The 57,671-nt window shown below is 37.8% G+C and carries 58 protein-coding genes and 1 pseudogene (2 of these 59 only partly in view); 33 read left to right on the top strand and 26 right to left on the bottom strand.

The annotated features are described in order from the left end of the window. The 4 genes from purT to L3V46_RS11595 form a co-directional block, all read right to left on the bottom strand. Positions 1–279, bottom strand: partial view of a formate-dependent phosphoribosylglycinamide formyltransferase gene (gene purT / locus L3V46_RS11610; protein WP_034617391.1) — the beginning only. Its footprint begins 930 nt before the window's first position; 279 of the gene's 1,209 nt are visible here — the first part of the coding sequence; the start codon lies at positions 277–279; the stop codon falls past the left edge of the window. 189 nt (positions 280–468) lie between these two features. Next, on the bottom strand, positions 469–966 hold the full coding sequence (locus tag L3V46_RS11605) for a metal-dependent hydrolase (protein ID WP_239045754.1): 498 nt from the start codon (positions 964–966) through the stop codon (positions 469–471). Positions 967–1,133: 167 nt separating this feature from the next. After that, on the bottom strand, positions 1,134–1,469 hold the full coding sequence (gene ygaH / locus L3V46_RS11600; protein ID WP_056510745.1) for an L-valine transporter subunit YgaH: 336 nt from the start codon (positions 1,467–1,469) through the stop codon (positions 1,134–1,136). A 1-nt stretch (position 1,470) separates the two neighbouring features. After that, complete coding sequence (locus L3V46_RS11595; protein ID WP_004720941.1) at positions 1,471–2,208, bottom strand: AzlC family ABC transporter permease; 738 nt, start codon at positions 2,206–2,208, stop codon at positions 1,471–1,473. 102 nt (positions 2,209–2,310) lie between these two features. On the opposite strand from L3V46_RS11595, the gene L3V46_RS11590 reads away from it, so the two are divergent. Continuing rightward, positions 2,311–2,793, top strand: a complete 483-nt coding sequence (locus L3V46_RS11590; RefSeq protein WP_004720940.1) for a hypothetical protein — start codon at positions 2,311–2,313, stop codon at positions 2,791–2,793. Positions 2,794–2,871: 78 nt separating this feature from the next. On the opposite strand, the gene L3V46_RS11585 is transcribed toward L3V46_RS11590, so the two are convergent. Further along, positions 2,872–3,279, bottom strand: a complete 408-nt coding sequence (locus tag L3V46_RS11585; protein WP_239045753.1) for a hypothetical protein — start codon at positions 3,277–3,279, stop codon at positions 2,872–2,874. 168 nt (positions 3,280–3,447) lie between these two features. Then, positions 3,448–4,149: a Crp/Fnr family transcriptional regulator gene (locus L3V46_RS11580; protein WP_209826274.1), complete on the bottom strand. Its 702-nt coding sequence runs from the start codon at positions 4,147–4,149 to the stop codon at positions 3,448–3,450. A 332-nt stretch (positions 4,150–4,481) separates the two neighbouring features. Here L3V46_RS11580 and L3V46_RS11575 point away from each other — a divergent pair, with 332 nt between their 5' ends. Continuing rightward, complete coding sequence (locus L3V46_RS11575; RefSeq protein WP_034617400.1) at positions 4,482–5,024, top strand: Mpo1-like protein; 543 nt, start codon at positions 4,482–4,484, stop codon at positions 5,022–5,024. 222 nt (positions 5,025–5,246) lie between these two features. On the opposite strand, the gene L3V46_RS11570 is transcribed toward L3V46_RS11575, so the two are convergent. From L3V46_RS11570 to L3V46_RS11530, 9 genes are all read right to left on the bottom strand, one after another. Then, entirely contained in the window at positions 5,247–5,858 is a 612-nt protein-coding gene (locus L3V46_RS11570; RefSeq protein WP_239045752.1) for a superoxide dismutase, read from the bottom strand. A 464-nt stretch (positions 5,859–6,322) separates the two neighbouring features. Then, positions 6,323–7,414 carry a redox-regulated ATPase YchF gene (gene ychF, locus L3V46_RS11565; RefSeq protein ID WP_004720929.1) on the bottom strand — a complete coding sequence of 364 codons (1,092 nt, stop codon included), beginning with the start codon at positions 7,412–7,414 and terminating at the stop codon, positions 6,323–6,325. A gap of 349 nt (positions 7,415–7,763) precedes the next feature. Next, positions 7,764–8,423: a methionine ABC transporter permease gene (locus tag L3V46_RS11560; RefSeq protein ID WP_034610152.1), complete on the bottom strand. Its 660-nt coding sequence runs from the start codon at positions 8,421–8,423 to the stop codon at positions 7,764–7,766. Further along, the gene (locus tag L3V46_RS11555; protein ID WP_239045751.1) at positions 8,404–9,474 is read right to left on the bottom strand and encodes an ATP-binding cassette domain-containing protein; all 1,071 of its coding nucleotides are present in this window, start codon (positions 9,472–9,474) and stop codon (positions 8,404–8,406) included. The genes L3V46_RS11560 and L3V46_RS11555 overlap by 20 nt, the downstream gene beginning before the upstream one ends. 11 nt (positions 9,475–9,485) lie before the next feature. After that, positions 9,486–10,322: a MetQ/NlpA family ABC transporter substrate-binding protein gene (locus tag L3V46_RS11550; RefSeq protein ID WP_056510766.1), complete on the bottom strand. Its 837-nt coding sequence runs from the start codon at positions 10,320–10,322 to the stop codon at positions 9,486–9,488. Between the two features lie 10 nt (positions 10,323–10,332). Beyond that, on the bottom strand, positions 10,333–11,214 hold the full coding sequence (locus L3V46_RS11545) for a MetQ/NlpA family ABC transporter substrate-binding protein (RefSeq protein ID WP_239045750.1): 882 nt from the start codon (positions 11,212–11,214) through the stop codon (positions 10,333–10,335). Between the two features lie 55 nt (positions 11,215–11,269). Continuing rightward, positions 11,270–12,703 (bottom strand): LLM class flavin-dependent oxidoreductase, encoded by a 1,434-nt coding sequence (locus tag L3V46_RS11540; RefSeq protein WP_239045749.1) that lies wholly within the window; start codon positions 12,701–12,703, stop codon positions 11,270–11,272. Further along, positions 12,703–13,935: an SfnB family sulfur acquisition oxidoreductase gene (locus L3V46_RS11535; protein WP_239045748.1), complete on the bottom strand. Its 1,233-nt coding sequence runs from the start codon at positions 13,933–13,935 to the stop codon at positions 12,703–12,705. Before L3V46_RS11535 ends, L3V46_RS11540 begins: the two co-directional genes overlap by 1 nt. A gap of 35 nt (positions 13,936–13,970) precedes the next feature. Further along, positions 13,971–15,176, bottom strand: a complete 1,206-nt coding sequence (locus tag L3V46_RS11530) for an SfnB family sulfur acquisition oxidoreductase (protein ID WP_239045747.1) — start codon at positions 15,174–15,176, stop codon at positions 13,971–13,973. Positions 15,177–15,573: 397 nt separating this feature from the next. On the opposite strand from L3V46_RS11530, the gene L3V46_RS11525 reads away from it, so the two are divergent. The 4 genes from L3V46_RS11525 (at position 15,574) to L3V46_RS11510 (ending at position 20,398) form a co-directional block, all read left to right on the top strand. Next, positions 15,574–16,338 carry a glutathione S-transferase gene (locus L3V46_RS11525; protein ID WP_004821170.1) on the top strand — a complete coding sequence of 255 codons (765 nt, stop codon included), beginning with the start codon at positions 15,574–15,576 and terminating at the stop codon, positions 16,336–16,338. 71 nt (positions 16,339–16,409) lie between these two features. Then, positions 16,410–16,784, top strand: a complete 375-nt coding sequence (locus L3V46_RS11520) for a hypothetical protein (protein WP_239045746.1) — start codon at positions 16,410–16,412, stop codon at positions 16,782–16,784. A 320-nt stretch (positions 16,785–17,104) separates the two neighbouring features. Continuing rightward, the gene (locus L3V46_RS11515; protein WP_004720907.1) at positions 17,105–17,374 is read left to right on the top strand and encodes a hypothetical protein; all 270 of its coding nucleotides are present in this window, start codon (positions 17,105–17,107) and stop codon (positions 17,372–17,374) included. Between the two features lie 384 nt (positions 17,375–17,758). Then, positions 17,759–20,398 (top strand): bifunctional aconitate hydratase 2/2-methylisocitrate dehydratase, encoded by a 2,640-nt coding sequence (locus tag L3V46_RS11510; protein ID WP_004720906.1) that lies wholly within the window; start codon positions 17,759–17,761, stop codon positions 20,396–20,398. Positions 20,399–21,048: 650 nt separating this feature from the next. On the opposite strand, the gene L3V46_RS11505 is transcribed toward L3V46_RS11510, so the two are convergent. Further along, positions 21,049–21,564, bottom strand: a complete 516-nt coding sequence (locus L3V46_RS11505; RefSeq protein WP_239045745.1) for a hypothetical protein — start codon at positions 21,562–21,564, stop codon at positions 21,049–21,051. A gap of 41 nt (positions 21,565–21,605) precedes the next feature. Between L3V46_RS11505 and L3V46_RS11500 the strand changes: the two genes are divergently transcribed. Further along, positions 21,606–21,938: a helix-turn-helix transcriptional regulator gene (locus tag L3V46_RS11500; protein ID WP_004821175.1), complete on the top strand. Its 333-nt coding sequence runs from the start codon at positions 21,606–21,608 to the stop codon at positions 21,936–21,938. Positions 21,939–22,291: 353 nt separating this feature from the next. Here the strand turns inward: L3V46_RS11500 and mqo are convergent, their stop codons facing one another. Beyond that, positions 22,292–23,938 (bottom strand): malate dehydrogenase (quinone), encoded by a 1,647-nt coding sequence (gene mqo, locus L3V46_RS11495; protein WP_004720897.1) that lies wholly within the window; start codon positions 23,936–23,938, stop codon positions 22,292–22,294. 244 nt (positions 23,939–24,182) lie between these two features. On the opposite strand from mqo, the pseudogene L3V46_RS11490 reads away from it, so the two are divergent. Beyond that, positions 24,183–24,934 (top strand): annotated as a pseudogene (locus L3V46_RS11490) (IS5 family transposase). Positions 24,935–25,101: 167 nt separating this feature from the next. Here the strand turns inward: L3V46_RS11490 and L3V46_RS11485 are convergent. Beyond that, positions 25,102–25,587 (bottom strand): Lrp/AsnC family transcriptional regulator, encoded by a 486-nt coding sequence (locus L3V46_RS11485; RefSeq protein ID WP_004720894.1) that lies wholly within the window; start codon positions 25,585–25,587, stop codon positions 25,102–25,104. Between the two features lie 763 nt (positions 25,588–26,350). Here L3V46_RS11485 and L3V46_RS11480 point away from each other — a divergent pair. The 5 genes from L3V46_RS11480 to L3V46_RS11460 all read left to right on the top strand — a co-directional run bounded on the left by L3V46_RS11480 (position 26,351) and on the right by L3V46_RS11460 (position 32,074). Continuing rightward, a complete protein-coding gene (locus tag L3V46_RS11480) occupies positions 26,351–27,334 on the top strand; it encodes an ion transporter (protein WP_151801695.1) in 984 nt (327 codons plus the stop codon). Positions 27,335–27,497: 163 nt separating this feature from the next. Then, on the top strand, positions 27,498–27,941 hold the full coding sequence (locus L3V46_RS11475) for a hypothetical protein (RefSeq protein ID WP_239045744.1): 444 nt from the start codon (positions 27,498–27,500) through the stop codon (positions 27,939–27,941). A 302-nt stretch (positions 27,942–28,243) separates the two neighbouring features. Next, positions 28,244–29,464, top strand: a complete 1,221-nt coding sequence (gene gltS, locus L3V46_RS11470) for a sodium/glutamate symporter (protein WP_004720888.1) — start codon at positions 28,244–28,246, stop codon at positions 29,462–29,464. A gap of 460 nt (positions 29,465–29,924) precedes the next feature. Further along, entirely contained in the window at positions 29,925–30,875 is a 951-nt protein-coding gene (locus L3V46_RS11465; protein ID WP_239045743.1) for a sensor domain-containing diguanylate cyclase, read from the top strand. A 66-nt stretch (positions 30,876–30,941) separates the two neighbouring features. Beyond that, positions 30,942–32,074, top strand: a protein-coding gene (locus L3V46_RS11460) for an IS3 family transposase (protein ID WP_225367773.1) whose coding sequence is annotated in 2 segments (ribosomal slippage) — positions 30,942–31,194 and positions 31,194–32,074 — 1,134 coding nt in all. Because the reading frame shifts where the segments join, the coding sequence is not laid out codon by codon here. 373 nt (positions 32,075–32,447) lie between these two features. On the opposite strand, the gene L3V46_RS11455 is transcribed toward L3V46_RS11460, so the two are convergent. The 3 genes from L3V46_RS11455 to L3V46_RS11445 form a co-directional block, all read right to left on the bottom strand. Continuing rightward, positions 32,448–33,356, bottom strand: coding sequence for an alpha/beta hydrolase (locus tag L3V46_RS11455; protein ID WP_239045742.1), 909 nt, complete (start codon positions 33,354–33,356; stop codon positions 32,448–32,450). Positions 33,357–33,959: 603 nt separating this feature from the next. Further along, positions 33,960–34,418: a DUF441 domain-containing protein gene (locus L3V46_RS11450; RefSeq protein WP_004720882.1), complete on the bottom strand. Its 459-nt coding sequence runs from the start codon at positions 34,416–34,418 to the stop codon at positions 33,960–33,962. Positions 34,419–34,526: 108 nt separating this feature from the next. Beyond that, a complete protein-coding gene (locus L3V46_RS11445) occupies positions 34,527–34,985 on the bottom strand; it encodes an Rrf2 family transcriptional regulator (protein ID WP_239045741.1) in 459 nt (152 codons plus the stop codon). 102 nt (positions 34,986–35,087) lie between these two features. Here L3V46_RS11445 and L3V46_RS11440 point away from each other — a divergent pair, with 102 nt between their 5' ends. From L3V46_RS11440 to L3V46_RS11430, 3 genes are all read left to right on the top strand, one after another. Next, positions 35,088–35,996 (top strand): NAD(P)/FAD-dependent oxidoreductase, encoded by a 909-nt coding sequence (locus tag L3V46_RS11440; protein WP_239045740.1) that lies wholly within the window; start codon positions 35,088–35,090, stop codon positions 35,994–35,996. A 107-nt stretch (positions 35,997–36,103) separates the two neighbouring features. Beyond that, positions 36,104–36,826, top strand: a complete 723-nt coding sequence (locus L3V46_RS11435) for a pseudouridine synthase (protein ID WP_239045739.1) — start codon at positions 36,104–36,106, stop codon at positions 36,824–36,826. Between the two features lie 2 nt (positions 36,827–36,828). Next, positions 36,829–37,164, top strand: a complete 336-nt coding sequence (locus tag L3V46_RS11430) for a hypothetical protein (RefSeq protein ID WP_239045738.1) — start codon at positions 36,829–36,831, stop codon at positions 37,162–37,164. Between the two features lie 22 nt (positions 37,165–37,186). Here the strand turns inward: L3V46_RS11430 and L3V46_RS11425 are convergent, their stop codons facing one another. From L3V46_RS11425 to L3V46_RS11415, 3 genes are all read right to left on the bottom strand, one after another. Beyond that, positions 37,187–37,630, bottom strand: coding sequence for a GNAT family N-acetyltransferase (locus tag L3V46_RS11425; RefSeq protein ID WP_004821200.1), 444 nt, complete (start codon positions 37,628–37,630; stop codon positions 37,187–37,189). Positions 37,631–37,724: 94 nt separating this feature from the next. After that, on the bottom strand, positions 37,725–38,036 hold the full coding sequence (locus L3V46_RS11420) for a type II toxin-antitoxin system RelB/DinJ family antitoxin (protein ID WP_004720870.1): 312 nt from the start codon (positions 38,034–38,036) through the stop codon (positions 37,725–37,727). Between the two features lie 107 nt (positions 38,037–38,143). Beyond that, the gene (locus tag L3V46_RS11415) at positions 38,144–39,061 is read right to left on the bottom strand and encodes a pseudouridine synthase (RefSeq protein ID WP_239045737.1); all 918 of its coding nucleotides are present in this window, start codon (positions 39,059–39,061) and stop codon (positions 38,144–38,146) included. A 147-nt stretch (positions 39,062–39,208) separates the two neighbouring features. Between L3V46_RS11415 and tsaE the strand changes: the two genes are divergently transcribed. The 4 genes from tsaE (at position 39,209) to hfq (ending at position 43,299) form a co-directional block, all read left to right on the top strand. Then, a complete protein-coding gene (gene tsaE / locus L3V46_RS11410) occupies positions 39,209–39,667 on the top strand; it encodes a tRNA (adenosine(37)-N6)-threonylcarbamoyltransferase complex ATPase subunit type 1 TsaE (protein ID WP_239045736.1) in 459 nt (152 codons plus the stop codon). A gap of 65 nt (positions 39,668–39,732) precedes the next feature. Next, positions 39,733–41,742, top strand: coding sequence for a DNA mismatch repair endonuclease MutL (gene mutL, locus L3V46_RS11405; protein ID WP_239045735.1), 2,010 nt, complete (start codon positions 39,733–39,735; stop codon positions 41,740–41,742). A 6-nt stretch (positions 41,743–41,748) separates the two neighbouring features. Further along, the gene (gene miaA, locus L3V46_RS11400) at positions 41,749–42,693 is read left to right on the top strand and encodes a tRNA (adenosine(37)-N6)-dimethylallyltransferase MiaA (RefSeq protein ID WP_004720866.1); all 945 of its coding nucleotides are present in this window, start codon (positions 41,749–41,751) and stop codon (positions 42,691–42,693) included. A gap of 90 nt (positions 42,694–42,783) precedes the next feature. After that, positions 42,784–43,299, top strand: coding sequence for an RNA chaperone Hfq (gene hfq, locus L3V46_RS11395; RefSeq protein WP_239045734.1), 516 nt, complete (start codon positions 42,784–42,786; stop codon positions 43,297–43,299). A gap of 164 nt (positions 43,300–43,463) precedes the next feature. Here hfq and L3V46_RS11390 read toward each other — a convergent pair whose 3' ends face one another. After that, positions 43,464–44,780, bottom strand: a complete 1,317-nt coding sequence (locus L3V46_RS11390) for a peptidylprolyl isomerase (protein WP_004821208.1) — start codon at positions 44,778–44,780, stop codon at positions 43,464–43,466. Continuing rightward, positions 44,780–47,230 (bottom strand): LPS-assembly protein LptD, encoded by a 2,451-nt coding sequence (locus L3V46_RS11385; protein WP_239045733.1) that lies wholly within the window; start codon positions 47,228–47,230, stop codon positions 44,780–44,782. The genes L3V46_RS11390 and L3V46_RS11385 overlap by 1 nt, the downstream gene beginning before the upstream one ends. Before the next feature lie 119 nt (positions 47,231–47,349). Between L3V46_RS11385 and L3V46_RS11380 the strand changes: the two genes are divergently transcribed. The 13 genes from L3V46_RS11380 to L3V46_RS11320 all read left to right on the top strand — a co-directional run. Further along, positions 47,350–48,369: a phosphotransferase gene (locus L3V46_RS11380; protein WP_239045732.1), complete on the top strand. Its 1,020-nt coding sequence runs from the start codon at positions 47,350–47,352 to the stop codon at positions 48,367–48,369. Further along, positions 48,366–49,055 (top strand): N-acetylmuramate alpha-1-phosphate uridylyltransferase MurU, encoded by a 690-nt coding sequence (gene murU / locus L3V46_RS11375; RefSeq protein WP_239045731.1) that lies wholly within the window; start codon positions 48,366–48,368, stop codon positions 49,053–49,055. The genes L3V46_RS11380 and murU overlap by 4 nt, the downstream gene beginning before the upstream one ends. Before the next feature lie 106 nt (positions 49,056–49,161). Continuing rightward, positions 49,162–49,794: a 16S rRNA (guanine(527)-N(7))-methyltransferase RsmG gene (rsmG, locus tag L3V46_RS11370; RefSeq protein WP_239045730.1), complete on the top strand. Its 633-nt coding sequence runs from the start codon at positions 49,162–49,164 to the stop codon at positions 49,792–49,794. Between the two features lie 24 nt (positions 49,795–49,818). Further along, positions 49,819–50,601, top strand: coding sequence for a ParA family protein (locus tag L3V46_RS11365; protein WP_004720853.1), 783 nt, complete (start codon positions 49,819–49,821; stop codon positions 50,599–50,601). Continuing rightward, positions 50,598–51,488, top strand: a complete 891-nt coding sequence (locus L3V46_RS11360) for a ParB/RepB/Spo0J family partition protein (protein ID WP_034610204.1) — start codon at positions 50,598–50,600, stop codon at positions 51,486–51,488. The genes L3V46_RS11365 and L3V46_RS11360 overlap by 4 nt, the downstream gene beginning before the upstream one ends. Before the next feature lie 35 nt (positions 51,489–51,523). Further along, entirely contained in the window at positions 51,524–52,156 is a 633-nt protein-coding gene (locus tag L3V46_RS11355; RefSeq protein WP_004821216.1) for a MotA/TolQ/ExbB proton channel family protein, read from the top strand. A gap of 20 nt (positions 52,157–52,176) precedes the next feature. Next, the gene (locus tag L3V46_RS11350; protein ID WP_004821219.1) at positions 52,177–52,599 is read left to right on the top strand and encodes a biopolymer transporter ExbD; all 423 of its coding nucleotides are present in this window, start codon (positions 52,177–52,179) and stop codon (positions 52,597–52,599) included. Positions 52,600–52,602: 3 nt separating this feature from the next. Continuing rightward, on the top strand, positions 52,603–54,333 hold the full coding sequence (msbA, locus tag L3V46_RS11345; protein WP_034610206.1) for a lipid A export permease/ATP-binding protein MsbA: 1,731 nt from the start codon (positions 52,603–52,605) through the stop codon (positions 54,331–54,333). Positions 54,334–54,339: 6 nt separating this feature from the next. After that, positions 54,340–55,356 (top strand): tetraacyldisaccharide 4'-kinase, encoded by a 1,017-nt coding sequence (gene lpxK, locus L3V46_RS11340; RefSeq protein ID WP_239045729.1) that lies wholly within the window; start codon positions 54,340–54,342, stop codon positions 55,354–55,356. Positions 55,357–55,360: 4 nt separating this feature from the next. Next, complete coding sequence (kdsB, locus tag L3V46_RS11335) at positions 55,361–56,122, top strand: 3-deoxy-manno-octulosonate cytidylyltransferase (RefSeq protein ID WP_004821225.1); 762 nt, start codon at positions 55,361–55,363, stop codon at positions 56,120–56,122. Between the two features lie 67 nt (positions 56,123–56,189). Then, entirely contained in the window at positions 56,190–57,170 is a 981-nt protein-coding gene (locus L3V46_RS11330) for a DNA polymerase III, delta' subunit (protein ID WP_004821226.1), read from the top strand. 26 nt (positions 57,171–57,196) lie between these two features. Beyond that, on the top strand, positions 57,197–57,538 hold the full coding sequence (locus tag L3V46_RS11325; RefSeq protein ID WP_004821228.1) for a PilZ domain-containing protein: 342 nt from the start codon (positions 57,197–57,199) through the stop codon (positions 57,536–57,538). A gap of 27 nt (positions 57,539–57,565) precedes the next feature. Next, positions 57,566–57,671, top strand: partial view of a TatD family hydrolase gene (locus L3V46_RS11320; RefSeq protein ID WP_239045728.1) — the beginning only. Its footprint extends 668 nt past the window's final position; 106 of the gene's 774 nt are visible here — the first part of the coding sequence; its start codon is at positions 57,566–57,568; the stop codon falls past the right edge of the window.

Below are 57,671 nucleotides of genomic sequence, written 5' to 3'. Positions count from 1 at the left end.
GACTAATACTTGAGTAGCAATCGCTTCAATTTCTGGAACAATAAGATTGGGTTTTACTTTTTCAATTAAAGCTTTTAATTCTGTTGCATCTGCCATGTTTAAGGCATAAGAGAAATGAGCAACTTGCATGGCAGGTGCGTTTTCGTAGCGGTCTGCCGCGTGAACTTCGACACCAAGTCGTTGTAATGAAATCACCACTTCTTTACCAAGCTCTCCTGAACCTAACAGTAAAACTTTAAATGCAGATGATTGAAGTGGGGTACCAATAGTAACGCTCATGCTATTCTTCCATGCTTGTCTTATGGACTGTTAGCATAGCAGAACTCAGGCGTGTGTTAAGGGCTGATTGACATAAAATAATGATATTGTCTAACAGATTTTTTTATAAAGTTTTTAGCTTATCGGTGGTTTGCCACTACAAATGAAGTGGCTTTGAATTTGCGCAAGAAACTGATTAAGAATTTTTAATTAATTCTTTTTACGAACCCACAGAATCAACGCAATGAGGCAGATCAATAATTCTACAAAAAATGACCAATGCAGAATAAAGTTTAACCACCACGGCTGATAACGTGAGCTGACTTCAAAAAACACATAGGGTTGATCAATAAACGGTGCAAAAAGCCAAACATCACCTACAAAAGTATCCAAGCCAATATGTAGTAGGGTAGCACCCGAAAAAAGACTGATCATCAGGGCAGGTTTAGCCGTGTATTTTGAATGGATGAAATAACATAAAGCGATTAGAAAGATTGGAATCCAAAATGAAAACCAATGTAAAAAATATTTATGGTGATGTACCGACCTATGATCGAATAAATAGAAATAGAATAGATCAATATCAGGAAAAACTGCACCAAGCATAATCAGCGTAAAAAAAGCTTTATTGGTGATTTTTGTCTGTTTAAATTTCTTGAGTAAAAGTTTAGCCAGTATATAGCCAGAAGGTAAGTGTGCGATAAACATATCAAGTTGCGTATTTTAAATATTATATTTGAAAGCAATCATACACAACTAATTAATTTACATAGTTTTTTATTGTAAATTGATTAGATAAAAGCATTTTAAATCCGAAAGACTTTAAATTTAAACGCTGATCTGATGATACATTAAAATATGCTCAAACAACAAAACTACAGATAGGTGTAGACCAAACCATAGGCCAATGCTGCTGTAAGTGTCGCTAAAACAATTCTTTTAAATTTAAAATATAATCCTGTGAGTACGATAAAGCCCACCAGCATCGCAAAACTTTTATTTGGGGTTTCAATCAATGGTGGGAGAGTGGCGACAATTAACATTGAACTGATTGCTGCAATTCCAATACTGCCTAATGCAATTTTTAACCATGTTGCACCACGAGTTTGTGTGTGTTGTTGGCTTTTTTGCAGCAGATAGAATGGACCAAAGCGTGAAGCAAAATTTGCAATACCGACCAATATCCCCACCAAGATAATCTGTAAATCCATTTTAAATACTCACTTCATCAGTTTGCTTTAAAACATAATGTTTAAATAATCCCGCTAAAATCCCAGATGCAATCCCAATAAAAATTGCAGCAGACATGTTGATAAAATAACAGGCCAATGCGGAAACCACTAAAGATACAGCAACCACAAAAGTATGTTTTTTCTCAAAAGCTGCCAGTAAGAAGCTTAAGAACAATGCAGGTAACAAGAAGTCTAAAGCGGCTTGTAAAAATTGCGGCAAGTCGCTGACTTGATCTGCAAATAAACCACCTAAAAATGAACCCAAGGCCCATGACATCCAGCTAAACAAGCTGAGTCCGAGCATCCAAGACTCTGACCATTCTTGACGACGTTGGGAAAGTTTAATCATTCCAGCCGCAAAAACTTCGTCGGTTAAACCCCATGCCCATACTGCGGTCTTTTTTAGGTTTAAACGGTCTTGAATCAGGTTTTGTAAGGCTGGCCCATAAAGTACGTGGCGAATATCCAGTGCAATGACTGTAAGTGCTGTCATCCAAATAGATGTACCACTGCCCAATAATGCAACCACAAGAAATTGGCTAGCACCAGCGTACATAGAGCAAGATAGAAATAAGGCTTCCCATGCACTAAAACCAAATTGGGTCGCGGATACACCAAAGGCAAAAGATACAGGCAGATAAGTAAAGATGATGGCTTGACTGTCTTTAGCGCCTTGCCAAAAGCCAGCAGTTTGGACTGAGGGATTGTGCTCTGACACAGGACACCTAAAACAAGAGTAAAACAAAAGGTAAAATCAAGATTGTGTATTCTACCCGAATTTACTAGCATAGTAGCGAAATGTTTATTTAGGCGTAACTTTATGTTCGCAAATCAGTCGAAATTATTATTGAGTATGACCTTGGTGTTAGGTGTTTTAGGTTTACAAGCATGTGGTAATTCATCTTCTGAACCTAAAGAAAAAGTTGAAATTAAAGCTGCGCCAAAACTAACCAATGATGCGACAACCTATGCCAATGAAGCATGGAAGCTGATCAATCAGGTGGAACCCTTTGTCTACCGTAAGCAATTGAATTTGATTGAAGACAATGTACGTAAACCTTTACGGAAATTAAGTACCGACTGGCGTATCAATGTCAAAATGACCGATTCGGTGACAGAAGGTAAATACGCGTTGTGTCGTAAAGCCATGACCAGTTTAGATACTTGGGCAAGATCGACATTGGAAAAAGATGGTGAAATGCAAAAAAATCAAGCGCAATATGAACGTGATAAAGCCCAGTGCAAAGATGCAATTGAAAATCCAAGTTTAGGCAATACCAAAGCAAATAATAATATTTTTTAAATGATTTTAGAAAAAATGGCGCAAATATGCGCCATTTTTTTATTGATACAGATCTAGGTTAAGTACGTTCGGTGTTACTTAAGGTTTTAATGGATTGGTCGATGCTGTTTTCACTGCTTTGTCTTTAGCAGCAGTTGATTTTGCAGCGGCGTCATTTTTTACTGCTTTGGTTGTTGCTTCAGCTTTTGCTTTGCTTGCAGCCGTTTCAGTTTTTAGCTTTGTCGCTGCTTCTTTCGGTTTTGCTTCAACAGCTTTGGTTGCAGCTACACTTTTGTCTTTTGCTTGAGTTGCATCAGCTTTGGCTTTTGTACTTGCAGCCGTCGCTTTTTGAGTCGCTTGAGCTGCAGGATTTGCCGCAACACATTTGCCGCCTTTATGGTTTGGGCCTGTACCACCAACCAATGTTGTACCTTTAGGGCATGCAAATGCAGAAGCGCTAAGTACAGTGAATAATCCCGCTGTGAGCAATATTGTGATTTTTTTCATTTATTTCAACTTTTATTGAGATGGCATTAGCGCCTAGCTAAAATATAATTGTATTTTTCACAAAGTAGAATAAATAATTTGTATATTTTATTTATAAAATGATTATATATTCCAGCCGTTTAAGGTGAATTTAATATTTGTCTAAAAGTAGAAAAGTGATATGTTAAATTAGAGTTGGCCGAGTGAGTGGGCGATAGAATGTAATTGATTGATATCTAATATTTCTATTTTTTTAAAGGCAATTTTTAAAACACCTTGTTGTTCGAGTAAATGTAATTCTTGGTTAATAGTTTGACGTGAGCATTTGAGCAGCAATGCCAATTGTTCTTGAGATAAATGAATGATGTTATTTTCAATACGGATATGATTGCCGTAGCCGTTTAAGATAAACATCAAACGCTGAGCCAATCGTTGTTGTATATGCTGGGTTTGAATTGAAATGAGTTCTAAAAAAGCAAAGCGAAGTTTTTGACTGGTTAATTGGGCGATATGGAACCAATATTGTGGATAGTCATTTAGAATTTTCTGAATCGCTTGGCTGGGTAAATGTAAAATTAAACATTTTCCAACAGCAATGGCATCATGCGAACGTGGTTGCTGATCCACCAAAGAAATTTCTCCAAACCACATAATCGGTTCTGCAATAGCAGCAACGGATTCATTTCCTTCAATATCAATATAGCCTAAGCGTACCCGACCATCTAAGACCGCATAGATACCATTAAATAGATCGCCAGATCTGAAAATCGCTTGGTCACGCTCAAATTTTTGATAATGGGCTTGTTGTTGAATCAATTGTTGAAAAGGAATAGGCAGTTGTGAATACCATAAATTCTTTGATAATAATTCAAGGTCCGTTGAATTCAGCACAATATATCCTTTTATGTATCATTGTTAATCTTTGCTTTGATTTTCAAATATATCTAACAGCATAGTCAGTAGGGTAGAAATTACATTAGATAAAATCAGTGGCGATAAGCGCAGAGTAGAACCATTTACAATCCTCCTTTAAGAGCAACAATTTAGCGTGAATATGACAGAGTCACTGGCCATAATGTATCAATAAATTTATTGTGAAAGCTGTTGTTATCTACTTCTTTGCAAATTTAAATGAAAAATCAATTCAACTTGTCAGCTAGACGACAACTTTTATCTTAGCGTTTTTATATAGTGAAATGAAGAGATTAACAAGGACGCTGAAAATGAACAGATTAGAACAACTTCTTAGCCAGTACGCAGCTTATCATTTAGACCATAAAAATGTATTTACGCATTTTATTGGTATTCCGATGATCGTATTTTCAATTATGTGTTTAACGGCTAGAGCAGGGGTGATGCTTTCGGGTTTTGAAATCACTTTGGCATTGATTCTACTGGTTTTAAGTGTGATTTATTATTTAAGTCTGGATAAATCATTCGGCTTTTTAATGTTGCTTATTTATGCAGTGGCCTATCCATTTGCCTATAAAATTGCCCAATTAGGCATGGGAACTTGGCTAAGTATCAGCATTGGTACCTTTGTTGTAGGATGGGTATTCCAATTTGTAGGGCATTTTTATGAAAAGAAAAAACCTGCATTTGTTGACGATTTAGTTGGTTTAGCGATTGGTCCATTATTTGTCTTGGCTGAATTTGTATTCTTGCTGGGTTTTCGTAAAGATCTACAAGAAAAAATGCTAGCAGAAGCCAGAAAGCAACGTACTGCAATGGATGAAAAATCATTACAGGCTTTACACGCGAAATAATCTGAAAGATAACCAATCCAAATCAAGATAAAACCCTTTAAGTCAGTAATTTAAACTGGCTTAAAGGGTATCGACTTCTATATTTTTGTTTATTTTAGAATAAGAATTCTTTGATAAATATCACTAAACCAAAGAAAAAAATGGCGCAACCAATATAAAATTTTATTTTTTTAATCAGTGTAGAGTTGAACATTGGCATCGTCATATGGTCTGTATAGTATTTCATTGGATTGCTTCTAAATAACGGCGATTTACTTCTTCCCAATTCACAACATTATAAAATGCCGCAATATATTCGGGACGACGGTTTTGGTATTTTAAATAATAAGCATGTTCCCAGACATCTAAAGCCAGAATCGGGATATTGCCATTCATCAGTGGTGAATCTTGATTGGCACTGCTTTCTACGATGACTTTCTTTTCAGGGGTTACGCTTAACCATGCCCAGCCACTACCAAATCGTGTCAGTGCTGCTTTGGTAAAGGCTTCTTTAAATTTTTCAAAACCACCAATATCTCTGTCAATTGCTTCAGCGATTTGTTTAATTGGCTCTCCACCGCCTTGAGGGCTCATTACTGTCCAGAATAAAGAGTGATTGGCATGACCACCGCCATTATTAATCACGCTATTTTTAAGATCAGTAGGAACTTCATTCACTTTTGAAACCAGTTCTTCAATTGACAACTTTTCCCATGCTGTGCCTTCAACTGTGGCATTGATATTATTGATATAGGTTTGATGGTGTTTGGTATGGTGGATTTCCATTGTTTTTGTATCAATATTAGGTTCAAGTGCATCGTATGCATAAGGCAGTTGTGGTAGAGAGTAAGCCATGAAGCAATCCTGTGGTGTTAAGTATAGTGATAATGCTAATAATTATCATTATTATATATGAGCATCAAAAGTGCAACCTACTTAACTTTATTATTGTGTAGCTGATTTCAAAATAGAGATGCTGAATTGAGGCAGGGTTTAGCGATAGACGTTTGGCGCGTTTTAAGATGTAAATAAATATCGTGTATATTTACTGGAATATTATAATTTTAAATGTTGATAATTTTTTATAAAAACCTGAATACGTATTTCATTAAAAAACAGGGCTGACCTTATAGAGATGAGATGAATGATCGAGATGGTCCACAAATTAATCAATAGATCGTTGAATCTGCACTTAGAAAACAAGTTTTAAATATTCGTCAGACATTTATAAACCAAACGGAAACCAGCGAAAGATTCTATGATGAAAAAAAACAGGTTGAAGAAGTCTTCAACCTGTCTCATTAAAGCATGAGATCCTTTTATACGTTAAAACGGAAGTGCAATACATCACCATCTTGAACGATATAAGTTTTACCTTCTAAACGCCATTTTCCTGCTTCTTTAGCACCGTTTTCACCGTTGTATTGGATGAAATCGTCATAAGCAATACATTCTGCACGAATAAAGCCTTTCTCAAAGTCAGTGTGAATTACACCCGCAGCTTGAGGTGCAGTTGCACCCACTTTTACAGTCCAAGCACGCACTTCTTGAACACCTGCTGTAAAGTAAGTTTGTAAGCCAAGTAAGCTATAACCTGCACGAATTACCACATTTAGACCTGGTTCTTCCATGCCTAATGCTTCAAGGAATTCAGCGCGATCTTCATCATCCAACAATGAAATTTCAGCTTCGATTTGGTTGCAAAGCGGAACAACGATTGCATTTTCCTCAGCAGCTAACTTTTTCACAGCTTCAAGATGTGGGTTGTTTTCAAAACCATCTTCTGCAACGTTTGCAATATACATGGTTGGTTTTAATGTCATTAAACCAAAACCACGCACAAGTTTACGTTCATCATCATCTAAATCAGCTGCACGAGCTGGCTTGCCTTCATCAAGTAAAGGTAGAATTTTTTCTAAAACTGCTTTTGTTGCAAGCGCTTCTTTATCACCGCTTTTAGCTGATTTTGCCAAACGGGTAACTGCTTTAGTTACGGTTTCCAAGTCAGCAAGTGCAAGTTCAGTATTAATCGTTGCAATATCATCTAATGGATCAATTTTACCATTTACATGAATTACGTTTTCATCTTCAAAACAACGTACAACGTGTGCAATTGCATCAGTTTCACGGATGTTTGCAAGGAATTGGTTACCCAAACCTTCGCCTTTAGATGCACCCGCAACTAAACCTGCAATATCTACAAATTCCATCGTAGTTGGAATAACACGTTGTGGTTTAACAATGGCTGTTAATTTGTCTAAACGTGGATCAGGTACAGGTACGATGCCTGTATTTGGTTCAATGGTACAGAATGGGAAGTTTTCCGCAGCAATAGCAGCTTTAGTCAATGCATTGAAAAGTGTAGATTTACCAACGTTCGGCAAGCCGACAATACCGCAATTAAAACCCATGAAATAACTCACAAAGTGTTATATAAAAATTGCGGATGATTTTACATGAAAGCCATGACAAAGTCAGGTCTGCGACCTATAAGTTTTAAAATCAGATCATCTCAAATATATCAAGTGCTACATATTTGCCTGAGATCAGCACTTTTATTGAACAAAATGAGCATTCTAGGGGAGTGACAATTGATTTAGCATAATTTTTATAAGTGGATTAATTAAGTAAAGTTACTATCCTTCGTCTAACGACGACATCCATGTCGCCCTACAGATGGGTAAGCCTTGTATCATTCAACAAGGCAAAAGCGAAATCTATTTTATTTATATTGATGCGAATTAAGTTAATTGGAAAAACTTAAATCTTCCGCTTATCCAACTGGCTTGCCAAACTGTCACCAAATGCTTGAACGATCATGACCAAAGCCACCAAGACCACAATCACAGCAAACATCATTTGCATATCAAAGCGTTGATAACCATAACGGTAAGCAATATCACCTAAGCCACCAGCACCAATTGCACCCGCAATTGCAGAGGAGTTAATCATGGTGACAATTGTAACTGTAAAACCTGCCACAATGCCGGGTAACGCTTCAGGTAAAAGCACATGCCAAACGATTTGCTTACGGTTACAGCCCATCGCTTGTGCTGCTTCAATTAGACCTTGATCAACTTCACGTAAGCTAACTTCTGCAATACGGGCAAAGAAAGGTGTCGCTGCTAAAGTTAATGGAACAACAGCTGCCCAGACTCCGTAACTGGTTCCGACAATCCATCGGGTTAAAGGAATCAGCGCCACCATTAAAATCAAAAAGGGAACCGATCGAGTAATATTAATCACCGTGCCCAATGCATGATTGATCTTTTTAGATGGATAAATCCCTTGTTCAGATGTATTGACCAAAATCACTGCCAAAGGTAAGCCAATCAAAAAAGCAACAAAGGCAGATACGCCAACCATCAGTAAGGTATCTATGGTTCCTGTCAGCAATAAATCAATGAGTTGGTCTTGCATAGCCAAGTACCTCTATTTGTGCAATTTTATGTTTTAACCTTTCTTGTAAATTATGCAGGTCTAAATGGGTTTGTTCAGTACCGACAATCAGCGTTCCAATCAAATGGTTTTGGATATTGTCGATATGACTTTGATATAAATGTACCGATTTTTCAAAAACCTGAAAAAGTTCAACTAAATCAGGTGAGTTTTTTGGATCGGTTTCATAACGTAGTTTTAAAATGCTATGGGTTGAATCTTGTTGCAACGCTGTATGCACTGGAAAGGGCAAATCGAGTTGTTCTAGGTTTAACAATTCTTGTGTGATTTTCTGCTGAGGCTGTGAAAACACGGACCAGACTTGTCCTGACTCAACGATTTCACCATGTTCAATTACCACCACTTGATCGCAAATTTCACGAATCACTTGCATCTCATGGGTAATTAAAACAATGGTAATCCCCAATTCTCGATTGATTTTTTTCAGCAAGGATAACACCACTGAGGTACTTTCAGGATCAAGTGCAGACGTTGCTTCATCACACAATAATATTTCTGGATGATGCACCAGCGCACGAGCAATACCAACACGTTGCTTTTGACCACCAGACAGCTGTGAAGGGTAGTTATGCGCTTTATTTCCCAATCCGACCAGTTCTAAAACATCGTTGACACGTGTTTCAATTTCAGCTTTATCGACATGGGCAATTTTTAAGGGCAAAGCCACATTGTCCCAAACTGTTTTGGCAGACATTAAATTAAAATGCTGAAAAATCATCCCAATTCTTTGACGTGTTTGAATCAACTCAGCATGACTGAGTTCAGCCAAATTCTGTTGATGAATATGAATACTGCCTTCAGAAATACCTTCTAAACCATTTAAGGTTCGGATTAGGGAAGATTTACCTGCACCACTTTTACCGATGATGCCGAAAATCTTGCCTTGAGGGATATCTAAGTTGATATTTTTTAATGCATGGATCTGTTGATCTTGCCCATCATAGTATTTATTCAAATCACGAATTTTGATATGAGGGACTGAAAAATCAACATGCGAACCGAAACTCACCATTTCTATTCTCCTTATTTCCAGCCTGCAAACCACATATCTTTGCCGAAATCTTTATCTAAAATATCTCGAACTTGCTGTGAGTTTTGGAAAGCTTGAATAAATTTCTCTAACTTTTGATTTTTGTCTTGATAATCAGTACGTGTCACAAAAAGAATGGCGTACTTTTTATCAACGGGATCTAAAAACAGGGCACTATGCGGATCGGCTTTTTTTGCCATATTTAAGTAATGCGGAAAACCAAAAATCAGATCTGCATCATCATAAGCTAAAGCTGTTTGTGGACCTTCAACTTCTAAAAACTTCAACTGTTTTGGGTTTGAAACAATATCTTGAAGTGTGGAAAGTTCATTGTTGATGTCTTTGATTTGAATTAACCCCGCACGGTGTAGCAAGATCAAAGCACGCGCAGAGTTGACGGGGTCACTCGGGATGACAACACGAGCATTTTGAGGTAAGGCCGCTAAGGATTTATATTGTTTTGAATATAAACCGACATGACTGCCGCTACCTGTACCAAAAGCATGCAAATCGTAATTGGTTTGTTTAATGGCATTCTTTAAAAAAACACTTTGTTGGAAAAAGTTAGCGTCAATGTCACGGTTTTGTACCGCAACATTGGGTGCTTGCCAATCTGAAAATTCGACCAGTTTGACATGGATACCATCTTTCTCTACCTCTTTGGCAACCGTTTGTAGTAATTCGGCATAAGGTGGGCTAATGCCAATCGTGAGTACATTATCCTTTTGTTGATTTTGTACATAACGATAGGCAAAAAGTCCTAATAATACGATGACAACAGCAAGACCAATCAGCAGATTCTTGTTTTTGAGTTTGGAAACTTGGGACATGAGTTATTCCTTATTTCCAACCTGGGAACCATAAATTTTCACCAATATCATCATTTAAAGCCTGTTTGACCTTGTCTGAAGTTTGGTAAATTTTTACAAATTCTTTTAACTGTTTGGCTTTTTCTGGGTGCTTTTGCTCATAGTCATCTTTTACAACAAACAAGATGGCATAACGTGTATTGGTATTATCATCGAGTAATAATGCTTTGTTTGGATCAATGGTTTTTGCAAGACGTAAATAAAGCGGGTAGCTAAATACTAAATCAGCATCATCTACAGCACGTGCAGTTTGAGGTCCTTCAACTTCAATAAATTTAAAGTTTTTAGGGTTTGATGTAATGTCTTGTAAGTTCGATAAATGGTTATTCGGATCTTTCAAGGTGATGAGTTTAGCCTGTTGTAAAAGTAACAGTGCACGACCTTGGTTGACTGGGTCATTTGGAATCACCACACGTGCATTTTCAGGTACCGCCGCTAAAGAATCATATTTTTTAGAATACAAACCCACATGAGTTGCAACACCTGTGGCAATCGGTTTCAGTTTAAAATCAGTTTCTTTTAACGCATTGCTTAAAAATGGTTGGTGTTGGAAATAGTTTGCATCAATATCACCATGATTCAGTGTGATATTCGGTGTATTCCAATCTGAAAATTCCACCAGTTTAATATGAATCTCTTGTTTCTTAGCTTCCTCTGCTGCAACTTGTAAAGGCTTGGCAAAGGGTGGGCTAATACCAATGGTGATTTCTTCTGAACCGGCTTTTTTATGTTGGTTCCAATAAAAAAGTCCTGCAATCACGGCAATAATGATCACGCCAAGCAAAATAAATTTATTCTTGGAGCCTGATTTTTTGGATGGCTTACCATTTGCAGGTGAGTTTATTTGAGTCATGTGACACCCCTTAAAGTGAAATTATTCAATTCATCATGTTTGCTGATTAGGATATTTAGGCAGTTTGCTTTTGCTGATCTGCCGTTTCGATGCTGTTGTTATGATTTGAGTTTTGACATCGAAAATCAGCAGCAGGGTGTTGTTGGGTTAAATGATCACCCTGTTTAAAGATTTTGTTGCGTAAAGAACCATTTTCATATTTGGTTTTAAATCTGCCACGTTGTTGCAGTTCAGGAATAACAAAATGAATAAAGTCATGATGTGATTCAGGCGCAACAGTACGAGTCAGGTTAAAACCATCGATACCTGTTTCATCAATCAACTGAATTAATTTTTCAGCAATTGTTTCTCCACTTCCAACAATCAGTGGATAACGACCACCGAGTTGATGCTGTGCTTTAAGATCGTTAGGTGTGATCTGGTTTTCCTTAAATTTATTATTGACTGAAGCAATACTGTTGGTTTGTTGATATGGGATGGCTTCATCATCAGCATATTTGGATAGGTCGATACCGACTGAACTTGAGAAATGTGCTAAACCAGCTTCAGGACTTGCATAGCGGGCATATTCAGCTAATTTCTCTTGAGCTAACTCATCTGTTTCTGCTGTAACCACTGTGATTCCCACAAAGATTTTAATATCTTCTGGATTACGGCCTTGCTGTACAGCCAATTCTCGAATCTTATCCACTTGTTGTTTGATTTTTGCAGGTTGGTCCCCTCCAATAAATACACATTCCGCATGACGTGTGGAGAATGCTAAACCGCGTGGTGAAGCACCTGCTTGAAAGAGCACAGGAGTACGCTGTGGTGAAGGTGAGACTTGGAAAACACCTTGGCTTTGATAAAAGCGCCCTTGATGGTTAATTTGATGAACTTTTTTCGGGTCAGTAAAAATACGCTTTTGCTTATCTTTTTGTACTGCATCATTTTCCCAAGAACCTTCCCAAAACTTATAGCAAAGCTCTAAAAATTCTTCAGCTTGTTCATAACGTAAGTCATGGTCTTTTAGACCTTTTTGCCCAATCAAGCGTTCAGCACTGTCCAAATACCCCGTCACAATATTCCAGCCAATCCGACCTTGTGTCAGATGATCTAAACTCGCGAAGCGCCGTGCGAATTGGTACGGTGTTTCATAACTTAGGTTTACGGTCACGCCAAAACCTAGATTTTGGGTTACCGCTGCCATTGCTGAAATCAAGGTAGATGGGTCATGACTCGGCAGTTGAATGGACTCTTTTAAGGTTAAATCTATACCATTCTGATAAACATCATAAACACCGGTAATGTCTGCGATAAACAACCCATCAAATAGACCTTGCTCCAAGGTCTTAGCGAGATCAGTCCAGTAATTGAGCTCATTAAAACGATGAGATTCATCACGTGGATGGGTCCATAAGCCGTGATTGATATGACCGACACTGTTCATATCAAAAGCATTGAGTAAGATTTGTTTTTTTTGTGTTGCATGTTGAGATGTATTTGTCATTACAATGTCCCTCTGCGTGGTGGAAGGATGTTGTTTAATACATAGTTTCCAATAAAATAATATTTCCAGCGTGATGCATCATGCAGTGTATGTACCCGTACATTGCGCCAATGTCGATCTAAACCATCGGCACGTTGACTACCACGACTTCCAGCCAACTCAATCAATTTTGAAGATGCTTTTAATGCTGTTTCTGTGCTGTGTGCACGTACTTTAGCTACATCTAGTGAGGCTTTGGCAATATTTTCAACTGTAGGTTGTGGTTTTGCTGCATCAATAGATTGAGCAGCTTGTTTTAATAAAACCTCACTTGCTCTTACATCCGCAGCAACACGGCCTAATTCATAAATGGTCAGTGGATCTTGGTCTGCACGTTCTACATTGGCATCAATCCATGCGCGTGCTTTTTTAACCCGTTCTATTGTTTCTTCAAAAGCTGCACGAGCAATGCCTGTTTCAATCGCAGCATGCATAATTTGTGCAAATGGCCCAACGAGGGTGGGTTCAGAAAATGCAGTGTCAAAACGAATGACGTATTCAGATTCAACAAAAACTTGATTGAATTTAACGGTGCCACTGCCTGTGGTTTTTTGTCCAAAGCCTGACCAATCATTGATACGTTGTAAGCCTTGTGCATCGGCAGAAATAAAAGCTAAATATTCACGTTCTTCAGCATCACGAACTAATGTCGGAATACGATGGGCAAATAGACTGCCCGTGCAATAGAACTTTTCCCCATTGACCACATAACCATGTTCAGTTTGACTAATTTGGGTATGCTTTTGTGCAGCAGTCTTGGTCTTAAATTCAGCGAGCGCATTGCCAAAACGAGCGCCTTGAAGTACTTCGCTATAGAGTTTTTTCTTTTGCTGCTCGGTGCCTGTATTACGTAATACTTCAAGTGCATAAAAATGGTTTTGAGGGATTTGACCAATAGAGCCATCAACGCCACTGAATAATGCAATTATTTTAGCGACAGTATGGCTAGAGACCTCCGCACCACCATACTGACGTGGTACTGTGATCGCCCATAACCCTGATTGACTAAAAGCTTCAACCTCATCAAAAGGTAAAATTCTTTCAGCATCACGGAGTACCGCATTCTCTTTAAATTGCTGACTCAACTGTTGCGCGATTTCTAAAGCTTCTTGATCATTTTGAATAATATGTGCTTGTGCAAAGGGATGATTGTGTACATCCAATGTTTTATTGATATCTTGATAAGTTGTCATAATATTTCCCTGATGAGTAACAAAGTCGTTTAACTTTAAATCCACGCATGGCGCTGATTTTGCGTACCATTTAAGTAATAGTTTCCAATGGCATGAAGTTTCCAACGCACAGGGTCATGTAAGGTATGCACACGAGCATTACGCCAGTGTTGATCGAGATTATGAGTTTCTAGACTTGAACGACTACCACCCAATTCAAGTAGTTTTTCAGAAATAAGTAGTGCTGCATCATTGGCATACACTTTTGCCTCAGCAACGATAATGGAGGCTTTACTGGCTTGTTCAGGACTGACGATGTCTTGTGAATCTAACTGATCTAAATATTCTGCGGCTTCATCCAGCAATAAAATCGATGCATCGAGTAAGATATTGAGCTTACCGACTTCTTGTAGGGTATACGCTTCAAAACTGGCTTTATCCACATTGGCATCAATGATTGGGCGCGCTTTATGGATTGCAGATAAAGTATCTGCAAAGGCAGCTTCTGCAATACCCACATCAATCGCAACCTGAATCAGTTGTGAGTACGCACCACGATATTTTGACGCATCGGCAAGTGGTTTTTCATCCATAATAAGATCTGGGTGAACCACAACATTCTTTAAACGCACTGTGCCACTTGCCGTTGTACGTTGTCCAAAGCCATCCCAATCATCAACAATTTCAACACCGTCAGCTTTTGCATCAATAATTGTTAAAACAATATGACCATTTGGGTGAATTGCGCGTATCGCCAACCAATCGGCAAAATATGAACCCGTTGAATAAAACTTCTCACCATTTAAAAGGTATTGACCATTGATCTGTTCTAAACGTGTTTCAATGGTTCGGGTATCTTTGGTATTGCGTTCTGGGCCACCATTAGAAAGCCGTTTACCATTTAAAATTTCAGTATAAATAAACTGTTTTTGCTGTTCATTGGCAATATGCTCAATGGCATTTAACAGTCCAAATTGATTTTGAGGAATCTGTCCGACACTGGCATCTGCCTTGGATAAAATACGGAAAACATGCGCAAGGGTTTTATTTGAAACTTGAGCACCACCATATTTTTTGGCAATGCGAATTCCGCCTAATCCTTTGAGACTTAATTCTTGTATGACATCAACAGGTAAAATTCGTTGTTGATCACGTATATTTCGTTCTACCAAAGCAAAATCAGCAACTTGGTAAGCTGCATTTATTGCTTGTTGATCGTTTTGGATCACAAAGGCTGAGGTAGAAGAATTCAAACTAGACATATTGGCACCTTTCAATAGATACCAAAACGCTAAGCAATATTGCGGTAAAAATTAAACGAACTATTGTGCTTAACTTATCTAAAATTATTGTTAGGATAAAAATCGCAAAGTTTTTTAATATTGAATATATGTTAAATAATTGAAATTTATAACTTGTTTTGAATTCCTCTGGTCGAGCCCTTAGTCTGAAGCAGCTTTGTTATTCCTATCACGAATAAAGAATAAAGAAACTGATATAACCATAGAATAAGCATTGGGTCATATGACGAGCGATTGAAGTAAAAAGTACATTGTAATTCAAGCGATGAATGTCTAAAGTACACAAGATTACTCAGGATTAATCTTAACTTTTAGATTTATCTAAGCTTTTAATTAAAAAAAATAATTTGGAGATTACATGCGTACGTTGTACCAATTCCCACTCTCGCATTACTGTGAAAAAGCCCGTTGGTTGCTTGATCATAAAGAATTGGATTTTGTTGCGCAGAATTTAATCCCAGGTGTCCATCGTGCATTTGCACAACTTAAAACAGGGCAAAACAAGTTGCCTATTTTAAAAGATGGAGAACGCTTTATTGCGGGGTCGACTCAAATCGCATTGTATTTAGATGATGTTTATCCTGAACATCGACTGCTTCGTACCGATCACACGCTTCGTGAAAAAACCTTAGAAATTGATTTGATTGCCAATGAGTTAGGTATTCATGTACGTCGTTGGGGATTGGCACATGCTTTAGCAGAAGGCGATGAACCGCTAGAAATTATGATTGGTGAAAAAGGTTATTTACGTCAATTTGAAAAAATTTCAAAGCCTATTCTAAAAACCATGGTTTCAAAAAGTTATCAATTGGACAAAGAGAAAGTCGAAGAATCTAAATACAATTTAGAGCTGACTATCGACAGTTTAAATAAGATTTTGATTGATAATGGTTGCCGTTATTTTGTTGGCGATCGCCTTGGTTTGGCAGATATCTCGGTATGTTCAATCCTTGCACCGTTATTAGAATTACCTGCGACACCTTGGGAAAAGGAATATGCAGAGAATATTTCTCAAGAATTTACCGAATTTAGCCAACATTTGTTAGAACTGCCTTTAGGGCAATACGTGAAAAGAATTTACGCTACTGAGCGCAATGCACGTGTAGATTGGCGAGGAATGTAAGATTTCAAAGCAAGAAACTCTCCAATTTACTGAAAAATTAAGTATCATAGTGTGGAATTGGAGATTTTTTAATGCAGAAGTTCGTAATTTTAGGTGCGATAAGCACTGTTTTATTGATGGCGGGTTGTACTGAGAAAAAGCCTGCAACTCCTGAAGAAATTTGGAAAGGTTACTGTACCAGTATTGGTAATGCTGCACGTTCTATTACTTTAGATCGTCAAAATGGGATTACCAAGAAAGAAGCAATTGAGTATGCAAATAAAGTCACTGATCCAACAACTAAGGGTTTTGTACTCGAGTATTTAGAGAAAGTCTATACATTATCAGATGCAGAACTAAAAGCGGATAAAGATGCAGTTCAAGCAAAGTTTAAGAACGAAGCATTTGAACAATGTCTAAATACACCGCATGATCCGAAAAAAATGCCAGATTATAAACCGTTCTAAGGAGCGGTTTTTTTTATGGCTTAAAGCACAACAGCAGGCGATATACCTGATCAGCAGACAATGAAAGAATACGATTTGTGTAAATTAGAAATCCGAATCGTGAATGGTCAAGACTTGCACACTTTTGAGTGTCCATCCCTTTAAATCGTTTAGGTGTATTTTTGCATAAAGATCACCATAACATAGTCTTTTTTATGTTGAGTTATCGAAAAAATATAAGTAATCGTCAAACCTCGTCACAAAAAATGATTAGCATAAAAATTGAAAAGCATATATACACTATAGAAATAGAAAATAAAAAGTAGCATAGGAGTGAGACAATGGAAGTAGTTGCTTATTTACATAATGCAGATTTGCTCTTAGAAGATGACAATGGTGTCGCTGTGATTAGCGGAAGTCATTATGTACTGAGTTTAGGTGATCAAGTTTTTTTTCAAGAAGTCATTGATGAACGAGCAAAGTTATATCAAGTGAAAATTTCATTTGCGTGTACTGAACATTCAATGTTTCATGAAGATGAAGTGCAAATGAAATTTGAAGGTTGTCGTACAGAATTCCAAAAGTATGTAGACAGTACGACAGTCCACTAAGGTGGAATGTACTTTGTTCTAAAAAAAAGGCAACATATGTTGCTTTTTTTATGGCTGAAACAGTCTAAAGGCAAAGTAAACATAACTTCAATCTTATTAAAGTGAAGTTCATGTTTTACAAAGATAATATTTTTAGAGCTTTTTCAAATTAATTTGAGAAATAATTTACATAAACGTCTGATGAAAGCGTACTGTGTAGATCTGTAGTTAAATGAAGCGAAAAGTGATGAGTATTTATTTATAAAATAATGGTCATCACGAATTAATACGCTCATTGCATTAACTTTTGGCTTGATTTTTAGTAAAATTTGACAGTCCATATTGCCTGTGAAGCTTTAATAAGCAGGAATTCACAGGTAAATTTTTAAAAAGAGGAATTACACCGTGCTAGAAGCTTACCGCCAACACGTTGCAGAACGTGCCGCACTCGGAGTCCCACCGAAGCCACTTGACGATGCTCAAACTGCTGACTTGGTTGAATTACTAAAAAATCCACCAGCGGGTGAAGAAGCATTTTTAGTAGATTTGCTTGAAAACCGTGTTCCAGCAGGTGTTGACCAAGCTGCATATGTAAAAGCTGCTTTCTTGACTGCTGTAGCTAAAGGTGAAGCGACTTCTCCATTGGTTTCTAAAGAGCGTGCGGTTTACTTACTAGGTACTATGCTTGGTGGTTATAACGTAGCACCTTTGGTTGAATTGCTTGATGATGCTGCACTTTCAAGCTTAGCTGCTGAAGCATTGAAAAAAACGCTTCTTGTATTTGATGCGTTCCATGACGTTGCTGAAAAAGCCAAAGCGGGTAATGCAAATGCACAAGCCGTTATGCAATCTTGGGCTGATGCTGAATGGTTTACTAGCCGTAAAGATGTTCCAGAAGAAATCAAACTTACTGTTTTCAAAGTAACTGGCGAAACAAATACTGATGATTTGTCTCCTGCACAAGATGCTTGGAGCCGCCCAGATATCCCATTGCATGCAAATGCAATGCTTAAAAACGTACGTGATGGTATCAACCCAGAAGTTCCTGGTGAAGTTGGTCCATTAAACCAAATCAAAGAACTCATCGCAAAAGGCAACCAAGTTGCTTATGTTGGTGACGTTGTTGGTACGGGTTCTTCTCGTAAATCTGCGACTAACTCAGTGCTTTGGTTCTTTGGTGATGACATTGCTCACATCCCGAACAAAAAAGACGGTGGTTACTGCTTAGGTTCTAAAATCGCTCCAATTTTCTTCAACACAATGGAAGATGCTGGTGCATTACCTGTAGAGATTGATGTTGCTAACATGAACATGGGCGATGAAATCGTTCTTAAAATTGATCATGCTGCAGCAAAAGTCACTGCTTTTAAAGCAGGCGAGCAAATCGCTGAATCTGAGTTGAAAACGCCTGTTCTTCTTGACGAAGTTCGTGCGGGTGGTCGTATCAACTTAATCGTTGGTCGTGGTTTGACAACTAAAGCGCGTGAAGCTTTAGGTCTTCCAGCATCTACTTTATTCCGTGTTCCAGTTCAACCTGAAAACACTGGTAAAGGCTTTACTCAAGCTCAGAAAATGGTTGGTCGTGCTTGTGGTCTTCCAGAAGGTCAAGGCGTTCGTCCAGGTACTTACTGTGAACCGAAAATGACGACTGTTGGTTCGCAAGATACGACTGGTCCGATGACTCGTGATGAATTGAAAGACTTAGCTTGCTTAGGTTTCTCTGCTGATCTTGTGATGCAATCTTTCTGTCACACAGCTGCATATCCAAAACCAGTTGACGTTCAAATGCAACATACGCTTCCTGATTTCATCATGAACCGTGGTGGTGTTTCATTACGTCCAGGTGACGGTATTATTCACTCTTGGTTAAACCGTATGCTTCTTCCAGATACAGTTGGTACTGGTGGTGATTCACATACACGTTTCCCAATCGGTATTTCATTCCCAGCGGGTTCTGGTCTTGTCGCGTTTGCTGCTGCAACTGGTGTTATGCCGTTGGATATGCCTGAGTCTGTACTTGTTAAGTTCAAAGGTAAAATGCAGCCTGGTATCACGCTACGTGACCTTGTACATGCAATTCCTTACTACGCGATTCAAGCGGGTGACTTAACTGTAGAGAAAAAAGGTAAGAAAAACATTTTCTCTGGTCGTATCTTAGAAATCGACTTAACAGAAATGGAAACTGACTTAACTGTAGAGCAAGCATTCGAACTTTCTGATGCTTCTGCTGAACGTTCTGCTGCTGGTTGTTCAATCACACTTTCTGAAACGAAAGTTGCTGAATACTTGAACTCTAACATCACAATGTTGAAGTGGATGATTTCTCAAGGTTATGGCGATGCACGTACTATGGCTCGCCGTGTTGAGAACATGGAAAAATGGTTAGCGAATCCATCACTTCTTCAAGCTGATGCTGATGCTGAATACACTAAAGTGTATGAAATTGATCTTGCTGACATTAAAGAACCAGTTCTTTGCTGCCCGAATGATCCAGATGACGCTAAACTTCTTTCTGACGTTCAAGGCGTTAAAATCGATGAAGTGTTCGTTGGTTCTTGTATGACGAACATTGGTCACTTCCGTGCAGCTGGTAAATTACTTGATAAAGTACCAGGTGGTTCATTGTCTACTCGTTTATGGTTGGCTCCACCAACACGTATGGACGAGCATCAATTGATGGAAGAAGGTTTCTATAACATTTATGGTAAAGCTGGCGCGCGTACTGAAATGCCAGGTTGTTCATTATGTATGGGTAACCAAGCACGTGTAGCTCCGAACACAACTTGTGTATCGACTTCTACACGTAACTTCCCGAACCGTTTAGGTCAAGGCGCAAATGTTTACTTAGCTTCTGCTGAGCTTGCATCTGTTGCTGCGGTACTTGGTAAATTACCTTCTCCAGAAGAGTATCAACAATATGCTGCTCAAATCGACAGCATGTCTGCTGACATCTATCAATACTTGAACTTCGACAAGATGGGCGAGTATACAGATGCTGCTAAAGACATCGATACTAAGAAAATTGCTGCTGCTCAATTAAGCTAATTTATTGAAAAATAGATTAAATTGAGTTAAAACTAAGGGCTGATTATTCAGCCCTTAGTTTTATGTATAAAAAAGCTTATATGTGCTATTTACTTAAATATAATGGCTAAAATGATATTCGAATGGTTTATATAATAGGGTAAAGGAATTGCATCAATTTTATATAAACTGGTGAGAAACGGCTCAAGTACATGATTTTGTTGTCTTAAATAAAGAAACATATGCATATGAAGATCATATGCAACTGGTTAATCAAGTACCTTATGATGTATCTATACATGATGATCTAATTATGTTTTTTTACAACAGATACCAACTTATAATCCATCTAAAAAGATTAGACATACTGGTTTAAATTACTATGGTATAACGATTATTGATTCTGAAGGGGCCTTAGTCGCATATAACATAATCAGCAGTATTGTAAATGTTATAAAACTATCTCCGAAATTTCTAAAATTTAGTAAAGGATATACTTATAAATTTGATGAAGGGCAAGAAAAATTAATATTTCAGAAATATAATGTGGTCGACGACCAGTTTGACCAACTGAAAGGATGCATTAAACAAGTCATTGATTCAAATGGGCAATTGTATATTGCTCATTTAGGAATTTAGTACAGATATTTTTTGATAAAAATAAAAAATTGTTAACTATACATTTTTATAACATCAGTCATCATATTCTTAAAATCTAAAATAACGACATAATGATTGATGCTCGACGGATCAAAATCAGTGTTTACAGAATCAAATAATGTATTTGTTAATGGAGTGATATTTAAATCATCGATAAGACAAGATGAGTCTAAATTAAAATACTCAATATAATAATTAACTTTTATTTTTGCATATTCTGAGTATTTAAAACCAGATAGAATGAGTTCTTGATCATCATTGCTTATATTTTTTGAACACATGGTAAATAATAATGCCATACAGAAGTAGTCAAATTCATCTTTATCAAACACTAAAATATTTAAATCGATAAAATAGTTTTTAAGCATACTTTGAATCAAGGCAAATGAACTTGCTAAATCCGCAGATAAATTTTGGATAATATTAGAATAAGGCATCATTTTTTTAAGTTTTAGTGAATCAATGGGTATTGTATTGCAAAACCATTGTTTTGTAAAACAATACTTATGGTGCAGAATATATTGCATTGCAATACGTCTAAGATACTTTGTTAAGCTAATATCAAAGAATGAATATAGGTCATGCAATACGTTATTTGAGAAAACGGAAAGGCTGGACTCAGCAGCAATTAGCCGATTTTTCTAATACTTCAAAAAGTAATATTTCCAATCTTGAGAACGGCAATCAAGGGTACAGTCCTGCAATACTCCAATACCTTGCTGAAGCATTTAATTGCACTGTAGCGCAATTGTTTTTATTGGCAGAAAGCTTAGATGATGATGAAAACATTGCTGAGAACTGGGATCAGATGCCCATAGATGCACTATTTATACAACTGCCTAAAGATATTCAAGATAATTTAAAACAGCTTATATATAGCTTGATTAAAAATAAGTCCTAATTCTATATCTCCATATTTATTAATATTCTACGATTGATCTTAATTTTCTATTTATTTCATTATGCATAATGATTTTAAGCAATTTAATCTAACTTGATATAATTGAAATCATCTCGTATGTGTCTTTGAAATTTATCACTTTTATATTCTCACTGTGTTTTAAAATAATAATACTCATTTAACTTATAGATAAAATGATCAGACAATAAAAAGCCCCTTATTCAGGGGCTAGTCGTATAGATCACTCTATACTTATATAAGGCTCATCTCATACTGGTTGTATTAAAACACAAAATGAGATATTCAGCCATAAAAAAGATGAGCCGTAGCTCATCTTTTTTTACACAAGAAAATTAATGTGCATTTGCTACAGCAGGAGCAGCAGCGGCTGTAGCATCATTTGCAGCTTTACGAGTAGGTGTGTAGTTTAAACCTAAAGTCGAGCTGGTATATGTACGCACTTGATCAAGCAGAGCAGGGTTGGTATTTAAATCCTGTTGATAAGACTTCACAATCTCATGCAATTTTGGATTCCATTTACCTTTCACTTGCTCAGGGAACGCTTTTTCCATCAAGCTCAACATAATGTATGGAGAAGTTGATGCACCTGGTGAAGCACCAAGAAGGCCTGTGATTGAACCATCTTTAGAGGTGAAGATCTCTGTACCGAATTGAAGTGTTGCAGGTTTACCCGGTGCTTTTTTGATAATTTGAACACGTTGGCCAGCTTGGCTTAAAGTCCAGTCTTCAATTTTTGCATCTGGATAATATTTTTTCAATTCATTGAACTGATCTTGCTTAGACATCGCCACTTGGCTGACTAAATATTTCACCAAGTCCAGATTTTCCATACCAATGGTTGCCATCGGAATCACATTGTTTTTGTTGGTCGCATCAATCAAATCAAACTGAGAACCATTTTTTAGGAACTTGTTTGAATAGGTTGCGAATGGACCAAACAATACATACTTTTTACCATCAACATAACGAGTATCAATGTGTGGTACAGACATTGGAGGTGCACCTAATTCAGGCTTACCATAGACTTTTGCAGTATGTTGTGATGTAACAGCTGGATTGTCTGTCATCAAGAAAATACCACCGATCGGGAAGCCAGCATATTGCTTAGTTTCTTCCAGACCTGTCATTTGCAATAATCTAATCGCAGCACCACCCGCACCAATAAACACATGGCGAGTTTTAACATGGCTGGTTGTGTTGGTTTTTAGATTTTTAAACGATACAGTCCAAGTTTTGTCTGCATTTTGACTAATACCTGTTACTTCAGATGAAGTTTCAAGTTTGAATTTAGGCTGTTTTTTCAAATGATCAATTAATTGAGTCGTAATTGAACCATAATTTACATCAGAACCTACGTCCATACGTGTTGCAGCAACTTTTTGGTTTGCATCACGGCCTTGCATAACTAAAGGCGCCCATTGCTTAATTTCAGCAGGATTTTCAGTATATTTTAATCCTTCGAACATTGGGCTTTGGCTCATCGCTTCATAACGTTTTTTCATGTAGTTCACGCTATCGCCCCAAACAAAGGCAATATGTGGTACAGGATTAATAAAGCTGTTTGGTTGACCTAACACGCCATTTTTGACCTGATAAGCCCAGAATTGTTTACTTACTTCAAATTGTGAAGCAGTATCAATGGCTTTTTTAATATCAACTTTACCATCTTTTTCAGGGGTATAGTTCATTTCCATAAAGCCAGAGTGTCCCGTTCCTGCGTTGTTGAATCCCGCAGAACTTTCTTGACCTACCTGATCCAAACGTTCATACATATTGATGGTCCAGTCTGGTTCAACTTCATTGAGGTAAGTCCCCAAGGTTGCACTCATAATACCGCCACCAACAAGTACCACATCTACAACTGGTTCATCTGCTGTTGTGTTGACTTTTTTAGAAGCAATTGGTCTGAATAAAAAGATCAATCCAATAACAAAAATAACCCCGATGACAATCAGTAGGTATTTAAAAAATCTCTTCATATATTTCCTGTTTCATCAAGTTTTAATAATATTGTAATGTAGAAAAGTTACATAAATGTTAGTTTGTGTAATGATTTTTTTCGTAAATGATTTAAATATATGAAATAATTTGTTTTTAAATTTGTAAAGATGTGTACAAAAAACAACCAGATTAAAATTTGATTAGGGCGTGTCCTCATTTGAAAAATTGGTTTTAAATACTTAAAATCCTCCTTTAAGCTCTTTTGATTTCTATATTTTTTCAATGGCACGTACTCTTCTCACCGATGATATCTGGCAGCAAATTCAAGATACTATGCGATTACACGGTTGTTACTGTTCAAAGAATAGTAGAAATATCATGGAAGCGATCTTATGGAAACTGCGTACAGGCGCCACATGGCGTGATATTCCCCAAGAATTTTGTCCTTGGCAAACTGCTTACAATCGCTTTAATCGTTGGGCAAGCAAGGGATTGTGGGATAAATTTTTTTTAGATTACGAGGCGTCTTGGATCAAGAATGGGTATTCATTGACGGAAGTTACATACGCGTGCATCAACATGCAAGTGGAGCTCGGCATGGTTTCGAAAGAGCAATTGGACAATCACGTGGTGGACGAACAACAAAAATACATCTTGCAACCGACGCGAATGGATTACCGATTGATTTTAAAATCACTGGGGGTGACGTCCACGACAGTCAAGTTGCAAAACAACTGATTGATACGGTAGACGAGGCAACTTATCTCATTGCTGATAAGGGGTATGATGCTGAGCACATTAGAATATATGCCAAGAACAAGAATATGATTCCCATTATTCCATTGAGATCAAACAGTAAGAGATCGAATAAGGAATTTGATAAATATCTATATAAATTAAGACATTTAGTTGAAAATGCTTTTGCGAGATTAAAACATTTCCGTGCTATTGCAACTCGATTTGATAAACTGGCACGCAATTATAAATCTATGATTCGTATAGCCTGTATATTTATTTGGTGCAAAGCCAAATGAGGACACACCCTAGTATATTTGTGTAATAAATATTCAAAAAAGTCTTAGACTAAAGTACTATTTTTTGTAGGTGTTAAGCTTTTTGTAGCTTTAATTTGGCTAAAAAATATGCTGAATAGAAGAGTTTTCCAGCCTCAATATGAAAACTCTTCTCAAGATCTTTTTGCTTATTCAATCATCATGAGGTCTGATTTATTTTCAAGCTTTAAAGGACGTAAAGCAAAAATAGAGCGGGTATGACGAATACCTTTCATTGAATATAAATTTTTACGTAAAAAGCGCTCATAATGTTCAGCATTTTTCACCGCAACTTTGACCAAATAATCATAATCACCTGTTACCAAGTGCGCTTCTACAACTTCAGGCATTTGACTGAGTGCATCACTAAATTGCTCTAAGATCTCGTCATCATGGCGTTCTAAGGTGATCTCAATAAAAAATAGTTCATTAATCCCGATGGCTTTGGCATTTATGGTGGCAGTATAGCCTTCAATGACATTTAAAGATTCTAGACGTTTAACACGTGTCCAACATGGCGAAGAGGAGAGTCCAACCAGTTCAGAGAGCTGAGCGACCGTTAAACGACCATCTTTTCGAAGTGCCGATAAAATTTTGCGATCAATCCTATCTAAAGTGTACTGACTTTCATTCATGAGCTTTACCACAGAAAATATTTTCGAGAATAATGGAATATGTGAAAAATCATTCCGAAAATACTGGAGATTTATATTAAATACGGGAAACATTCTATTCAGTAGAACGCTAGAATAAACTTATCAAATCAAAGACATTTGGGAGACTGGCTTTGATTTAGCGGATAGTATCTTTAGAGGAAAGGGTGCCTTTAACGATACTGTCCGCGACCTTATTCTACGCTTTAAAAAAATTATAAAAATAGCTTTAAAACGATAAAATTCAATCGCGCCTTCACAAATTGCATATGATTCAATAAGATATTGTAATCTTATTTAGGGTCTGTAGACATTTCATAAATGGCTTGCGTTGTAGGTTAAAATTGAGCAGACAAGGCATGAAACGAAGAGAATAGCGAGACTATTTTCGAGTTTCATAACGTAGGCTGAGATAATTTTAGCCACAACCCTTCGGGACTAGCTTGTTTTTTGCCGCTACGTCGTTACCTTGCGAAACAGTGTTTCTCATCATTTAGAATGACTAAATTTCGTATTTCGTGCCTAGTATCGCCTAAAAAACACACGTAGTCGCAAACATAGACGAATTATCAACAGACCCTATTGTATAACAAAAAATTATGCAATGAATAAAATATATTTATACTTTGAGTTCGATGCTTTAACAGTCAAAATAATCAACAAAATTGTAAACTCAAGCAGCTGAAGATGTGCAATTAAATCGAGAAGTATTAAGATGATTTATCTTTAAAATAAAGAATAATGCATGCGATTCACAGCTTGGTACACACTCCGAAAATTTGTATATGACAATTTGCATAATGAAGATTATGAAACGTGGTTTAGTCGTGCGATCAATTTCTCTTTGATTTTTCTAATCATTGGCAATGTTGTCGCGGTACTTTTAGAGTCAATCAATGATGTTTATAAAGCCTATCAGCTTTACTTCGATGCATTTGAGGATTTTTCAATCATTGTCTTTACAGTTGAATATATTTTACGTTTTTGGAGTGTTGCAGAAAAAGAACCGTTTGATTCTGAATGGAAAGTACGTTGGAAATATGTGACCAGTGGTGCTGCGATCATCGATTTACTGGCGATTTTACCTGCATATATCAACTTCTTTGTACATATTGATTTGAGATTTTTGCGGATTCTACGTTTACTGCGTTTATTAAAACTTACCCGATATTTTATTTCATTACAGATTTTACTGCGCGTTATAGAACGTGAAAAGGGTTCATTTCAAGCCGTGATTTTTATTTTGGTGATTATGATCGTGATGGCGGCAGCAGGCATTTATGTTGTCGAAGGTCGTGCACAACCCGATGTCTTTAGCTCAATCCCTGCATCTATGTGGTGGGCGGTGGTGACGCTCACTACTGTGGGTTATGGTGATGTAACGCCAATTACCCCACTTGGACGTTTCCTTGGTGCTTTGATTACCATACTCGGTGTTGGATTGGCTGCTTTACCCGCTGGTATCTTGGCAAATGGTTTAGCCAATGAATTGGAATTAAGAAAGCAACAACTGGAGTTAAAGTTTCGAGATCTGTTAGAAAGCTGTGAAATTGACATCATTCATGATGAAGACAAGATTGATGATATTCGTAGAGATGTTGGCTTATCTGCTGAACAGACGCGAGATATTGTTTTACAACTGATTCGTGAACGTAAAGAACAGGAATTGGAAAGAGAAAAAAACAAGTATTGTTTCTGTCCAAATTGCGGATATAAGTTACCTGAGTGAGTATTTAGATGAATCAACTTAATCTTTCAGAACAGCAGAAAGCTAAATTCGTGAGTATTTTTTCTGAAAGTTTAGGTCTAGATATTTTACAAAACCGATTGCAATCATTTTTGAGGAAGTTTTTCAAAATTATTCATATTTAAAACTTCCTCAAATGAATATCGTGTCTACAGCATCTTTAAAATATCAAGTGTATTATCAAGAACCTGATGCCGATCCTGAAACATTAAGTATTGGTATAGGACATTGGAATATTTATATCTGGAGAACTTTGGATGGAAACTGGTGTCTAGATGATTTGTATGAAGAACCAATCGAAATCGTAGCAGAGATTTTAACTTTGTATCCTTTGTTTTCAATGATTCCCAAAAATGTGAAAACTCTCAAAGAGCTATTAGAATTAGGAATGATTTTAGAACAGCATTTATTTCAATTACCGAAATTTTCGGAAATTCGACCTGATGATTGTCGCGAAGTATTGTCATGGGATGGGCGTTATTTGTTAACAGGTAATAAAGTCGAAAATTTGAAGTTGTACAGCTATCGTGAATGGAGTCAATTGATTCAGCGTGAAAATTTTTTTAATAATGAATTGACCCTAAAATGAAGATGAGTGACCGTCATTTATAAAAATATAAGTAGTGAATTATCTTGGATCCGTAGTCATCATCTACATAGCACTATCCATTCTTAAATTGGCTGAGACGAATCAATGCTCGCTTTATTTGCGCTGAGTGCTTCACAATAACAACGATAAATTCAATCTATATAATGATGAAAATTCTTTTAAATATTTTGACCAACGAATAGCCAAATAAGAGTTTTAAATTTATTTTTTACATATTTTTTAATGAATTATTGAGTAAATTTAAGTATTAATAACGCCATAAAAGTTTTGAATGGTTAACAATGAACATTAATGTTGATATTTTTGGCACGATTGCAATTGCTGTAGCCGTTCTTTTTATTGGTTATTTTCTTGTAAATAAGATCAGTATATTGAAGCAATATAATATTCCTGAACCTGTAGTAGGTGGGTTAATTGCTGCTGCTGTAACTTTTGTGCTTTTTAAGCAATTTAATTTAACCGTAAATTTTAATGCTAATATTCAACAAAGTTTTATGTTGATGTTTTTTACATCTGTTGGGCTGAGTGCAAGTCTACTTAAGCTAAAAGAAGGGGGCAAGTCGCTGCTTCTTTTTATGGTCTGCGTAGTGATTTATGTGCTATTGCAAAATGCTGTTGGGATAAGTTTGGCAACCGCACTCGATTTAAATCCTTTGATTGGCTTGATTGCAGGATCTGTTACTTTAACTGGTGGGCATGGTACAGCTGGAGCATGGGGCAGTATTTTTGAAGAAAATTATGGTATCAAAGGTGCGATTGTTTTAGGAATGGCGAGTGCGACATTTGGTCTGGTCATTGGTGGAATGATGGGTGGTCCAGTTGCAAAATTTCTGATTCGTCGTTATCAATTGGCTGAAGAAATAGCACCATCTGCAGCGCGTATGCAAGCTCCTCCATCTGCTGAAACAGCACCATTTGAATATCCAGAAAAGACCCGTTTGATTACCGCTGATGATGCGGTTAAAACCATAGGAATGTTTGCACTGTGTATCGTCTTTGCTAATTTCATGACCGGTGTTGCCAAAGGACAATGGTTTGAGTTACCGACTTTTGTATGGGCATTGGGTTGTGGGGTGTTTTTACGGAATACACTGGAATATGTATTTAAAATTGAACTGTTTGACCGTTGTATTGATGTATTTGGTAATGCCTCGTTGGCTTTATTTTTAGCTATCGCCTTAATGTCTTTGCAATTGTGGTTACTTGCTGATTTAGCTGGTCCATTGGTGATCATTCTGATCGTTCAGACGGTTTTTCTTGCTTTATATCTGTTTTTTGTCACTTTCCGAGTTATGGGTAAAAATTATGATGCAGCAGTATTGTGTGCAGGTCAGTGTGGGGTAAATTTAGGTGCAACACCAACTGCTATTGCCAATATTCAAGCTGTAACCAATACTTATGGGCCTTCGCATAAAGCATTTTTAATTATTCCTCTAACTGGCGCATTTTTTGTTGATATTGTGAATGCCGTTGTTATTCAAACCATTACAAAGTTCTTTTAAATGTTCTGTTAGAAAAAGCGATGTGATGACTTAAGCATTTGGGAAACAGCCACAAAAAGTGGCTGTTTTTTTTTGTATTTAAATCAGTTTGATCATTACTCTTTTGAATCTCACACTGTTTTATACAAATCATATGGCTGCAATAAATCGTGATTTAGACTAAGGTTTTCTGTTGGTGACTTTAAACTTTCAAAAACACTTAGATGAGGAATTGAATATTTGAGCGAGATCAACGCTTAAAGGATGTAACGGATTGAAGTTTTACTCAAAAATTTAATGAACACAGTAATATACTTTAAATATGAATCATCATAATATGTAAGCCACAAACTCTGTGCTTGATATATTTTACGTGTTCAAGCTTTGAAATTAAGTCAGCGCTAGGCACTAGCATTTATTTCATCAGTGTAGAGTTTGAGCTTATATACTTAAATTGGATCACACTCGTCTAGGATGATGTATGTCTAAAACGAAACAACCAACCTCAAAACAATTACTGTCAGTGATTCAGACACAGACAGCAATTGCAAAATTAGGCTTAGATATCAATGCTGTCATGACTTTAGTGGCAGAGCAAGTTCAATTAATTACCCATGCAAAAGGTGCAATTGTAGAGCTCGCTGAAGAAGGTGATATGGTCTATCGTGCCGTTTCGAATGGTGCAAATCAATTTTTAGGCCTACGCTTAAAGATGGATTCTAGCCTTTCAGGGCTTTGTATCGCGCAGAATACGACTTTATATTGCAAAGACAGTGAAACTGATGAGCGTGTAGATCGTGAAGCATGTAGACGGGTTGGATTGCGTTCTATGGCTGTTGTACCGCTAATTCATTGTGATGAACCGATTGGTGTATTAAAAATTTATTCAGAACGGGTAAATGCCTTTAAAGAAAGTGATATCAATTTACTTACACTGATGTCTGAACTGATTGCTGCTGCGATGTATCATGCCAGTAAGTTTGGTGCTCAAGAACTCTATAAACTTGCGACACAGGATCAGTTAACAGGACTTGCCAACCGCGCTTTATTCCTCGATTGTTTAAGACAAGGTGTTGAACAAGCTAAACGTACACAAAAGTTACTTGGAATCTTGATCATCGATATGGATGGTTTGAAGCCAATCAATGATCAATATGGACATCGTTTAGGTGATGAGGCATTAAAAGAAATAGGTAAACGTATCGTCAATATTACCCGACACGATGATTTGGTTGCGCGTTTAGGTGGTGATGAGTTTGCAGTGATATTAAGTAGTCTTGGCGATCAAGAGCTGGCAAAAAAAGTCATGAATCGCATTGTTGAGGCATGTGGATTACCGTTTGTATTTGAAAATGTCAAATTAACTATGGGTGCAAGTGTCGGTCTGGCTTTATTTCCTGAAGATGGTATAGAGGTGGATCAGGAAATTTGAACAACACTTATAAGTGATATTTTGCTCCCCAAATGATGTTATAAACATCAATATATGGAGTATTTTATGGCACGTAGACCAAGAAGAAATCATTCAAATGATTTTAAAGCTAAGGTAGCACTTGCTGCGATTAAAGCAGAAAAAACACTTGCTGAATTGAGTGCTGAATTTGATGTTCATCAAAACCAAATTATCGACTGGAAAAATCAACTGATTTCAGCTTCCTCGCAAGCTTTCGATCAATCAAAAGCTCCAACAGAACCACCCATCGATCTAAAAAAACTACATGCAAAAATCGGTGAGCAGGCATTAGAAATTGATTTTTTAGAAGGTGTGTTGAAGAAACTGGGCCGCTTCAACCACAAAAGTTAATCGATGACTCACTTCAGATTTCAGTATCTAAGCAAGCTCAGCTGCTGAAAGTCTCCCGTGGTTGTTATTACTATCGCCCAAAACCTGTGAGTGCATCAGATCTGAAGCTGATGCGGTGTATGGATGAGTTACATATGCAATACCCTTTTGCAGGTAGCCGTATGATGCGTGATTTGTTGAATCGTCAAGGACATCATATAGGACGACGTCATACACGTACTTTAATGAAGAAAATGGGCATTAATGCGTTATATTGCAAACCAAATTTAAGCCAGGCTAATCAAGCTCACCGCAAATATCCATATCTGCTCAAAGGATTGGCTATTCAGCGCAGTAATCAAGTGTGGTCTACGGATATAACGTATATCCCTATGGCAAAAGGCTTTGTTTATTTATGTGCTGTGATTGATTGGCATAGCCGCAAGGTACTTGCGCATAGAGTATCGATTAGTATGGAGGTTACATTTTGCATAGAAACATTAAATGAAGCTATTGAAAAATATGGTCGACCTGAAATATTTAATACAGACCAAGGCAGTCAGTTTACCAGTGATGCATTTATTGATGTATTGAAATCAAATGACATCCAAATCAGCATGGATGGTAAAGGTCGATGGGTTGATAATGTGATGGTTGAACGATTATGGCGGAGCGTTAAATATGAAGAGGTGTATCTCAAAGCCTACAGCAATGTTTTGGATGCGAAGAAGCAATTAAACGCATATTTTGAATTTTATAATTTGAAACGACCTCATTCGAGTCTGGACAAAATGACTCCAGATGAGTTTTACTATGACCAGCTACCACAACAAAATAAGGTAGCTTAACTAGAGCAGAGTATCACTTATAAATAAGCTTTTAGTTGTTCAAACATGTGGGACCACCTCTGTATTGAACTCAATAAGTTGATTGAGTTTGCAGACCTTAAAATGTATGAACATAAACGTTCTAGAAAAATGATTAATCTAAACACTTGAAATTTAAGATCTTTGATAGGAAATAAGTTTTAGTGAGGTTTAGATCTCATCAATATCATTTATGTTGAGTATATGCATTGAAAGTATCTGCAATCATTATGTACACGCATTTATCAATTTTATGAATTGAATGTAGCTCAAATTTAACCTGACAGTCTCAATCAAATATCGGTAACTGTTAGATCAGGTTTGAGCTATACATATCAGCGCTGATAATAACTAATTACTGATAATGACTCATCACTATATTGTTATAAGCCTCTGGATGATGTAACCAAGGAATATGCCCTGAGTTTGAAAGTGTAAATAAATGTGCTGTAGGGTATCGATTGATCACGAAGTTTTTACTTGTTGTATAGATGTCCTGATCTCCATAGACAATGGTAATCTTAAAATCTGGATTTTCTAATCCAGTTAACAGCGGATACTTGATGATTTCAGGTCTGGTTTTATTGATCGGCTCTGCTTTCAGTAAATCAAAATCATCAGTGAGATTTGGATGATCTGTTGCAATAAATCCTTCATTATAGTTTTTCATAACTTGTTTAAAGAGGCGTTTATAAGCTTCATCGCTTCCAAGCGCGCCTAAAAGGCTATTTAATCCCATTTTTGTCCATGCCCAAGCACTTGTTTTGGACTTGTTGAGTTGCATGACTTCTTTCTCAGTTTGTTTCCATTGCGTATTGGTACCTGAGCCTGGGCTACATAAAAAAAGACTGAGTAAATTATCAGAATGTTTTTCAGCATAGATTTGTGCATAAAGTCCACCCCAAGAGTGTCCCCATAAATGAAACTTATTGATTTTATAAAATTCTCGAACAGTTTCAATATCGCTTAAATAAGCCTGCATAGAATAGTCTTTATCAAGACAAGGAGATTTTTGGGTTCCTCTTTGATGAAATGTGATCACTTGAAAATGATCTTTTAAAAGATCGGCAACGGCAGAGAGATCACTTGGAAAACCAGGTCCTCCATGTAATAAAATTAGTGTCTCTTTGTCTGGATTTGGATAAATAATACTAAATAAAGTATTTCCATTATGATCGACAATGTTGCTTTGCATTTGCGTTTGATAATTTGCTGATTGCAGCGTAGAAGACTGTATTTCTATCGAATTTGCATTATTTTTCATGTCCAATATGGTACCTCATTTTATTTGAGCAAATCAAAAAATGGTAAGGTGAACCAATCTAAAAATGTTTCTGTATTGATTCTGATTTTTAAAAAGTATTTTTATACAAGCTTATATAGTAGCTTATTTATACCAGATGATAAACCCGATAAATGGTCTAAGAAAAAACAAGTGTAGCGATGACTTGTAATTGTTTGATTAAAATATCTTGAGTTTCTATTTTAAATACGATGATTTGTTCACTTATTTTATGATAACAAATTGTTATTTATCTGATGAATAAAGATCTTTTAAAAGTCAAAAAAGATCATGGAAAGTGAGTTGTATGGGGATTGAACGTTCTTTTTTCCCTTTGAGAGAAGGCTAGAATGAGGGGGATTTTACGCTGAGCTTTGGTTTTAAAAAAGACTTATGCAAGATTCCTAATATAATGAGTAGATTTTAAAAAATTAATCTTATTAAAGTAGTGGAAGGATGATCAATGATGTGTGAAAAATTCTAAATTCACCCTTTATCAATAGAATTACTGGCGAAAGTAAGCCTATTGATAAAGTTCAGCGAGCACATTCTTTTTAGATACACAATTGGTGATTTTAAAATACCTTAAGTTTTTCCAATCAGTAAAGATAGGATTCCTGCAGCAATCAATGGACCCACAGGAACACCTCTGAGCAGTGCAACTCCAGCGACTGTTCCAATCAATAAGCCTGCAACAACATTGGGTTGGCTGCTCATTAAGGAAACGCCACGACCACCTAACCATGCGACCAATAAACCGATCGCAATGGCTGTTAATGATTTCCAGTGCATAAATGATTTTAAGATGACATCACCGGGGATTTTGCCACTGGCAATTGGAGTAAGTACGCCAATGGTTAAAATAATAATGCCGACTTCTAAACCGTGAGTTTGTAATAATGGGAAAAATTCACTTAATGGTGTGATTCTAAAGACGATCAAAACCCCAGCTGCAATGGTGACCGCAGTATTGTGACTAAAAATGCCGCAGGCCAATAAAACAAGGAGCACAATTAAATTTAGGTCTAGACTAGAAAGACTCATCAATATTCAGCATTAAAAATTAATATATCCATTCATTATACTAAAAAGCGGTATGTGAATTTGCCTTGTCTGGCAATGATTCACATTTAAATTCAGTCGAGTGTGGATTTAGTGAACAATAAATTTTTCAGTTTCAGCACCCAATAAATTCCATTCATACTCAAAGTCTTGCGCCAGTTTAGACAGATTTGTTGATTTAAGTTTTTGTATTAAAATGTTTTGTGCTTCTTGCATGGCTTGGTTTAAAGCCTTATTCACCACCAATTCAACCAGACAGTTGGGTGTTTCTTGTTCATTGCCAATGGCAAAAATAGTAGGTTCTCCAACAGCCTGATAAATATCAAATAAAGATATTTCCTCTAAAGCTTGTACTAAGGTCCAGCCTCCACCGGGGCCTTTGTCTGCATGCACAAAGCCTGCTTTTTTTAAACCAGACATGGTACGACGTACTACGACAGGATTGGTGTCTAACATGATTGAAATTTGTTCAGAGGTGAACGGTTTTTTTTCACGGGCCATATGTAATAGCACATGCAACATTCGAGAAAGCTTACTGTCTTTACGCATAGTTTTTAAGTCAACGCTCTTTTGTTAATTGTAACATTAAAAGTTGCAATTAGAAAAATAACTCAATATAGTAACTTTAAAAGTTACTTATTGGTATTGAAAATGAACTATGACGTCGTAATTATTGGTGGGAGTTATGCAGGTTTATCAGCAGCATTACCATTGCTTCGTGCTAGAAAAAAAGTGTTAATGATTGATGCAGGCATGCGTCGTAATCGTTTTGCTGAACATTCGCATAATTTCTTAACCCAAGATGGCAATACGCCAGCAGCAATTATTCGTGATGCAAAATTACAGTTAGACAAATACCAAACTTTGTCATGTATTAACGCATCCGTCACCGATGTGAGGGCTGTCGGGCAGCAATATGAGGTTCAAATAGACCAAGCCGATGACAGGTTTACAACCATTCCAGTCAAAAAAATAATTATTGCTACAGGTGTTAAAGATGATTTACCTGAAATCGATGGTTTAGCAGAACGGTGGGGGAAAAGCATTTTTCATTGTCCATACTGTGATGGCTATGAGTTAAATCTTGGAACACTTGGAATGTTATGTTCAGGTCTACATTCGATCCATATGGCATTGATGTTACCCGACTGGGGCAATACCACTTTATTTTTAAATGATGTAATTTCACAAGCTGAATTAGATCCCGTCACACTTGAGCAGCTTAAACAAAGAAATGTGAAATTGGATACACGCAAAATTGTCAAAATCCACAATCATTGTGATTTAGTCTTTGAAGATGGTGAGCAGGTTCAATTAGATGGATTATTTGTTTCCACTTTTATGCGCATCAACGCTCCTTGGGTTAAAAAACTGGGGATAGTGCTTGATATAAATGAATATAGTGAAGCCATTCAAACCACAGCCATGAAAGAAACCAATCTTAAAGGGATATATGCTTGTGGTGATATTACCCGTTCAGGTGGGTCAGTTGCTTTCTCAGTCGCAGATGGGGCACTGGCGGGTGTTGCTGTACATAAGTCATTTATCTTTAATACCTGATAAAAGCATCTATTGATTAATCAATAAGGCTAAAAAAGTCTGAATGTTGTTTGGGTTTCAATTCACGATACTTTAAAATGTATCGTGAATTTTTAAGGTATTGATTTATGTTCTTGGAAAAAATGTTGCAATCACAAGGCTTTGGTTCACGTAAGCATTGCCAACAACTCATTAAAAATGGTGCAATTCAAATCCAAAACGAGGTCGTTACCGACCCCAAATTTAAACTTGATCCTCAAAACCTAGTATTTTCAGTGTATACCGAAACATTTCAATACCGTGAAAAAGTCTATATTGCCTTAAATAAACCGCAGGACTACGAATGTTCCCATCAATCAACACACCATTTTAGTGTTTTTGATTTATTCGATGATGTCCTTATGAACCGTGGTTTACAAACTGTTGGTCGTTTAGATCAGGATACGACGGGTTTATTGCTACTGACGGATGATGGGCAGTTTTTGCAAGCATTGACTCATCCTAAAAAGCATGTGGCTAAAGTTTATCAAATACAAACAGCCGATCCGATTACAGATGATCAGATTCAACAACTTGAACAGGGTGTAGAATTACGCAATGAAAAGGGTACCTTTGCAGCAACAGATGTACAGCGCTTGGCTGAATATGCATTACAAATGACTGTGCACCAAGGGGTTTATCATCAAGTCAAACGGATGTTGGCTGCTGTGGGGAATAAGGTTGAAAGCTTGCATCGTGCACAAGTCGGGCAATTAGCACTCAAAGAATTAGTTGAAGGTGAGTGGGTCTATTTGACAGAAGATCAGGTGAATGCTGCTAGAAATAGTCAAAATGAACAAATAGTGATTTGATCATGGCTTTAAAGCTCTATATTGCTGTTTTAGATGAAATGCCAGACTTTATGGTTCCAACCCTTGTTGCGTATGCAGTCTTGGCTGCGCACTTACAATTTGTTCAAGATGCTGATGCTGAAAGTTATAAAAATTGGTTAGAACATTCTTTTCGTAAAGTTGTGGTCAAGGTGAATCAAAAAGAATTTGATAAAATTGCTCAATTAAAGTGTTATTTAGGACATGAAAGTACAGTATTGGATGCTAAGAAATCCTGTGCTGTGGTTTTTCCTATTTCACAGGACATGATACCCAATGTACTTAAATTCGCAAAGATGTGGAAACCGACATTGAATTGATTAAAAAATGCATTGTAAAAAACTACTTAAGGAAACAATGAAATGTCTGGAATTCATTGTCTTTTACAAAGCCCATTTGCTCATAGAGCTGATGTGAATGGTAATTATTTTTCTGGGTTTCTAAACTGATTCGTTGCGCATCTTCATGGCGTGCAAACAGAATTGCAGTATCAATCAGTTGTTTGGCAGAACCTTGTCGACGAAAAACAGGTGTTACATACACATCATCTAAAATATAGTACTTTGAACAGGAAACAGATGAAAAGCCTTGGTATAACAACACAAAGCCTGTAAAAACATCATCTTTTACATGGATGAAGATAACACTTTCTTTATTTTCAAAACGTTGTTTTAAAAAATTAAAGGACTGTTGGATATTGGAAGATGCACCGTAAAATTGGCGATATTCATCAAATAAAGTAGCAAGTTGATTTAAATCTTCTTTGGTCGCTCGTCTAACGATCATTTATTACTCCTTGCAATGATTTTTATCTTTGCAAAAGAGCATAACCAAAAAATAGAAAAGTAAACTTAATTATTTGTTTAAAAATGCGACAGTGTTATTTTTTGTCACTTTCACCCAAGATGGCATTTAACTCTGCAAATAGATCTTCATCGTCATCATTTAAATCAACAGAAGAATTCAGTTGTCCGTTTTGTTGGTCTTGCTTAAGTTTTCTCAGCTTGAATAACTGATCCATATTGATATTTTGATTTTCTATGGCGAAAGGGATGGATTTTGTGATGACAACTTGTTTAAAAAACAGTCGAACTGCTTGTGCAGGCGTAATCCCCAATTGTTTAAAAACAGCAAATGCTAGTTTTTTTTCTTGTGAATCAAGACGTACTTGATAGACTTCGGTTTTTCTCATGAATAGTGACCAAACAAAATTTGAGTTTGAATGCTTATTTTAATCAAAGCTTTCGGAATTTCAATGCTTAATCGTCAAAAAGTCATATATTTGTCATTACGTCAAAATTACAGTGTCAATTCATAGTCAGAACAAAAGCAATATTCGGCTTGTGTAATCGGATCAAGGAACTCAATTTTCTTGGCTAATAGCTGTAAAGGTTGTGAAAAATCAGCAGCATCTTTATGTAGAACTTGCGGATAAAAAGGATCGTTTTTAATTGGAATATTTAACCAATTTAAATGCACTCGTAATTGATGTTGTTTACCTGTAGTCGGCTTTAATAAGTATTTTGCCCAAATTTGATTGTGTTCAATCAGATCAATTTCGGTATATGAGTTTGATTTTCCCTCAACAACTTTCATGGTGTAAAAGGGTTCGCCCTTTTCCATTCTCAAGTCCACAGCACATGGAAATTTTAAATTAGCATTGAATTGAGCAATCGCTTGATAGGTCTTATTGACTTGTCGCTCAGCAAACATTTGTTGATATAAACCACGTGTTTGAGACCGTTTGGAAAACAATACAACGCCAGCAGTTTCCCGATCTAAGCGATGAATTGGGGTAAGGTCTGGGTTGTTTGTGGTTTTTTTTAAACGAACTAATAAGGTTTCTTGTATATATTGCCCAGAAGGGCTGATGGTTAAAAAGTGAGGCTTGTCTACCACGATTAAATCTTCATTTTCAAACAATATCTTTTCTTGAAATGGCACATGAATTTCATGGGGGAGAAATCGATAGTAGTAAAGATGGGTATTCTCTAGATAAGGCTGATCAACGGTTAATGCTTGACCTTGCATATCGATGATGAGTTGGTCTTGAAAACGTTGTTGCCATTCATTGGCTGGAATATGTGGAAAATGCTCACATAAATAACTGAATAAATTTTTAGGTAAATCTGCTCGCTTGGGGAGATAAACTTTTGATGCAGTTACACCATCTCTCATTGGCGGTTGATATTCTGAAACAGGGGTGGCGGGTTTCATAAGCGTATTTTTTATGCAGATAAGTTTAAAGTGAGTTGTCTAAGCGTGTTGGAAAGTATCAAAACATGATTTCTAAACAATGCAACATAGGTTTTAAAGTCACGCAATGCTATCATATTGTCTGGTTTGAATCATGTCGTGAGCGTTATGCAATATTCATATAAATTAAGTCTGAGCAATGAACAAGACACCCAAATGTTGGCACAAAAGTTAGCTCAACATATTGCAAAAGGCGTGATTTATTTAATCGGTGACTTGGGGGCAGGTAAAACCACACTTACACGCTATTGGTTGCAAAGTTTAGGTCATCAGGGTGCGGTTAAAAGTCCAACATATACCTTGGTGGAACCTTATAATATCAATGCGAAAGAGGTGTTTCATTTTGACTTATACCGTTTAAATGATCCTTATGAGCTTGAATTGATGGGTATTCGTGATTATTTTGAGGTCGAGAATGCTTTATTCTTGTTTGAATGGCCTTCTAAGGGCGGTGATGAAATTCCACAGCCAGATCATGTCATTCGCATTTTAAAAACAGAAGATGAGGCTGCACGAGAAGTGGTCATTGAAAGTATTTCTGCTGAATTGATTGAAGCGTTGACTTGATCAATGTTTTCAGCATTTTAAGCCCATCATATATTTTAATTTATTTAAATTTTTAGGTTAATTGAATGCAACGCGAAGATATCAGTTTAAGACGTATCCAAAACTTAGATCCAGCACTGGCCAACCAAATTGCTGCAGGTGAGGTGATTGAACGACCATCATCTGTAGTGAAAGAGTTGCTTGAAAACTCGATTGATGCAGGTGCGACTGAGCTGATTATTCGTGTGGCAAATGGCGGCAGTACCCTGATTGAAATTATTGACAATGGTCGAGGTATTCACGCTGAGGATCTAGCACTTTCAGTCACCCGTCATGCAACCAGTAAAATTCAATCTGCTGAAGATTTACATGCAATTGTGAGTTTGGGCTTTCGTGGAGAGGCGCTTGCCTCAATCGCAGCGGTTTCGCGTTTAACCTTAACCAGTAGTCAGGATGATTCAGGTGTCGGTTACCAACTGGAAGTTAATGGTACAGCATTTGACCATCAAGATATTCAAGCGGTAGCAACCCAACAAGGTACACATATCCGTATTCAGGATTTGTTTTTTAATGTGCCTGCGCGGCGTAAATTTTTAAAGAAACCAAGTACTGAATTTGGTCATATTGAAGAAATTGTACGTCGAATGGCGCTTACGCATTTCGATATCCGCTTTGTTTTAGAACATAATGACAACATTCGTCTTAATTTGCCGATTGCAGATAGTGGTGAGCTAAGATTTCAACGGGTACAGCAATTATTGGGGCGCCAATTTACTGAAAATGCTTACTGGATAGACGCAGACAGTATTAGTATGCGTTTATCAGGCTGGTTAGGACATCCTTCAGATGCGCGAGCACAAGCCGATTTGCAATATGTCTATGTGAATGGTCGTATTGTCAAAGATAAAACCATTTCTCATGCTTTGCGTATGGCATATGATGGTATTTTGCATGGACATCAACATGCAGCGTATTTGCTGTTTTTAGAAGTTGATCCTGAAAATATTGATGTCAATGTGCATCCAACTAAACATGAAATCCGCTTCCTTAATCAGCGTGAAGTACATGAGTTTGTACGACATTTTGCTAAAGACACCTTATCTCAATTCCAAACTGCAACTGCGGATTTATCTTCTGCAATGAAGCAGGATGGAGCAACAGAAAATCAAGCATTGTCAGCGCAGCCACGCTATCAGGAACAATTTCATTTACATCGCAATGCGCCAACTGAGCAACATGTAAGTGATCAAAATAGCCGAAGCAATTCAGATGGGTCTATACAGCATAGTGGTCTAACAGATTTTAGGGATACACAAGCCCAAACAGTCAATTATTCCCACTATGAACCACAACAGCCGTATCGTGGCACTCAGCAACTCAATAACGCCTTGAAAAACTATTTAGCCCCTTTACGTGAGTCTGGGGATGCTGATCAAGAATTAACAGATCAAGCGTCCTATGAGCGATCTGTACAAGAGATCCAAAATAAACAGGCCCATCAGGTTGATGAATATCCGTTGGGAATTGCAATAGCGCAATTACATGGAATTTATATTCTTGCACAGAATACGGAAGGCCTGATTATTGTTGATATGCATGCAGCGCATGAACGTATTTTGCTACAACAAATGAAATCTGCATGGGATAAACCAGAATTTTGGACCTCACAGCAATTGCTTATTCCTAAAGTCATTTCGATTACCCGTATGCAGGCAACCCGTGTTGATGATTTAAAACCACAGTTGGAACGCTTAGGCCTAGAAATCGATCAATATGGTGATGATCAAGTGATTGTACGTGGTGTACCTGCGATTTTACATAAAGCAGATTTTGAATCCTTGGTACCTGAATTACTCAATGATTTAGATCCAAATGATGAAGCGCAGGCGCTACAGCAAAAGCGTGATCAAATTTTAGCAGGCATGGCATGCCATGGTGCAGTGCGTGCCCATCGGATGCTAAGTCTTTCCGAAATGAATGCTTTGTTGCGTCAAATGGAACACACAGAATTTGCCAGTCAGTGTAATCATGGTCGACCAACATGGCGTGCATTTCCATTGCCCCAATTAGATAAATTATTTGCTCGAGGAGAGTAGTTGTACATGTCAAATCAATTGCCCGTCATCAATTTAATGGGACCAACCGCAAGCGGTAAAACTGCTTTGGCATGTGAATTGTATGATCATGGGAATTATGAGCTTATTTCTGTAGATTCTGCCTTGGTCTATAAAGATATGGATATTGGTACTGCAAAGCCAACCAAAGCAGAGCAGGAGCGTTATCCGCATCATTTGATTGATATTATTACCCCACTTGAGGTTTATTCCGCTGCTGAATTTGTCGAGGATGCTTGTCAACTGATTGATGATATCCATGCACGCGGTAAAACACCTATTTTAGTTGGCGGTACAATGCTATATTTTAAAGCGTTGCTTGAGGGGCTTTCTACAAATTTACCGAGTGCTGATTACGCGATTCGTGCTGCGATTGAGTTAAAAGGTGAAACGGAAGGCTGGCAATCGGTGTATGATGAATTAAAATCTGTTGATGTATTGGCAGGTGAAAAATTTAAAGTCAGTGATAAGCAAAGAATCATTCGCGCTTTAGAAGTGTATAAAATTACTGGTCGTCCGATTACTCAACTACAGGCGGAACAACCGAAGAATCAACCGTACCGATATGATTTTCATAATTATGCTTTATTGCCTGATCGCCTAGAGCTGCACAAGAGAATTGAACTTCGTTTGGAAAAAATGTGGGAAATCGGATTTTTAAATGAGGTTGAAAATCTTATGAAAAAATACGATCTCGAAGAAAATTTACCTTCTTCACGCTCTGTTGGATACCGACAGGCGATAGATTTTTTAAAAAACAGTGATTTGAGTCAAGAAAGTGAGCGTCAAATGAAGGATAAAGCACTATTTGCGACACGACAATTAGCAAAACGTCAATACACATGGTTACGATCTTTGCAAGAAACACACTCTTTTCAAACTTTTTTTACGATAAACCAAGCACAAGAAGACTTGCGAAACTTATACGGATAAAGCAAAATTTAACAACTACCTTTTTTATAAATTTTAATTGAAAAATAAAGGTAGTTTTTGCGCTGATTTTAATTTTTTTTGGAGTATAAAATGTCTAAAGGTCAAACTTTACAAGATCCGTTCTTAAATTCTCTCCGTAAAGAACGTATTCCTGTTTCTATTTTTCTTGTAAACGGTATTAAATTACAAGGTCATATTGAATCTTTTGACCAGTATGTTGTTTTGTTGAAAAACACAGTAAGCCAAATGGTTTATAAGCATGCTATTTCAACTGTAGTACCTGCACGTAATCCACGTCCTGCTGGTGCTCCTGCTGGTGCTCAAGGCGCTGCTGGTGGCTTCGGCGGTCAAGCTGGCGGCTTCGGCGGTCAAGCTGGTGGCTTCGGTGGTCAAGGCGGCTTCGGTGGTCAACAAGGCGGCTTTGGTGGTCAACAAGGCGGTTTCGGTGGTCAAGGTGGCTTCGGTAGCCAAGGTGGCTTCGGCGGTCAAGGTGGCTTCGGTGGTCAAGGTGGCTTCGGTGGTCAAGGTAGCTTCGGCGGTCAAGGTACTGACTTTGGCGGCGAAACAAAATTTGAAGATTCACAAGAAGATGAAAACAATCGTTAATTTCTTGATTTAACAAGAACGATTGTAAAAGAGACGCCAAATTGGCGTCTCTTTTTTATTGGTTGTCCCATCCTCGATAAGGTTGACACTTTCTAAAATTAAATTTAGAGATAAAAAAACCAGTGCAAAAGCACTGGTTTTTAATTTAACGACTTAGCATAGACTTAACTTTCATTTTTCTTTGGATCTAGGCTTGGGTCTTTGATTTCAATGTAAGTATTTGCACGTAACTCTCTTAACCAGCCGTCATATTCTGATTCGAATTGACGTTCACCTAAAATTTGGCGAGCCATACGCTTTTGGTACTCTGAGGTCATATCTTGTTGACGTGTGCCTGTAACTTGGAGAATATGCCAGCCAAACTGAGTTTGAAATGGTTTGCTGATTTCGTTGACTGGCGAACTCTGCATAAGTTTGTCAAATTCAGGAACCATCATACCAGGGCTTACCCAACCCAGACTTCCGCCATCACGAGCAGAACCAGGGTCATTTGAATAGGTTGAAGCAAGCGTAGCAAAATCATCGCCCGCTTTTAAGCGGTTATAAATACTGTCAATGGTTTGCTTTGCATTTTCAGGGCTAACAACTTCTGATGTTTTAATCAAAATATGACGCGTATTAAATTGCGGAACTAAAGCTTTTTGCTCATTCGATTTTTTTTCTAATAATTTTAAAACATGAACGCCGTCTTTTGCTGGAATTAAGTCAGTGGTTTGTCCTGGCTCAAGGGTAGTAACACGTGCAGCAAGATCTGTTGGGATATCTGAAAGCGGACGGAAGCCCATATCAGCACCATCAACTTTAACTTGAGCTGTGCTAAATTTCTTTTCTATGCTTTTAACGTCATTGCTATCTTTTAAGTCAGTACGGACTGCTTTTGCAATACTTTCTAACTCGCTTGCAGGCGCTTCTCCTGAAATACGCATATGTAGTACATGGACTTGACTACCAACAGCAGCTTGACCTTCAGGTGATTTTAAGAAGTTTTCAACATCAAGGTCAGTGATCTTGATACGAGACATCACTTGTTGTTGACTCAATCGTTGAATGAGTAAATCTTCCGCAACACGGTTACGCAGTAATTCATAGGTACCCGGTGCAACAGCATCTAATTTTTTTTGAAAAGCTTCTAAAGAATTTGCACCAGATTGTTGGGCAACTTTCAATACGGCTTCATTTAAGCTTTTTTCATCTGCTTTTAAGCCATACTTCTTCACTTGTTCAAGCTGTGCATCATGGGTGATGAGCTGACTCAGTACTTGCTGTTGCAGAATGTTTTGTGGTGGGATTTCTTTCTTTTGTGCCTGAAGTCGATGTGTCGCTTCAGCAACACCTTGGTCTAAATCACTTTTTAAAATTGCTGTAGAACCAACAATTGCAATGATTTGGTCCTGCGGAGCAGCATAAACTGATACCGAGGTGGAGATGAGTAAAGCTAAGGTTGATGCTTTAAATAATTTTTTAAATTTTTGCGTCTTCATTAATGTGTCCAAGATTGATTAGCTTTATCAAAACCTAAAATACGATTTTCAAGTAATGAACTTAACTTGTTGTTCAAACCACCAAGTCCTTTTAGTGTGATCTCAGCCATCACTGCGCGTTTTGGCTTTGTATCAGGAAGAGAAACGTCATCTAGATCATTAAAGTACGAGCGACCATAGACGGAAATTCCCCAACAACAAGATTCATAATTCACACCCAATAAATATTCGCGTGCGACATGGTTGTCAAGGTCATATTGAACATGTCCCATAATACGCCAGTTGTCTTTTACAGGCTGTATAAATGATGCAACTGCTTGATCATATGCACGTTGACGGTCAGGGAGGTTATTGCGATAAAAATAACCAACGTTATAAAGGTTTCCGCGTTGGCCTGTATAATACAATTGGAAGTCATGTTGAGCGCTATCACCATTTGACATCCACGCTGAATTGGTACTCAGTGTGAAGTTTTGTGAAAGTTGGCTAGAAAGGCTCAGCACAGGACCAGTATGTTTTTCTCTGTCTAAATCATCTGTATTGTTGAGTAAAGTAACTTTTCGATCATCAAAATAATAACTTTGACCAATACTGGCTCTTAAGCGCTCTAAGCCGACTGTATCAAATAAGCTATAACTTAAACCAAGAGATAAAAAGTTATTGTCTTCTAAACGGTCATGTCCATAAAAGCGGTACGGGCTAAACAATTGATCATAGCTGATAGAAGCTGTTGTTGAATCAAAGTTTGGATAACCTGTTTGATTTTTATATGGTGCATACGTATAGAAAGCGCGAGGTGTAATGGTTTGGAGAAATTTTCCGTCCTTTTCAAATGTTAGCCCCGTATCCAAAGTAAATTGAGGAACAACAACGGATTTGTTTTTGCTATCTTGGCTTTGGTTATTTAAATTAAGTTGATCTACTGTGGTTTGATCATAGAAAGTATTTAAACTTCGAACAGAGACTTCAGGAATCACAAAAGACCATGGATTACGGAAATTATAACGTGTCGCAAATTGGTTATATAAACGTGTACCACTTGGCTGGTTGTTATAATCGGCATCATTGATGTCTTTTTGGAAATACGCAGTATCGTTGTTAAATTCGTATTCCAAACCTTGCGGATTTCCAGCGACATAGTTCAGTAAAAACTGAGGTAGGCGGGCGTAAGGTTTATCTACATCTTTGATGGTTTTATCAAGGGTTTGGAAGTCCTCAACTTTAAGTTGAGCTTTTAAGCCTGGAATACCGTGATTGTAGTTGAGTTCCCATGCACGACGTTGATTCAGCTCTGTACGAGTGTTTGGGTTGTTATCTAGATCTGAGAAAAAATCTTTATCAGAAACGTAGTTATATTCTAAGTTGGTTGACCATTGTTTAGTGATATCCCACTTGTGTAGGAAATGCAGGTCTTTACGATCTTCATCATTATAATCACGGTCAGAAGGTAAGTAACTTCCCCAAACACTACCAGCACCAAAGTTCTCAGTTAAATAGCGAAACTCACCTTGAGCCATAAGACCGCGGTCAGTAATCAGCCGTGGTGTAATAGTGGCATCATAGTTGGGTGCCAAATTTAAATAAACGGGAACTGCAAGTTCAAAACCACCATCATTGGTAAAGCCGAAACTAGGATTTAAAATCCCCGTAGTACGGCGGTCATCGATTGGGAAGTTAAAATATGGAACTGCGAGTACAGGCACATCCTTAACATAGAGTTTGGTCCCACGCGTTACACCTCGACCAGTATCTTGATCCAATTCAATTTTATTGGCCTGAATTTTCCAAGTGGGTTTTTCATCGGGTGGGCAGGTGGTGTAGGTGGCATTTTCAAGGACGATATTGGTTGGCGAAGTTCTTTCTATTTTTTCTGCATGACCATGTGCGTGGGTCAATTCTGCAATATAGAAACTATTATTTAGCTGCCCAGTTTCATCTTTCAGGTTGTAATCGATTTGATCACTTTGCGCGATGATACCACCTTGTGCCATTTGTACATTGCCTTTCGCTTTGGCGAAAGTTTGTGTTTTATCAATGGTCACTTCATCGGCACGGATCATACGTCCAGATTGGTCAATGACCACATCACCAGACAGGAAAGAGTCGCCATTGGGATTGTAATAACCATTATCTGCAGTAATCACAGATGATGCTTCTTCTGGGTTTGTTGATTTAGCTTGGGTGCTAAAAGGTGTAACCCAGACACCTTCACAATAACGGGTACTTGGATTTTTTAAATCACGTACCTGTGCTTCAGGTGAGTTTTTGTCCACATAATATTGTTCAAAGAAATTTTGCCCTGCAAAGCTTTCTTTGATGGCTGCATTCAGTTGCTTATTATTAACTTCAGAAACAGTGTCTGTCGATTCAGCATAGCTGGATACTGAACTTCCACAAAGAAGTGTCAAAATAGCAGTCGCTAAAGGATTAAATTTAAACTGATGCTTCATTTGTCTCGTTAACCAAATATGCTAATCGCAATTAATTATTGTCGCATCATAGAGAAAAAGTCGATAAGTAGCTACACTTAGCACTTCAAAAATTCAGCCTGAATTAGATTAAATTGCAAATGAATACACAACGTGAACAATTGATACAAACATGGTTAACATCTGTACTCAGTTCAGATCAATTTGAAATCAATTTTTTAGCAGGCGATGCGAGTTTCCGTCGTTATGCACGAATTACCTTGAATAATAAAACATTTATGCTTATGGATGCACCTCCTGAGAAGGAAGATTGTCGTCCTTTTGTTGCGATTGATGAATTCTTTGACACAAATGGGGTGCGTGTACCTCATATTGTTGCTAAGGACTTAGATCAAGGTTTGTTGTTACTTGAAGATTTTGGCGATGTCTTGCTATCTACACAATTGAATGATCAAACGGTAGATGCACATTATGCGCAAAGTTTTAAGCAGTTGGTGCAGTTGCAGTCTATTGCTGCTGATTCATCACACTTGCCAGCATATGCCTATGAAAAGCTGATCTCAGAAATGGAATTGTTGACGGATTGGTTGTTGCCCTCATTAGCTATCCAAGTAACAGATGAAGAGCTTGGGTTAATTAAACGAACTTTTGCTATTCTTGCCAATGCAGCTTTGGCACAACATCAAGTAATCGTACATCGTGATTTCCATAGTCGTAATCTGATGATTCTTGAAGCTGAGAAAGACCAAGGTGTGATTGATTTTCAAGATGCAGTGATTGGTGCGGACACCTATGATTTGATTTCGATTACCCGTGATGCCTACGTACAGTGGGGTCCTGAGCGTGTGTATGGGTGGTTTAAAGTGTTTTATGACTTGTTACCAGAATCTGCCAAGCAAGATCGTGATTTTGATCAATTCAAACAAGATGCTGACTTTATGGCAATTCAGCGCCATATCAAAATTTTAGGTATTTTTGTGCGTTTGTTTGAGCGTGATGGTAAATCTGGTTATCTCAAAGATTTGCCTCGTGTCATGTGGTACTTATTGGAAGAATCAAAACCTTACCCAGAATTACAACCGTTTATGCATTTTATTCATGCACGGGTTTTACCAAAATTTGAAGAAAAATATGGCGTATATGAGGTGATTGCAGCATGAAAGCAATGATTTTAGCTGCGGGGCTAGGCAATAGAATGCGACCTCTGACCCTCTATAAGCCAAAGCCTTTATTAGAAGTCGGCGGCAAAGCACTGATTGTATGGCATATAGAAAAATTAAAAAAAATCGGTGTGACTGAAATCGTGATTAATTCTGCATGGTTGGCAGATATTCTGATTGGTACCTTGGGTGATGGCTCACAATTTGGTGTGACTATTCGCTGGACGCGTGAAGATGAGGGCTTGGAAACCGCAGGTGGGATTATCAATGCCTTAGCGCTTCTCGGTGATCAACCTTTTATTCTGGTCAATGGTGATGTATGGACCACTTTTGATTTTGCATCATTATTAGATATCAATCTTGCCGATGATCTTGCACATTTGGTTTTTGTCAATAATCCTGAACAGCATCCACAGGGCGATTTTACCTTGGCAAATGGTCGCGCTTATACCTTTGAGCAAAATCAGCAAGGTGAAAATTTAACTTATAGTGGTGTCGCTGTGATTAACCCAAAAATGTTTGATGGTCTGGAACAGGGTAAAAGACCACTTGCACCCTTGCTTAAACAAGGCATGCTAGACGGTAAAATCTCGGCTGAGAAAATGCAGGCAACGTGGGTTGATGTGGGTACACCTGAGCGTTTAACAGCCTTGGATTGGCAAATAAGACAGGGCGAGTATAGTTAAGTGAGGATAAATACGCCTAAGTGCGTATTAACTCATCGTTAACTACTGTTCCACGGGCGAGAAATAGGTATACTTTCAGCTAACTTTTTAGAGATGTTATTTGATCATGCATCCATTTTTTCAAGAGTTAAAGCAAGGCAGTCTAAAGCTTGGCTTAAAACTTGGTGATGAAGCATTAGGATTATTGTTGCAATATCAAGATGCGCTCGTCCTGTGGAACAAAGCTTATAACTTAACGGCGATTCGCGATCCAAAAGAAATGTTGGTTAAACATTTATTGGATAGCTTAAGTATTTTAAATGATTTACCCGCTGGTCGTTTACTCGATATTGGTACAGGCGGGGGTATGCCAGGGATGATCATTGCACTGTGCCAACCTGAACGCCATTGTGTTTTGTTGGATTCAAATGGTAAGAAAATTCGTTTTCTGAAACAGTTTATTGCAGATTTAAAACTAAAAAATGTTGTCGCAGTTCAGACACGTGTAGAAAATGAAGATAGTATCCATGATCTTGGGCAATTTGATGTGATCACCAGTCGTGCATTTGCTTCATTGACAGATTTTGTGACAGCTTCAAAACCTTATATGCATGAACGCAGTATCATTGCGTCAATGAAAGGTTTGATTCCCACTGAAGAAGTTGATGCTTTAAAAGACAAGTGGAGTTGTGACATTATTGAATTGCATGTACCTCGGTTGGACGAACAACGTCATTTACTTTTATTAAAACAGATTTAAAACAGACTAAGGGTTGGGGTTACCATGGCTCAAATTATTGCTATCGCAAACCAGAAAGGTGGCGTAGGTAAAACCACGACAGCCGTGAATTTGGCTGCCTCTTTGGCAGTGTTGAAAAAGCGTGTTTTATTGGTGGATATGGACTCTCAGGGTAATGCTACCATGGGGTCGGGTATTCAAAAAAATGATTTGTTGTATTCAGTCACCGATGTACTTCTGGGTGAAGTACCGATTGAAACTGCAATTAGTAAAGCTGAAGTCGGTTATAAAGTGCTTGGCTCAAATCGTGATTTGGCAGGTGTTGAACTGGCAATCGCAGAGCAAGATGGACGTGAGTTTATTTTGCGTAACGCTTTACAGCAAATTGAAAAAGACTTTGATTATATTATTGTTGATTGTGCACCAAGTTTAAGTTTAATTACGGTCAATGCTTTAGCCGCAGTCGATGCAGTGATTATTCCAATGCAATGTGAGTATTATGCATTAGAAGGATTGGCAGATCTGACCCAGACCATTGATAAAATTCAACAGGCGTTAAACCCTGAATTGGAAATTATTGGGGTGCTTCGTACCATGTATGATGCACGTAATGCACTCACCCGTGATGTTTCTGCCGAATTAGAACAGTATTTTGGTAAGAAACTTTATGATACAGTGATTCCGCGTAATGTGCGCTTGGCCGAAGCGCCAGCACATGGATTACCGATTATTTATTTTGAGAAAAGCTCTAAAGGTGCAATTGCATATTTAAATTTAGCAGCTGAAATGTTGAAAAAGAGTAAAGTGAAAAAAGGAAATAAAGCATGACCGTGAAAAAAAGAGGGTTGGCAAAGGGTCGTGGCTTAGATGCATTATTAGGTTCAATCCAAAAAGAAAAATTACAACTTGAAGTTCAAGCATTGGATCATGGCCAATTAAAACAGATGGATGTAACCCAATTAAAACGTGGTGCATATCAACCCCGTCGTTTTATTGGTGAGCAAGATTTACAAGAACTTGCAGCGTCAATTAAAAAACATGGTGTAATGCAGCCGATTGTGATTCGTCCGATTGAAAATGACGAAACTCCCTATGAAATCATTGCAGGTGAACGTCGTTGGCGTGCGGCACAATTGGCGGGTTTGACTGAAATCCCTGCAATTGTACGTGATTTGACCGATCAAGTTGCGATTGCCTTGGCATTGATCGAAAACATTCAGCGTCAAGATTTAAACCCAGTTGATCAAGCACTGGCATTACAACGCTTCCATGAAGAATTTGGGCTTAGTCATCAAGAAATTGCAGACACTGTAGGTAAAGCACGCACTACCGTAAGTAATTTATTGCGTTTATTAAGTCTAGAAGATGAAATCAAAGATTTAATGCAACAAGGTCTGTTGGACATGGGGCACGCCCGTGCGATATTGACCCTAAAAGCTAAAGATCAATTGCAAATTGCAAAAATCGTGATTGATAAGAGTTTGTCTGTTCGTCAAACCGAGCAGTTGGTGCGTGATTGGAATACGCCAAAGCAGGAAAAATCTAAAAATCCACTTGCGCCAGATGTGCAACAACTGACTCAGAAACTGTCAGAGCGCTTTAGTGCCAGTGTAAAATTAGACTATAACAAACAGGGTAAAGGCAAGCTGGTCATCAGTTATAACTCGCTTGATGAGTTAGATGGAATTTTAAATATCTGTTTACCAGAACAATAATGTTTAAGCGATTTAATTAATTTGGGGAACTAAAGATGTGGGAACTTGTTAAAGCCGGCGGTTGGTTAATGCTGCCATTGGTTTTATGTTCAATTTTTACTGTTGCGATTTCAATCGAGAGATTTATACGGCTGAAACGATCTTTAGTTCTACCTAAGTCGCTTATGATGCAAAAAGGCCGCAGTGTTGACGATGTTTTAGATGAAATGGAACAAGATCAAGCGGTTTGCCAAACGGCATTGGGCTATATTTTTAAAGATGGTATTGATGCTTACGCTCAAGGCGAGGCATTTGCACGTGCTCAGATGGAAGCGACTGCTTCGCGCGAAATTGGATATTTAGAAAAAAATATCAATTTCTTAGGTACATTGAGCGCTGTTGCACCGTTATTGGGGCTATTGGGTACAGTGATTGGGATTATCGAATCCTTTTTGGTGATTGATTTAGGTACGAATGCCAATCCAACCATGATGATTCCAGGTATTTCTAAGGCATTAATTACCACAGCTGCGGGTATGGTAATTGCTATTCCAGCACTATTTGCCTACCGTTATTTTCAGCGCCTAGTTCAGGAATATGTGGCTGAACTCGAGCAACAGTCGACTTTATTTCATGCCGCCTTATTTTTTCAGAAACACCTTGAAAATGAAAAAAAGAAAGCTGGTTAAATCCGTTTTAGGGGTGTTTCATGAAATTTAGACGCAGAACAGTTGAAGATATTCATATCAATCTTACGCCATTGATTGATTGCTTGTTATTTATATTGGTGATTTTATTACTGACCACCACCTTTAACCAGCAAAGTCGGATCAATCTTTCTTTACCGGATGCACAAGGTGTTCCGCCAAAAGAATACAAAAATAAAATTGAAGTCATGGTAGACTCGGCAGGGCATTATGCAGTAAATGGGCAGGCACTTTCGAGTAAAGAGTCGGCTGATTTAAGTACTGCAATTAAGCAAGCAGCAAATGACAATCGTGATCTGATGTTTGTGATTGCTGCAGATGCCAAAGCGACGCATCAAGATGTTATACGAGTGATGGATGTCGCAGGACAGCTCGGTTTCGTTAACATCAATATCAGTACCAAAGTTCCATCTCGAGGTTATTAATTAGTGAATCAAGATTTTAAGGTCTATGTCCGTCTTTTGGCGTATTTAAAGCCGTACTGGGGGGCAGCCTTACTCGTTATTATTGGATTTGGCGTAAATGCGGCAACTGAAGTTTCTGTAGCGAAATTACTTAAATATATTATTGATGCAATTCAAGATGGTAATCGTGGAGATCTTGATTGGTTTCCAGCGCTAATTATCTTGTTGATTTTTTTCCGTGGCTTAGGGTTGTTTATGGGTGGCTACTTTACTGCAGTCATCTCAAGAAGTTTGGTATTTAGTATTCGTCAAGAAGTTTATGCCAAACTGTTAAAACTACCCGCACAGTATTATTTGGATAATTCATCAGGTCACATCACTGCAAAAATTATGTATAACGTGGAGCAGTTAACCGCAGCTTCCTCTGAATCGTTAAAAACATTAATTCGTGATGGTGCAATTGCTTTAGGTTTATTGGGTTATTTGCTGTATACCAATTGGCGTTTAACCTTGTGTATTTTTATCTTTATGCCGATTATTGGTTTATTGGTGCGTAAAGCTTCAAAACGCATGCGTAAGCTGTCTATTCAAGTGCAAAATACCATGGGGGATGTCAACCATATTGTGCAAGAAACAGTCAGTGCGAATGCGGTTGTCAAAAGCTTTGCTGGCGAGGAAAATGAACAAAAACGTTTCTATAAGTCTTCAGAAGAAAACTTAAAACGTGGTTTGAAAATGGTGGTTGTACAAAACTTAAATAGTCCACTTGTACAATTGGTCATGGCTTTTGCTCTAGGTATCATTATTTGGTTGGCATTACGCCCACAAATTTTAGGTGATACTTCAGCTGGCGAGTTTGTTGCCTATATCACAGCAGCAGGATTGTTAGCAAAGCCTATTAAAAATTTAACAGATATCAATGAAAAATTACAACGTGGTATTGCGGCTGCATATTCTGTATTTGAAGTTCTAGACCTGCCTCAAGAAGAAAATACTGGAACATTAACGCCAAAATTATTGGGTAATATCAAGTTTGATCATGTGTCTTTGGTTTATAAAAATAATGTAAAAGGGATTGATGATTTCTCATTAGACATACAAGCAGGCCAAACCATTGCTTTGGTTGGGCGTTCAGGTGCTGGTAAGTCATCTTTGGTGAATATGTTAGTGCGCTTTCAAGAAATTAGTGCAGGGCAGATTTATCTAGATCAACTGCCTATTCAAGATATTGAACTCAGTTGTTTGCGTACCCAAGTTGCGATGGTCAACCAGCAAGTTGTGTTATTTGATCGAACAGTGCGTGAAAATATTGCATACGGCCAATTAGAAAAAGCCTCTGAGGAAGCCATTATTGCCGCTGCTAAAGCAGCTTATGCACATGACTTTATTATGGAGTTACCAAAAGGTTATGACACACCTTTAGGTGCGCAGGGCTTAAGTCTTTCAGGTGGTCAACGTCAACGTATCGCCATTGCACGTGCAATCCTTAAAAATGCACCAATTCTTATCCTTGATGAAGCCACCAGTGCTTTGGATAATGAGTCTGAACACTTTATTCAAAAAGCATTTGATGAAGCGATGCTTGATCAAAATCGAACCACGATAGTGATTGCTCACCGTCTATCCACGATCGAAAAAGCGGATAAGATTGTGGTTATGGATAAAGGGCGTATCATAGAGCAAGGTACTCATACTGAGTTATTGGCGAAGCATGGCGCTTACTATCAATTGTATGAACGTAACTTTGAGGAATAATCGAACATGTCTATTGCGCAAATCATTCAAGATGCTTGGAATAAACAGTCCAAGTGGTTGATTGCATTGCGGCCATTGTCATGGTTATATCAGTTCGGTTTTACGGTAAATAAGCAACTGTATCAAAAAGGTATAAAAAAAACCTATCAAGCACCTGTCCCCGTGATGATTATTGGAAATATTACTGTGGGCGGGAGTGGAAAGACACCGTTATTGATCCAGTTGGTGAAATATTTGCAACATCACCATGTTCGCGTTGGCGTGATTAGTCGTGGTTATGGGGGGCAAGGGCCTTTCCCTGCACTGGTTACTTTAGATTCTGTGCCTGATCAAGTGGGCGATGAACCCTGTTTGATTGTTCAGTCTACTGATGTTCCCATGGTGGTGGGTGGTAATCGCCAAGCCAATATTGAGTTACTACTGCAACATTATGAACTTGATTTAATCATCAGTGATGATGGTTTACAGCATTGGGCTTTGGCGCGTCAAATCGAATGGATTGTACTGGATAATAACCGAGGTTTGGGCAATCAGAAGCTACTTCCTGAAGGTTATTTACGCGAGCCAGTGAGCCGTTTAAAACACGGTACCGTGATTGAGCATGCGCATCAGCCGCATTCAGCTCTCAATATGCATTTAGAAGTGACTGAACCTTATCTATTAAATCCAAGTTTTGACCAATCTGAACAGTTTGATCCTACACTTGATTATTATGCAGTCGTTGGAATTGGTTTTCCGCAACGCTTTTATAATACCTTGGAAAGTATCGGTGTAACTCAATTTCAATGTCATGAATTTCCAGACCATTATGATTATGAAATTGATGACTTGCAGTTTGAAGATAACAATCCAATTATTACCACTGAAAAAGATGCGGTAAAGCTTTTACCATTATTGAAAAATCATTCTACATTTAGTCGTGAGATTTGGGTGGTTCCAGTGGGAGCAGTCTTGTCTGATGAATGTTATCTATTACTCAACCAACAACTTACTCAACTTGGTATTGATCTAATACAAGGTTAATTTGATGAAACATATTGTTATTCCTGCGCGTTTTGCCAGTTCACGCCTTCCCGGTAAGCCTCTTTTAGAAATTCATGGGCGAGCCATGATTTTACGTGTGGTCGATCAAGCAAAAAAAGTACAGGGCTTTGATGATCTTTGTGTGGCGACAGATGACCCGCGTATTGCAGCACTTTGCCGAGCAGAAGGTGTGGATGTTGTGATGACTGATCCGAATCATCCTTCGGGCACAGACCGTTTAAGTGAAGTTGCTCGGGTCAAAGGTTGGGATGCTGAGGATATTATTGTGAATGTACAGGGTGATGAGCCTTTGTTGCCTGCACAATTGGTGATTCAAGTTGCTGAGTTGCTGGCACAGAAAGCGGATTGTTCAATGTCGACCTTATGTGAGCCGATACATCAGTTTGACGAGTTTCAGCGTGACAGCATCGTCAAAGTGGTGATGTCAAAGTTCAACGAAGCGCTTTATTTCAGTCGTGCACAAATTCCTTACGATCGAGAGGGTGTTAAACAGGTTGAGCAAAAGCTACATCAGCATGCTTATCGCCATTTGGGCTTATACGCTTACCGTGTCAAGCTTTTACAAGAATATGTCACTTGGGATATGGGGATTTTAGAACAGTTGGAAAGCTTAGAGCAATTACGTGTTTTAGAAAATGGACATCGTATTGCGATTGATATCGCACAAGTAAACTTACCACCCGGTGTCGATACTCAAGCAGATTTGGATCGCTTAAACGCCTTGGATGTAGCGGTTTTTGAATAGCTTGTATTTGCGTTATTTATCTTTGCGTCACTTGTTTTTACTACACTTGTATTTAGGTTTTTGATTCATGGATGCTTCTAATTCTCAGGTTTATCCTTGGCAGCAACAAACATGGGAAACCTTAACTGGTCGCTTTCCAAAATTAGGGCATGGTTTATTGTTCTATGGTAAAAAAGGCTGTGGTAAACATGCATTTACCCAACATTTTTTATCATGGGTTTTGTGTTTAAATAAAACACCACAAGGTGCTTGTGGCGAGTGCGCAAGTTGCCAGTGGCTCAAATCGGATACCCATCCTAACTATGTTAATATCACGACCGATGAAGAGAATAAGAAGCAAAACGCGAAAATTAAGATCGAGAAGATCCGTGATTTACTACCATTTGTGCAGCAAACAGTAGATGGTTGGCGCGTTATTGTGATTGAACCTGCAGAAGCTTTAAACATTGCTTCTGCAAATGCACTATTAAAAACGTTAGAAGAGCCGGGTGATCGGGTACAGATTATTTTACTTGCGGAACATTATCTAAAGCTCCCAGCAACGATTCGTAGTCGATTACAGCACTTTGCCATGGATCGTATTAGCCCCACGCTTTCAGAACAATATTTGCAACAACATTTACCTGCTGAAATGCATTCTAAAATTAACTTGTTAATGAATTTATCCAATAATATGCCATTGCAAGCATTGGCGCTTGCTGAGCTAGATTGGTTAAACCGACGTGGGGAGTTTTTACAAGATTGGCAAAAACTGGTCAGTCAAAAAAGTATGCCTTTACAGTTTGCTTCAAAATGGAATAAAGAACTGAGCTTTTATGATTTTTTACAAATGTTTGAATACTTGTTGTCAGATATAATTTGTGTCAAGCTGAATCAAGTTGTAAAGAATTCAGATTTGCAATTAGATGAGCTTGCCGCGCAGTATCAATTGCAAAGCTTGTTCTCTATTTATGAAGATTTACAACAATCGAAGCTAAAAGTTGATCAAAATGTACAAACAAATCTAATTATTGATCAATTGTCGATTCAGTTAATGAATGTGACATAAAATTTGAATATTCAGGGGGAATAATCATGCAACCACGTATGGGCGGTTTGATTCAAGTCAACATCAATGATCGTGCAACTTTACAAGCCAGTTATATGCCTTATATTTTAGGCGGTGGCTTATTTGTACCATCAAAGAATCCTGTAAAAATGGGCGATGAAGTGTTTGTACTGGCTGGTTTGCCAGATCAATCACAGAAAGTTCCTTTAACAGGGAAAGTGATTTGGATTTCGCAAAAGCAAAATGGAATTAAGCCACAAGGTTTTGCAATTCAACTTACTGGTGAAAAAGGCATCTATTACAAAATGGAAGCAGAAAAATTACTCGCAGGCAGTATGTCTTTGGACCGTCCTAGCTTTACAATGTAAGCCAATTTTCAATATTTAGGAATTTCTGTGTTTGTTGATACGCATTGCCATTTAACCATGTTAAATCTTGAACCTTATGCTGGGGATCTCGATGCCGCATTACAACAAGCAAGAGATGCTGGTGTGTCCAAGT

It is taken from the genome of Acinetobacter sp. AG3 (assembly GCF_022343575.1).
Classification (GTDB): Bacteria; Pseudomonadota; Gammaproteobacteria; order Pseudomonadales; family Moraxellaceae; genus Acinetobacter; species Acinetobacter guillouiae.
The sequence above is the reverse complement of the archived record's forward strand: the minus strand, read 5'-3'. Positions and strand labels throughout refer to the sequence as shown.

Excerpts from the sequence above, each read along its gene's own strand:
- L3V46_RS11605 (WP_239045754.1), bottom strand. The coding sequence starts at position 966 with ATGTTTATCGCACACTTACCTTCTGGCTATATACTGGCTAAACTTTTA.
- ygaH (WP_056510745.1), bottom strand. The coding sequence starts at position 1,469 with ATGGATTTACAGATTATCTTGGTGGGGATATTGGTCGGTATTGCAAAT.
- L3V46_RS11590 (WP_004720940.1), top strand. The coding sequence starts at position 2,311 with ATGTTCGCAAATCAGTCGAAATTATTATTGAGTATGACCTTGGTGTTA.
- L3V46_RS11585 (WP_239045753.1), bottom strand. The coding sequence starts at position 3,279 with ATGAAAAAAATCACAATATTGCTCACAGCGGGATTATTCACTGTACTT.
- L3V46_RS11575 (WP_034617400.1), top strand. The coding sequence starts at position 4,482 with ATGAACAGATTAGAACAACTTCTTAGCCAGTACGCAGCTTATCATTTA.
- L3V46_RS11570 (WP_239045752.1), bottom strand. The coding sequence starts at position 5,858 with ATGGCTTACTCTCTACCACAACTGCCTTATGCATACGATGCACTTGAA.
- ychF (WP_004720929.1), bottom strand. The coding sequence starts at position 7,414 with ATGGGTTTTAATTGCGGTATTGTCGGCTTGCCGAACGTTGGTAAATCT.
- L3V46_RS11560 (WP_034610152.1), bottom strand. The coding sequence starts at position 8,423 with ATGCAAGACCAACTCATTGATTTATTGCTGACAGGAACCATAGATACC.
- L3V46_RS11555 (WP_239045751.1), bottom strand. The coding sequence starts at position 9,474 with ATGGTGAGTTTCGGTTCGCATGTTGATTTTTCAGTCCCTCATATCAAA.
- L3V46_RS11550 (WP_056510766.1), bottom strand. The coding sequence starts at position 10,322 with ATGTCCCAAGTTTCCAAACTCAAAAACAAGAATCTGCTGATTGGTCTT.
- L3V46_RS11545 (WP_239045750.1), bottom strand. The coding sequence starts at position 11,214 with ATGACTCAAATAAACTCACCTGCAAATGGTAAGCCATCCAAAAAATCA.
- L3V46_RS11540 (WP_239045749.1), bottom strand. The coding sequence starts at position 12,703 with ATGACAAATACATCTCAACATGCAACACAAAAAAAACAAATCTTACTC.
- L3V46_RS11535 (WP_239045748.1), bottom strand. The coding sequence starts at position 13,935 with ATGACAACTTATCAAGATATCAATAAAACATTGGATGTACACAATCAT.
- L3V46_RS11530 (WP_239045747.1), bottom strand. The coding sequence starts at position 15,176 with ATGTCTAGTTTGAATTCTTCTACCTCAGCCTTTGTGATCCAAAACGAT.
- L3V46_RS11525 (WP_004821170.1), top strand. The coding sequence starts at position 15,574 with ATGCGTACGTTGTACCAATTCCCACTCTCGCATTACTGTGAAAAAGCC.
- L3V46_RS11520 (WP_239045746.1), top strand. The coding sequence starts at position 16,410 with ATGCAGAAGTTCGTAATTTTAGGTGCGATAAGCACTGTTTTATTGATG.
- L3V46_RS11515 (WP_004720907.1), top strand. The coding sequence starts at position 17,105 with ATGGAAGTAGTTGCTTATTTACATAATGCAGATTTGCTCTTAGAAGAT.
- L3V46_RS11505 (WP_239045745.1), bottom strand. The coding sequence starts at position 21,564 with ATGCAATATATTCTGCACCATAAGTATTGTTTTACAAAACAATGGTTT.
- L3V46_RS11500 (WP_004821175.1), top strand. The coding sequence starts at position 21,606 with ATGAATATAGGTCATGCAATACGTTATTTGAGAAAACGGAAAGGCTGG.
- mqo (WP_004720897.1), bottom strand. The coding sequence starts at position 23,938 with ATGAAGAGATTTTTTAAATACCTACTGATTGTCATCGGGGTTATTTTT.
- L3V46_RS11485 (WP_004720894.1), bottom strand. The coding sequence starts at position 25,587 with ATGAATGAAAGTCAGTACACTTTAGATAGGATTGATCGCAAAATTTTA.
- L3V46_RS11480 (WP_151801695.1), top strand. The coding sequence starts at position 26,351 with ATGCGATTCACAGCTTGGTACACACTCCGAAAATTTGTATATGACAAT.
- gltS (WP_004720888.1), top strand. The coding sequence starts at position 28,244 with ATGAACATTAATGTTGATATTTTTGGCACGATTGCAATTGCTGTAGCC.
- L3V46_RS11465 (WP_239045743.1), top strand. The coding sequence starts at position 29,925 with ATGTCTAAAACGAAACAACCAACCTCAAAACAATTACTGTCAGTGATT.
- L3V46_RS11455 (WP_239045742.1), bottom strand. The coding sequence starts at position 33,356 with ATGAAAAATAATGCAAATTCGATAGAAATACAGTCTTCTACGCTGCAA.
- L3V46_RS11450 (WP_004720882.1), bottom strand. The coding sequence starts at position 34,418 with ATGAGTCTTTCTAGTCTAGACCTAAATTTAATTGTGCTCCTTGTTTTA.
- L3V46_RS11445 (WP_239045741.1), bottom strand. The coding sequence starts at position 34,985 with ATGCGTAAAGACAGTAAGCTTTCTCGAATGTTGCATGTGCTATTACAT.
- L3V46_RS11440 (WP_239045740.1), top strand. The coding sequence starts at position 35,088 with ATGAACTATGACGTCGTAATTATTGGTGGGAGTTATGCAGGTTTATCA.
- L3V46_RS11435 (WP_239045739.1), top strand. The coding sequence starts at position 36,104 with ATGTTCTTGGAAAAAATGTTGCAATCACAAGGCTTTGGTTCACGTAAG.
- L3V46_RS11430 (WP_239045738.1), top strand. The coding sequence starts at position 36,829 with ATGGCTTTAAAGCTCTATATTGCTGTTTTAGATGAAATGCCAGACTTT.
- L3V46_RS11425 (WP_004821200.1), bottom strand. The coding sequence starts at position 37,630 with ATGATCGTTAGACGAGCGACCAAAGAAGATTTAAATCAACTTGCTACT.
- L3V46_RS11420 (WP_004720870.1), bottom strand. The coding sequence starts at position 38,036 with ATGAGAAAAACCGAAGTCTATCAAGTACGTCTTGATTCACAAGAAAAA.
- L3V46_RS11415 (WP_239045737.1), bottom strand. The coding sequence starts at position 39,061 with ATGAAACCCGCCACCCCTGTTTCAGAATATCAACCGCCAATGAGAGAT.
- tsaE (WP_239045736.1), top strand. The coding sequence starts at position 39,209 with ATGCAATATTCATATAAATTAAGTCTGAGCAATGAACAAGACACCCAA.
- mutL (WP_239045735.1), top strand. The coding sequence starts at position 39,733 with ATGCAACGCGAAGATATCAGTTTAAGACGTATCCAAAACTTAGATCCA.
- miaA (WP_004720866.1), top strand. The coding sequence starts at position 41,749 with ATGTCAAATCAATTGCCCGTCATCAATTTAATGGGACCAACCGCAAGC.
- hfq (WP_239045734.1), top strand. The coding sequence starts at position 42,784 with ATGTCTAAAGGTCAAACTTTACAAGATCCGTTCTTAAATTCTCTCCGT.
- L3V46_RS11390 (WP_004821208.1), bottom strand. The coding sequence starts at position 44,780 with ATGAAGACGCAAAAATTTAAAAAATTATTTAAAGCATCAACCTTAGCT.
- L3V46_RS11385 (WP_239045733.1), bottom strand. The coding sequence starts at position 47,230 with ATGAAGCATCAGTTTAAATTTAATCCTTTAGCGACTGCTATTTTGACA.
- L3V46_RS11380 (WP_239045732.1), top strand. The coding sequence starts at position 47,350 with ATGAATACACAACGTGAACAATTGATACAAACATGGTTAACATCTGTA.
- murU (WP_239045731.1), top strand. The coding sequence starts at position 48,366 with ATGAAAGCAATGATTTTAGCTGCGGGGCTAGGCAATAGAATGCGACCT.
- rsmG (WP_239045730.1), top strand. The coding sequence starts at position 49,162 with ATGCATCCATTTTTTCAAGAGTTAAAGCAAGGCAGTCTAAAGCTTGGC.
- L3V46_RS11365 (WP_004720853.1), top strand. The coding sequence starts at position 49,819 with ATGGCTCAAATTATTGCTATCGCAAACCAGAAAGGTGGCGTAGGTAAA.
- L3V46_RS11360 (WP_034610204.1), top strand. The coding sequence starts at position 50,598 with ATGACCGTGAAAAAAAGAGGGTTGGCAAAGGGTCGTGGCTTAGATGCA.
- L3V46_RS11355 (WP_004821216.1), top strand. The coding sequence starts at position 51,524 with ATGTGGGAACTTGTTAAAGCCGGCGGTTGGTTAATGCTGCCATTGGTT.
- L3V46_RS11350 (WP_004821219.1), top strand. The coding sequence starts at position 52,177 with ATGAAATTTAGACGCAGAACAGTTGAAGATATTCATATCAATCTTACG.
- lpxK (WP_239045729.1), top strand. The coding sequence starts at position 54,340 with ATGTCTATTGCGCAAATCATTCAAGATGCTTGGAATAAACAGTCCAAG.
- kdsB (WP_004821225.1), top strand. The coding sequence starts at position 55,361 with ATGAAACATATTGTTATTCCTGCGCGTTTTGCCAGTTCACGCCTTCCC.
- L3V46_RS11330 (WP_004821226.1), top strand. The coding sequence starts at position 56,190 with ATGGATGCTTCTAATTCTCAGGTTTATCCTTGGCAGCAACAAACATGG.
- L3V46_RS11325 (WP_004821228.1), top strand. The coding sequence starts at position 57,197 with ATGCAACCACGTATGGGCGGTTTGATTCAAGTCAACATCAATGATCGT.